Raw genomic sequence first — 54,673 nt, 5'->3', positions numbered from 1 at the left:
CCCCGAAGCCGTCGGAGATCGCGGGCAGCAGCGCCTGGGTGGAGTAGAGGAGGGCGAAGGTCGCCAGTCCGGCGGCGAAGAGCGCGAAGCTCATCCGGCGGTAGCCGGGGCGGCCGGGGGAGAGTGCCTGCGGTTCCGGGAACGACACGGTGGAGGCACCCACGGTGGTGGGTGCCCCGGTATGAGCGGGAGACATACCCAAACCGTAGGTCCGTGTTTTTGATGCGTCCAATGCACAGAATCGCGATAATCGATCCACTCATGCATCAGTAGAGCTCAGGGCGGCGCACGTCGATGAACCGTTACGAAGAAGACATGGCCGTGACACGTCTGCTGGCCCCGCGCCTGGTGTACTTCGCCGCCGTCGCCCGGCACGAGCACGTCACCCGCGCCGCGCACGAGCTGGGCGTCCCGCAGTCGACGCTGTCGCGGGCCATGGTCCGCCTCGAACAGGACCTGGGCGTCACGCTGTTCGCCCGCAAGGGCCGCACGGTCGCCCTCACGACGGCGGGCCGCACCTTCCTGGCCTCCGCCGAACAGGCCCTGGACGGGATCGCCCGCGCCGCCGAATCCGTCCAGCTGGACGCCGATCCGGCCTTCGGCAAGGTGGCGTTCGGCTTCCTGCACACCCTCGGCTCCGAGACCGTCCCCGGCTTGATCCGCGCCTTCCGGGCGGACCATCCGCGAGTGCGGTTCTCCCTGGTCCAGAACTACGGCGAAGCCATGCTGGAGAAGCTCCGCGCCGGCGAACTCGACCTCTGCCTCACCTCGCCCCTCCCCGACGCCCCCGACCTCGTCGCCCGCCGCCTCGACGAGCAGCGGCTGCGCCTGGTCGTCCCCGACGACCACCGCCTCGCCGGCCGCAAGCGCATCCGCCTCGCCGAGGCCGCGGAGGAAACCTTCGTCACCCTGGAGGCCGGCTACGGCCTGCGCCGCATCACCGACGACCTGTGCGCGGAAGCGGGCTTCACCCCGCGGGTGGCCTTCGAGGGCGAGGAGGCCGAAACCCTGCGCGGCCTGGTCGCCGCCGGCCTCGGCGTGGCCCTCCTGCCTCCCCCCGCCGTGGCCCGCCCCGGCGTGGTCGAGCTGACGGTCACCGCCCCGCGCGCCGTCCGCGAGATCGGCCTCGCCTGGCTCGACGGCCACCCCGACACCCCGCCGGTGGCGGAGTTCAAACGCTTCCTGCTCTCCCGCCGGGGCCGCCTGATCCCCGAACTGGAACCGCCGGCCTGACGACTGCGCCCCTCGCCTTCTTGCGTCGGGGCGGCCCGGCTTCCGTATCCGTACCGGAGCCGCCGGCCCGCACCTTCAGTCCCGCCGGCGTTCGGCGCGCGGGGTCCGGGGCGGCGCCCCGGGTCCGGACACAGCCGGCTCACACCCGCCCCGTGGCGCCGGGGCCAGCAAGTACCCCGCCTGAAAGCGGGACTTCGCCCCGACCGCCCGCATGATCTCCGCGATGTGCCGCTGACAGGTCCGCTCCGACATGCCCAGCCGGCGCGCGATCACCTTGTCCTCCAGCCCCTCCGACAGCAGCCGTACGATCGTCTGCCGCAGCTCGTCCGAGATGGACCGCGCCGCATCGGGGCCGACCGTCGTCGGGAAGGGCTCCGCCCCCGGCCACGACCGCTCGAAGGCCGACGTCATGAAGTGCACGACGCTCGGCTCCCGCACCACCAGCGCCGCCCCGCTGCGGTCCGGCACCGCCATCAGCCCCGTGTGCTCGTCGAAGATCAGCATCCGCATCAGGCCGTCGCCCAGCGTCCGTACCTGCGCGCCCAGCGCCGTCACCCGCTCGACGTACGCCGCCGTGGGCCGTGAATACCGCGCCGTGTGCTGGTAGATCGTCCGCATCCGTACCCCGCGCGTCAGCAGCGACTCGTCCCGTCCGATCGACTCCTCCAGCGTCTCCAGCGGCCGGCCCCCGCCCGGCTGCGAGGTCAGCAGTTCCCGCTCGCACGCCGCGACCAGCTCCGCGATCAGCCCCCGTACCGCGCCGAGGTCGGTGATCAGCTCCAGACGACCCGACCTGCTCAGGTCCCGGTGCGCGGTCCCGGCCTCGTACGCCGGCACCAGCGCCTCCAGCCGCCCCCGCAGCCGGTCCATCTCGTCGTGGGTCTCCCGGACGAGGAGCGCCAGGGGGGCCAGCGCCCGCGCCGCCGCAGCCCGGGGCGCGACGGCGCTCCACCGGTCCGGTCCGGCGCCCGGGGCCCGCTGGAGCAGGTGTGCGGCGGCCAGCTCGGTGATCGCGGCGGCCGCGCACCCGCCCAGCTCCTCGGTGGCCTCCGCCGTGTCAAAGGCGTGCCGCTCGACGGCGTACGCGTACAGGTGCCGGGCTGCCGGGCTCAGTTCCCCGACGGATCCGGCCGCCCCGGTCGCCCCGGTTGCTCCGGCGGCCCCGCTCTGCTCGGCTGGCATATGCCCATTCGTCCCTGCCTGCTCGGGTTTGTAAACCCCTCGTGTTCCCGCAAGGCGGCAAGACGACGCCTGTTCGGCCGCATCCGGCACATGCCGAAGCGGCACAGTGGTGTCACGGCGTGACGGGGGAAGCGCGGGGTGCGGCAGCGTGCGGCCGGGTGGGGACGGGGGCCCGGGCCGTCGTCCCGCCGAGCCCGTGGTCCGCCGGAGCGGCGGCCGCCCGCCGTGCGGGAGCGCGCACCTGGTGGTCGCGCCGGATCCATCGGTGCCATCCGACCGTGAGGGGGCGGAGCGGCGGGTACGAGGGGACCGGCGCGGCCACCGACGCCCCCGTCAGCCGGACGGGGGCTTCGCGTAGTCCGCGAAGCCGGTCCAGTCCAGCGTCACGCAGGGCTCGTCGCCCAGGACCCACGCGTTGTGCCCGGGAGGCACCCGCATGTAGTCGCCGGCGCCGAATTCGGCGCTCTCCCCGTCGTCCATGACGACCTTGATGCGCCCGCTCACCACGTATCCGGTGTGGTCGGCCCGGCAGCTGTCCGTACCGGCCAGCGGCTTGACGTGCTCCGACCACTTCCAGCCGGGCTCGAAGGTGGAACGCCCCACCCCCGTGTCACCGGTCGCCAGCAGGTCCAGCCTGCCCTTCCCGTCGGCGAACGGCCGAGTCTCATCGGCCTCGTCGAAACTCCTGGACACCAGTCCGGCCATGATCCATCGCCTCCGGATTGAAGCCCCCGCGTACGAGTACTCGTATTCACACTACGCGTCGGGGCCGTGACTCACCTCCGAAGGGACTCTCCGAAGCCCGAGGCCAGGGGCATCCGCAGACCCAGCGGCGGTGGGGCGGCCAGGGCGTCCGTCACCGGCCGCGAGTACTGCCCCGAGAACACCGCGCCCAGGACGAAGTCGACCGCCAGCGCCACCACTTCCGCCTGGTGCTCGCGCAGCCCGTGGCCGTCCGAGTGCACCTCGAAGCGGCAGGTCGAACGATTCGCCTTCTTCGCCCGCGCCGCCAGCCGGAAGGAGGACTCCGGGTCGCTGCGCGCGTCATTGGTGCCGTGCACGATCAACACCTGTCGCCCCGACAGCTGTTTCACCGGTTCAGGTGGGTCCGCGGCGGTCGCTTCCCCTAAGCAGGGGGCCATCGCCACAACCGAGTTGACGGCGCTGTGCCCCGCGGCCCGCAGTGCCGCCAGGCCCCCCGCGCCGTAACCGGCCAGGCACACCGGCACGTCTCCGTACCGCCGTACCGCCTCGTCCGCCGCCCACGCCGCCTGTTCCTCGCGGGAGGACCCGCCGCCGTGGACCACGGTGTGCGCGACCAGCCCCTCCGTCCCGCCCGCCCGGGCCAGCGCCCGCGCGAGCGGACGCAGCGGACCGGGGGAGAATCTGGACGCCCCGGGAAGCAGGAGCACCACCCCGTTGACCGGGCTTTCCGTCGAACCCGAGCCGTTCGCGCCGGCCGCCCGCCCCAGACGGGCCCCGCGCGCCGGCGACGCATGCTGTGCCATGGCGGAACAGTCTCAGACCTTCAGGTGTACGCCATCCGTCCGCGCGGTCTCTGTTACATATCGACGCTCGCCGTCGACACCCCGCTCTACGCGCGTAGGAGTTAGAGTGCGCAGATGACGAGCGAGACCCCCAACCTGCCGACCCCGGATCAGATCCGCCGCTCCCCGAAGGTGCTCCTGCACGATCACCTCGACGGTGGACTGCGCCCCGGGACCATCATCGAGCTGGCCCGCGAGGCCGGCTACGAGAGCCTCCCCGAGACCGACGCCGACAAGCTCGGCATCTGGTTCCGCGAAGCCGCCGACTCCGGCTCCCTCCCGCGCTACCTGGAGACCTTCGCGCACACCTGCGCGGTCATGCAGACGAAGGCGGCCCTCTTCCGAGTCGCCGCCGAGTGCGCCGAGGACCTGGCCGAGGACGGCGTCGTGTACGCCGAGATCCGGTACGCCCCCGAGCAGCACCTGGAAGCCGGCCTGACCCTCGAAGAGGTCGTCGAGGCCGTGAACGACGGCTTCCGCGAGGGCGAGCGCCGTGCGAAGGCCAACGGCCACCGCATCCGCGTCGGCGCCCTGCTGACCGCGATGCGTCACGCCGCCCGTGCGCTGGAGATCGCGGAGCTGGCCAACCGCTACCGTGACAACGGCGTGGTCGGCTTCGACATCGCCGGTGCCGAGGCCGGGTTCCCCCCCACCCGCCACCTCGACGCCTTCGAGTACCTCAAGCGCGAGAACAACCACTTCACCATCCACGCGGGCGAGGCCTTCGGCCTGCCGTCGATCTGGCAGGCCCTGCAGTGGTGCGGCGCCGACCGTCTCGGCCACGGCGTGAAGATCATCGACGACATCGAGGTCGCCGAGGACGGCTCGGTGAAGCTGGGCCGCCTGGCCTCGTACGTCCGGGACAAGCGCATCCCCCTGGAGATGTGCCCGACGTCGAACCTGCAGACGGCCGCGGCCGCCTCGTATGCCGAGCACCCGATCGGTCTGCTGCGCAAGCTGCACTTCAGGCTCACGGTCAACACCGACAACCGCCTGATGAGCGGCACCAGCATGAGCCGCGAGTTCGAGCACCTGGTGGACACCTTCGGCTACTCGCTCGACGACATGCAGTGGTTCACCGTCAATGCGATGAAGTCCGCGTTCATTCCTTTCGATGAACGACTGGCCATGATCAATGAGGTGATCAAGCCGGGTTATGCGGAGCTGAAGTCCGAGTGGCTTTTCCAGCAGACCGCTTCCACCAGCGGTTCCGTCTCGCTGTAGGCCATGGCGTGACGTACTGAAAGCGCCCGGGAGAGGCAATTCCCGGGCGCTTTCTCGTATTAAATGATGTTTGCGGCCGGGGGTTTGACGTGACTAGTTTGCGGAGCCGCTCAATTCCCCGTCGCAAGGACATGTTTTCATGAAGCAGTCAGCTGCCAAGACCCTCGGTGTCGCCGCTCTCGGTGCCGCCTTCGCCGCCGTCGCCGCCGGTACCGCCTCTGCTGCCGTTCCGGCCGTCGGCCTCTCCGACGCGCTGGGTTCCGCCACCGGCCTGCTCCAGGGTGCCACCAGCCAGCAGCAGGTCGGCGCCGCGCAGGAGTCGAGCGACCCGGCCGCCGCCCTCGGTCCCGTGACCGGCCTGCTCGGCGGTCTGCCGACCAGCGGGCTCGGCGTCGGCGGCTGATCCGCACGGTCCGTACGCGTGCACACGTGGCGCACGCCCATTCGAGCGGGTGGGCGCCACGTCGTGCCGTGTGCCACGATCACCACCAACTGCCCGCCGACGCTTTGGGTATGAGGTTTTCGGTCATGCGCATGAAGGCACGAGCGACGATGGTCGCGCTGGTCCCCGCCCTGCTGCTCGCCGCCGTGGGGTGCAGCAGCACGGACGCCCCCGCGTCGGGCAAGGCCCCGGATCCCAAGGGCTCCGCGGGCAGCGCCTCTGCCGCGCCCGGCGCCCCGGAGGCGTCCGCCGGATCGACGGGATCCGCGTCGGTGCCGAAGACCGGTGGCAGCAGGCTGGAGCGGTCCGCGCTGGCCCAGGGCGACCTGCCCGGCTACCAGGTCTCCGCCCAGGGCAAGAACCCGGGCGCCCCGGACGGCCAGCCGCAGGCCGACAAGAAGGCCTGCCAGCCGCTGGCCGACATCATGGGCGACAAGCCGGACCCGGCCGCCCGCGAGACCGTCAACCGCGGCATCGGCTCCCAGAAGCAGGTCGGTCTCGCCGTCTCCGCCTCCGTCAGCTCCTACACCGAGAGCGACGCCAAGGCGCTGATCGCCCGGCTCAAGGCCGCCGTCTCCGCCTGTGGCACGGGCTTCTCCGCCACGGTGGAGAAGCAGACGGGCAGCTACCGCGACGTGCGCGCCGCCGCATACCGCACGGCCGGCGACGAGAGCGTCAGCTGGACCACGACCGCGGCCGCCCAGGGCGTCTCCGCACAGGTCCACCTGGTCGTCGTACGCGAGGGCGACACCGTCGTGCGGCTGATGGCACTCAATGTGGCGGCGGCCCAGCAAAAGGCCCAGGTGCCGCAGGAAGTGACCGACAAGCAGCTCGAAAAGGTCCGGAAGGCCGGCTGACCGGGCGGGTCCCGGCCTAACGCCCCGGCTGACCGGGCGGCCCCGGCCGAACGGCCCCGCGGTCGGCGGCTACCAGGCGGCGGAGGCGGACTTCTCGTTCGGCAGCAGCAGCCACAGCGCGATGTAGATCAGGAACTGCGGGCCGGGCAGCAGGCACGAGACGACGAAGATGGTGCGCATCGTGTTCGCGGACATTCCGAAACGCCGTGCCAGTCCGGCGCAGACTCCGCCGATCCAACGGCCGTCACGGGGGCGGACCAAGGCGCTCATGAGGTTTCTCCTTCGTCGGGATCGCTTTCCTGCGATGTCTCAATACTCCCGCTGGACCGCCGACAGAACGTCGGTCCAGGGGCCGAGCCCGACCCTGGAAATCTTCGGGGTGTCCCCCTGATAAACGGCGTGTGAGCGGCGCAGCCGGGCCCGCAGTGCCGGTACGACGGCCGCGTGCGCGAGCAGGACGCCGACGGTGTTGAGCAGCACCGAGTCCACGTCGACCACCTGACCCGGGACGGCGGTCTGAAGCATCTCGATGCTCACGGAGACCAGCGCGCCCGCGGCGGCGGTCCGGGCCAGGGAGGACCACGCGGACAGCGTCGACAGCGAGAGCCGCCCGCTGATCATCGGCAGCAGCACCCCGAGCGGGGCCAGCAGCGCCAGCCCCTCCCCGAGCCGCCGGGCGGCCCCCAGCGGGCCGTAGGCGAGGTCCGTCCTGATCCCCTCCAGCGGGGCCAGATTGGCGGCCGCGGCCCAGGGAACGTCGAGCGGCCTGAGGGTCAGCCAGCCGACGACCACGAGATGGGCGACGAGCAGGACCCCGGCGAGGACTCGGATACGGAGATGGATCGCGGTGGCGGTGGCGGCGCTGTCGCCGGCCTCATGACGCTGCACACCTGCGAGGACGCCTCACCCGGTAGCCACGGTTCCGCCCGTTCGGGGGGTGTGGCGGGGAGCACGTGGTCGCCGTTCTGCAGATCCGGCCGGTCAGCCGGTGGCGAGAAGGACGATCAGGAGCAGCGCGCCGGCCACGGCGGGGGCGATGATCTCGTAGGACCAGTGCACGCGCACGCCGCCCTGGGCGCCGGCCCGCTCGGCGCCGCGCTCGGCCAGCCGCTGCAGCTCGTCCACGATCCGGTCGGCACTCGCACGCGTCGGCTCGGCCGGGGTGCGGGCCGCAGCAGGGGCGCTCTGCTCGCGGCGGTCGAGCCGGTGCTGGCTGAGGTGGCGCAGCTGTTGGCGGTTCGCCTTCTTCCGCTCCCGCAGTGAGACGGGCACGGACCAGAGCTGGTACTTCGAGCCCTCGGCCAGCACCTCGGCCGAGTAGCCCGCGCGGACGGCGTCCACGGCCGCCCAGGGCAGCTCGATGATCCGGAAGGGGTTCCGTACGCGCATCCGGTCGTCGTTGGCGAAGACGGCCGGGCGGATCGTGAACGCCACGATCAGCGGTACGGCGCACAGTGCCACCGCGAAGGCGATCCACGGGGTGTTCCCCGAGCCCCGGAGCAGGGCGTCGCCGCAGAGCCACGCGGTCAGCGCGAGCAGCAGGACCCCCGAGACGACGCCCATGGAGGAGCGGTAGACGCGGTCGTCGTAGACCGGCTCATCGGTCGGCTGCTGCTGGCTGCTCATGGGGTCGATTCTGCCCCACGCCGTCTCAGCCCACGAGATCGGCGTACAAGATGATGTTGTCGGGCCGGTGGCCGTCCGTGATCTCGCCGCCGCAGGTGATGACGCGCAGCTCCGGACGCTCGGTGTCCCCGTAGACCTTGGCGGTCGGGAAGTCCTTCTTGTCCACCTGCTCCAGCTCGCGGACGCGGAAGACGGCGGTGGTGCCGTCAGCCCGGGAGACCGTGATCTCCTCGCCCGTGCGCACGCGCGACACGTCCTTGAGCACGGCCGGGCCGCGGGCGGTGTCGAAGTGGCCGATCAGCACGGCGGGACCGGTCTCGCCGGGCGTCACGCCCTTGGTGTACCAGCCGATCTTGTCCCCGTCGGCCACGGACGGCACCTCCACCGTGCCGTCGGCGGCCAGCCCGAGCTTCAGCACCGGCGAGGCGTCCACCCCGGCCGCGGGGATCCGTATGCGTACGGGCGCGGAGGCGGGCAGCGGGGCGGTGCTCGCGGCCGGCGCGGCGGGCGGCGGCGCCGTCGTGGAGGTGACGGAGGGCGGGGCGCCGGACGGAGCGGTGGCGGGGGCGGGGACCGTGGCGCCGGTGCCGCAACCGGTCAGGGCGGCGGCGAGCAGGACGGCTGCGAGCAGGGGGCGGGCGCGAAGGGTCATGGAGTGCTCCGGAGACGGCATGCGGCGGGCCGCCGGCGAGGCGGCCCGCCGGGGGAGGGCGGGAGTACCGGAGCCGTCAGCCCTGCGAGGCGCGGCGGCGGCGCAGGTGCACGCTGGCGCCCAGGGCCCCGAAGGCGGCGACCAGGGCGGCGCCGGCGGTCAGGGTGGCGGTGTTGTCGGCGTCCGCGGGGGTCTCGACCGGGAGCTCGGCACCCGCTGCCACCGGGCCCTTGGGGACCACAGTCGTCTGTCCGGCGGTCTGCGGCTTCACCGGGGCGGGGGCCGTGGGCTTCACGGGCGGCTCGGCGTCGGTGAACTCGTAGCTCGGCTTGCACCCCTGGGGGAACGCGGGGAAGGGGGCCCGGCCGGTCCCGCTGTTGCCGCCCTGGGTCTTCCACTCGAGGACGGGCGTGGCGCCGGCGGGGTTCACGATCCGGGCCGTGATGCCCTCCGAGCCGGGCAGCGCGGGGTGGGTGCGGTCCAGGGTGGTCCAGCCGCGATCGTCGCCGGAGCGGAAGAGGACCGCCTTCGGGCCGTTCTCGGTGACGTACAGCTCGGCCCGCACGCCCGCGCCCATGGGCTGCCCCTTCGGCCCCACCCTGCAGTCCGTGCTCGCCTGGCCCGCGGGCAGGGGGTAGGACTTGGTGCTGCCGTTCTTGGCGGTGACGACGAGGACGGGGTGGGCGGTCGCGGCCTTGGTGAGCTCGAGCGACAGGCCGTTGGCCGTGTCGTGGGGCAGGGTCCGGTCCAGCTTCGTCACGACCCGGACCATGTAGGTGTCGCCCGGCTTCCAGTGGGGGCCGACCACGCGGATCCAGGCCTCCGGGCCCTCGACCTTGTTGCGCAGCACCGCGACCAGACCCTCGCCGATGTAGACGGGCTCGCCTTCGTAGCGGTCGTTCTCCGAGGCCGCGACGGCGTGCGGCGCGGCGGTGGCCGGGGCGGCGAACGCGGAGCCGGCGGCCGGTATGAGCATCGCGCCGGCGAGGGCGGCGGTGACGATCGAGGTACGGAGGGCGAGGGCGGTACGCATAACGACTCCTGGGGCGTGGTCGGTGAGAAGGCGGAGGAGAGTCGCATGCCGCGTTGAGTCTGGTCGGTCTCTTTCGGCCGGTTCAGGTGTGGCGGGCTGCTGAGTTCAAAACTACGGATCTTGTGGTGTCGGACGATCCGCCTCCTGTCATGGCCGTGTAACGGGCGAACGCGTGTCGGAATGGAGGTGACGATTCCCTTGCGGATACGCCGGAAACGGACGAGGCGAGGGCGGCGACCGTGATCGCCTGGCGTACCAGCCCATCGTGTGCCCGTCGGCGACGGAGGGCACCTCGACGGTGCCGTCGGCGGGGGCCCTTCGTGGGTCCGGCACCGGGCACGAGTGTCCCGAAGAGCCACCGCCGCCCGCGGGCGGCGGTGTGGGCCGCGGGGTGCTGCGGCAACGGGACCGGCGGACCACCGCGAAGGTGGCCCGCCGGAGGGAGGGACGGGAAGGCGAGGGGGTCAGCGCTGGGCGCCACCGCGGCGGCGCAGGACCAGCAGAGCCGTTCCGACGGTGCCGAGGATCGCGATGAGACCGGCGCCGGCCAGGGCGGACGTGGAGTCGTCGCCGTCCTCGGCGAGCTCGGCGCCCGCCGCGACTCCCCCCTTGGGGACGACGGTGGTCTGGCCGGCCGTCTGCGTCTTCACGGAGCTGCCGGTGGCGGCGGGGGTGGTTGCGGTGGGGCTGGTGGCGGTGGCGGTGGGCTCGGCGGACGGCGTTGCCGTCGGCTCCGGCAGGGGGGCCTCGTCCGTGAAGGGGAAGGTGAAGGTGCATCCCCGGGGGAGCTCCGGGAAGAGCGCGGTCTCGAAGGGGGCGGGCCGGCCGGGGGTCGCGTACTCGAACGACGGGTCGGCCGAGTTCGGATTCAGGATGCGGGCGACGGTCAGATCGCCCTTCGCCAGCGCGGGGCCGGTACGGGTCAGCTTCTTGTAGGGGTGGTGGGTGACCCCGTCCACCAGCTGCACCTGCGGCCCGTCGGGCGTCGTCGTCACGTCGGCGACCAGCGTCCCGTCCAGGCCGAGCCGCTTCGTCACGGAGACGCACTTCGCGCCGTGGACGCGGCCCGCCTCGGACAGCGGCATGGGGAAGGACCTGGTGACGTCTGCCTTCGTGACCGTGAGGACGGGGGCGGCGGTGTCGACCTCGGTGATCTCGACGTCCAGACCGTTCACGGTGTCGGTGATGTTCATGCGGTCCAGCACGGTCAGGACGCGGAACATGTAGTTCTCGCCCGGCTTCCAGTCCGGTCCGACGGCGCGGATCCAGGCCTCCGGGCCCTCCGCCTCGTGGCGCAGCACCGCGACCAGGCCCTCACCGATGTGGACCGGGGTGCCGGCGAAGCGGTCGGGGCCGTTCTGCGAGGTGACCGTCGCAGCCTGCGGGACGGTGGTCGTGGCGGCGTACGCGGCCCCCGCGGCGGGGGAGAGGAGCGCACCGGCGAGGACGGCGGTGGCGAGGGTGGCACGGAGGGCGGTACGCATAACGACTCCTGGAAGCAAGGTCTCGAAAGGTGGAGGAGAGCCGCATGCCGCGTTTTTCTCTGTCGGGTTTTCGTCCGGGTGAGGTTGTGGCGGGCTGCTGAGAAGAAATCTATTGATCTTGTGCGGGTGGATGATCCGGCTCCTGTCATGGCCGGGTAACAGTGGGCGGAGGTGTCGATTCCGCAGCGAATCGGAGTGAATCGGGGGGAGGGGGTGACAGGTCGCTACGCGCGTAGATATGCTCATCTGGTGACCATGCCCACCACCCTCACCGCATTCGCTGACGTGACGACGTCCGACAGTGCGCTGCGCCGCTTCCTGCACGGGCTGCCCGGCGTCGACGCAGTCGGACTGGAGGCCCGCGCGGCCTCCCTCGGCACCCGTTCGATCAAGACGACGGCCAAGGCGTACGCCATCGACCTGGCCATCTCGATGATCGACCTGACGACGCTGGAAGGCGCGGACACCCCGGGCAAGGTCCGGGCGCTCTCCGCCAAGGCCGTCCATCCCGATCCGACCGACCGTACGACGCCCACGACCGCCGCGGTCTGCGTCTACCCCGACATGGTGGCCACCGCCCAGGCCGCGCTGAACGGCGCCGACGTCAAGGTCGCCTCCGTCGCCACCGCCTTCCCGGCCGGCCGCGCCGCCCTGCCGGTCAAGCTCGCGGACACCCGTGACGCCGTCGCCGCCGGCGCCGACGAGATCGACATGGTCATCGACCGTGGCGCCTTCCTCGCCGGCCGCTACCTGGAGACGTACGAGCTGATCAGGGCCATCAAGGAGGCCTGCGTGCGTCCCGACGGCACCGCGGCCCGCCTCAAGGTCATCTTTGAGACCGGCGAGCTGTCGACCTACGACAACATCCGCCGCGCCTCCTGGATCGGCATGCTCGCGGGCGCCGACTTCATCAAGACGTCGACCGGCAAGGTGGGCGTCAACGCCACCCCCGCGAACACGCTGCTCATGCTCGAAGCCGTACGCGACTTCCGCGCGCAGACTGGAATCCAGATCGGCGTGAAGCCGGCCGGCGGCATCCGTACCACCAAGGACGCGATCAAGTTCCTGGTCCTGGTCAACGAGACCGTGGGCGAGGACTGGCTGAGCAACCACTGGTTCCGCTTCGGCGCCTCCAGCCTCCTCAACGACCTGTTGATGCAGCGCCAGAAGCTGAGCACCGGCCGTTACTCCGGTCCCGACTACGTGACGGTGGACTGATCACCATGGCATCTGTATTCGAGTACGCACCGGCTCCCGAGTCTCGCTCGGTCGTCGACATCGCCCCCTCCTACGGGCTCTTCATCGACGGCGAGTTCACCGACGCCGCCGACGGCAAGGTCTTCAAGACCGTCTCGCCGAGCAGCGAAGAGGTCCTGGCCGAGATCGCCCAGGCGGGCGTCGCCGACGTCGACCGCGCCGTGAAGGCCGCCCGCAGGGCCTTCGCGTCCTGGTCCGCGCTGCCCGGCTCCGAGCGCGCCAAGTACCTCTTCCGCATCGCCCGGATCATCCAGGAGCGCAGCCGCGAGCTCGCCGTCCTGGAGACCCTCGACAACGGCAAGCCGATCAAGGAGACCCGCGACGCGGACCTCCCGCTGGTCGCCGCCCACTTCTTCTACTACGCGGGCTGGGCCGACAAGCTCGACCACGCGGGCTACGGCGCGAACCCGCGCCCGCTCGGCGTGGCCGGCCAGGTCATCCCGTGGAACTTCCCGCTCCTGATGCTGGCGTGGAAGATCGCCCCGGCGCTCGCCACCGGCAACACGGTCGTCCTGAAGCCCGCCGAGACCACGCCCCTCTCCGCGCTCTTCTTCGCCGACATCTGCCGCCAGGCCGGCCTGCCCAAGGGCGTCGTCAACATCCTCACCGGATACGGCGACGCGGGCGCGGCCCTCGTCGAGCACCCGGACGTCGACAAGGTCGCCTTCACCGGCTCGACCGCGGTGGGCAAGAAGATCGCCCGCCACGTCGCTGGCACCCACAAGAAGGTCACCCTGGAGCTGGGCGGCAAGGGCGCCAACATCGTCTTCGACGACGCCCCGATCGACCAGGCCGTCGAAGGCATCGTCAACGGCATCTTCTTCAACCAGGGCCAGGTCTGCTGCGCGGGCTCGCGTCTCCTGGTCCAGGAGTCGATCCACGACGAGCTGCTGGACAGCCTCAAGCGCCGCCTGTCGACCCTCCGCCTCGGCGACCCGCTCGACAAGAACACCGACATCGGTGCGATCAACTCCGCCGAGCAGCTCGCCCGGATCACCGCGCTCGCGGAGACCGGCGAGGCCGAGGGCGCCGAGCGCTGGTCCCCGGCGTGCGAGCTGCCGTCCGCCGGCTACTGGTTCGCCCCGACGCTCTTCACCAACGTCACCCAGGCGCACACCGTCGCCCGCGACGAGATCTTCGGCCCGGTGCTGTCCGTGCTGACCTTCCGCACGCCCGACGAGGCCGTCGCCAAGGCCAACAACAGCCAGTACGGCCTGTCCGCCGGCATCTGGACGGAGAAGGGCAGCCGCATCCTCGCGGTCGCGAACAAGCTCCGCGCGGGTGTCGTCTGGGCCAACACGTTCAACAAGTTCGACCCGACCTCGCCCTTCGGCGGTTACAAGGAGTCGGGCTTCGGCCGCGAGGGCGGCCGCCACGGCCTGGAGGGCTACCTCGATGTCTGAGCGCAGTGTCGAAAAGGGCGGCTCCGCCGCAGGGCGTCTGAACGTCTTCAAGACCTACAAGCTGTACGTCGGGGGCAAGTTCCCCCGCTCCGAGAGCGGCCGGGTGTACGAGGTGAGCGACTCCAAGGGCACGTGGCTGGCCAACGCCCCCCTGTCCTCCCGCAAGGACGCGCGGGACGCGGTCGTCGCCGCACGCAAGGCCTTCGGCGGCTGGTCGGACGCCACCGCGTACAACCGCGGCCAGATCCTCTACCGCATCGCCGAGATGCTGGAGGGCCGCCGGGAGCAGTTCGTCCGCGAGGTCGGCGAGGCCGAAGGCCTGTCCAAGTCGAAGGCCGGCGCCGTCGTGGACGCGGCCGTCGACCGCTGGGTCTGGTACGCGGGCTGGACCGACAAGATCGGCCAGATCGTGGGCGGGGCCAACCCGGTCGCGGGCCCGTTCTTCAACCTCTCCACCCCCGAGCCGACCGGCGTGGTCACCGTCGTGGCCCCCCAGGACTCGTCCTTCCTGGGCCTGGTCTCGGTGATCGCCCCGGTCATCGCGACGGGCAACACCGTCGTCGTGATCGCCTCGGAGAAGTCCCCGCTCCCCGCTCTCTCCCTGGGCGAGGTGCTGGCCACCTCCGACCTGCCCGGCGGTGTGGTCAACATCCTGTCCGGCAAGGCCGACGAGATGGGCCCGCACCTGGCGGCCCACCAGGACGTCAACGCGATCGACCTGGCCGGAGCCGGTGCGGCGCTGGCCAAGGAGCTGGAGATCGCGGCGGCGGACAACCTCAAGCGCGTCCTGCGTCCACAGCCTGTGGACGACTGGAGCGCCGACCCGGGCACGTCGCGCATGACGGCGTTCCTGGAGACCAAGACGGTCTGGCACCCCACGGGGTCGCTGGGCTCGGGCGGCTCGTCCTACTAGGACCGGCCCCCTGCGAGACCGGCCCCGGCAGCGTCCCCCGCGCTGCCGGGGCCTTTTCGCGCCTACTGCCGGGGGAGGACCGGGCCGAGCAACGAGGAGGCGGCCGCGGTGGGCAGCTCGCCGACCGAGGGCCCCTGGGTCAGGATGCCGGTGACCATGCCGGTGCCGACGGACGGGAAGTCCGCGACCTTCGTGGCGACGCCGTTGTCCAACGGGTCCACGCCGGTGTGGGCGAGGGGGTTCACCTTGAGGTTCGCGATCGGGTCGGTGACCCCGGACAGCGCCGCCGGGACATCGAGCTCGCTCGCCTGGGCGCCTCCCGCGGACAACGCCAGCGCGGCGCCTGCCATCGAGAGGGTGAGGCCCGCGGTGCGGAGCCGGGTCGGTGCGGAAGGGGCTGCGTGACGTGCCATGGGGATCCCGCCTGTGGTCGTAGTCGCGTGCGCACGCAGCGTAGTTGAGGTGTGTTCCTGGACACCAACCGGTCACCGGGAGGATCCCCTACCCGGGGGAATGGTTCAGACTGGTGTCCCGTGAGCTCTTCCTCCCCTTCGCCGACCCGTGTCGTCCTGCTGACCGGTCCGTCAGGCTCCGGAAAATCCTCGCTGGCCGCCCGCTCAGGGCTGCCGGTGCTGCGCCTCGACGACTTCTACAAGGAGGGCGAGGACCCCACCCTCCCGCTGGTCGACGGCAGCTCCGACATCGACTGGGACTCCCCGCTGTCCTGGGACGCCGACACGGCGGTCGCCGCGATCGCGGAACTGTGCGCGTCGGGGCGGACGCAGGTGCCGGTCTACGACCTCGCCACCTCCTCGCGGACCGGGACCGAGGACCTGGACATCACCCGCTCGCCGCGGTCCCCGCTGTTCATCGCGGAGGGGATTTTCGCCGCCGACATAGCGGCGCGCTGCCAGGAGCTCGGATTGCTGGCCGACGCCATCTGCCTGCGGGGCCGGCCCTCGACGACGTTCCGGAGGCGGCTGGTGCGGGACCTGCGGGAGGGCCGCAAGTCCGTCCTCTTCCTGTTGCGCAGGGGCCTTCGCCTGATGCGGGCCGAGCGCGGCATCGTGGCCCGGCACACCGCGCTCGGCGCGCACGCCTGCGGCCGTGACGAGGCACTCGGCCGGCTCGCCGCCGCCGCAGCCGGCCGCCACCGCGCCGCGGCCCCGGCGTAACGACCCTGTGGGGTCGCCGCCCCGGACCCGCGCCTCACGCGCCGGCGGGGTCCGAGTCCCTGCAGAACCTCGTGAACCGCCGAACCCGCGGACGCGAAAAGGCGGGATCAGGCGGACCCCCGGCCGCTTGATCCCGCCTTCTCCCCCCGCGCCCCCCGCGCCCCCCGTCCCACCCCCGTAGGACGGGCCCCCCGGCCCGATGGTCTGTGTGCGCCGCCGTCAGGCGACGAGCTCCTCGAAGGACTCCGCCTCGTCGCGGCCGAAGCTCAGCGCCTCGTCCTCCCGCAGGCGTCGCAGGGAGCGCCAGATGCTGGACTTCACCGTGCCGACGCTGATCCCGAGGATCTCCGCGATCTCCGGGTCCGTGCGGCCCTCGTAGTAACGAAGCACCAGCATCGTGCGCTGCGGCTCCGGGATCCGGGTCAGTGCCTGCCACAGCACCGCGCGCAGCTCCGTACCGCGCATCGCGTCCGTGTCGGAGGCCGTCTCCGGCAGCTCCTCCGTCGGGTACTCGTTCAGCTTCCGCCGACGCCACGCGCTGATGTGCAGGTTGGTCATGGTGCGCCGCAGGTAGCCGCCGACGGCCGCCTTGTCGCTGATCCGGTCCCAGGCGCGGTACGTGGAGAACAGCGCGCTCTGCAGCAGGTCCTCGGCCTCGTAGCGGTCGCCGGTGAGGTGGAAGGCCGTCGCGTACAGCGCGGCCCGCCGCTCCTGGACGTACGCCGTGAACTCCGCCTCGGACGTGGAGGACGGGCTCTGCTGGGCGGGAACCGCCTGGTACTGGTTTGCGTCAATGGCTACGACGTGGGCCGGCCGGGGACGGGCGACCGCCACCGTACGGACACCCGCCCGGCGGTTCACATCGTGCAGCCGCGTGACAACCGCGCTGGTGGTGGTGCTGTGCAGCGTGTTCATCTCGCGCCCCCCGTCGTGGAGTGTGTCTGCTTCGGTCCGTTGTCCGTTGTGCGTTGACAGAAGACTGCCCGGCCCACTTAACCGAGGTGTCCGTCGACTGTCACAGCCCTGTCACAGCGGCCTCCGGCAGGACGCCGGCGCAGGACCCGCAGGATCGTGTCCTCCCGACGGTCGAACTCCCGTCGGCCGATGGGACAGAATGAGCCCGTGCCTTTCCTGTTGCTGATCGAGGACGACGACGCCATCCGCACGGCCCTCGAACTCTCCCTGTCTCGCCAGGGCCACCGTGTGGCCACTGCGGCGACGGGCGAGGACGGCCTCAAACTGCTGCGCGAGCAGCGGCCGGATCTGATCGTGCTGGACGTCATGCTGCCCGGGATCGACGGTTTCGAGGTGTGCCGGAGGATCCGCCGCACCGACCAACTGCCGATCATCCTGCTCACCGCGCGCAGCGATGACATCGATGTAGTGGTCGGCCTGGAGTCCGGGGCCGACGACTACGTGGTCAAGCCCGTCCAGGGCCGTGTCCTCGACGCCCGCATCCGTGCCGTACTGCGCCGCGGCGAGCGCGAGTCGAGCGATTCGGCGAGCTTCGGCTCCCTCGTCATCGACCGCGCCGCCATGACGGTGACGAAGAACGGCGAGGACCTCCAGCTCACCCCGACCGAGCTGCGGCTGCTGCTCGAACTGAGCCGCCGGCCCGGGCAGGCGCTGTCGCGCCAGCAGCTGCTGCGCCTGGTCTGGGAGCACGACTACCTCGGCGACTCGCGGCTCGTCGACGCCTGCGTACAGCGGCTGCGCGCCAAGGTCGAGGACGTGCCGTCCTCGCCCACCCTGATCCGTACCGTCCGAGGCGTCGGCTACCGCCTGGACTCCCCGCAGTGATCCGGGCGTTGCTCGCGGGCCGGCGCTGGACCAGCCTGCGGCTGCGGCTCCTCATGGTCTTCGCCCTGGTCGCGCTGACGGCCGCCGTCTCCGCGTCCGGGATCGCCTACTGGCTCAACCGGGAGGCGGTGCTCACCCGGACCCAGGACGCCGCCCTCGGCGACTTCCGGCAGGAGATGCAGGACCGGGCCGCCGCTCTGCCCGCCGAGCCGACGGCGGAGGAGCTGCAGCGCACCGCCGAGCTGATGGCGGGCAGCAGCCCGGGGTACAGCGTGCTGCTGGTGCAGGCGGGCAAGGACGACCGCCAGATCTTCGGCGCGGCGGGGCCCGACTCCTTCGGACTGGCCGATGTACCGCAGTCCCTGCGGCAGGCGGTGAACGACCGTCAGAAGACGACCGCGGCGAACGACGCCGAGTACCACATGTACTGGCAGCGGACGAAGCCGCGCGGCAATCCGTACCTGGTCGGCGGGACGCGGATCGTGGGCGGCGGGCTGACCGGATACATGTACAAGTCGCTCGCGCAGGAACGGGACGACCTGAACGCGCTCGCCTGGTCGCTGACGATCGCGACCGGCCTCGCGCTGCTCGGCTCCGCGCTGCTGGCGCAGGCCGCCGCCCGTACCGTGCTCAAGCCAGTGCAGCGGCTGGGGGACGCGGCGCGGCGGCTCGGCGAAGGCGAGCTGGACCACCGGCTGGAGGTGTCGGGCACGGACGAACTCGCCGACCTGTCGCATACCTTCAACAAGACGGCCGAGGCACTGGAGAAGAAGGTCGCCGACATGAGCGCGCGCGAGGAGTCGAGCCGACGCTTCGTCGCGGACATGTCGCATGAACTGCGCACGCCGCTGACGGCGTTGACGGCGGTGGCCGAGGTGCTGGAGGAAGAGGTCGACGACCTCGATCCGATGATCGCACCGGCGGTGGCGCTGGTCGTCAGCGAGACACGGCGGCTCAACGACCTGGTGGAGAACCTGATGGAGGTCACCCGCTTCGACGCGGGAACGGCCCGGCTGGTGCTGGACGACGTGAACGTCGCCGACCAGGTCACGGCCTGCATCGACGCGCGGGCCTGGCTCGACGCCGTCGACCTCGACGCCGAGCGCGACATCGTGGCGCGGCTCGACCCGCGTCGCCTCGACGTCATCCTCGCCAATCTGATCGGCAACGCGCTCAAGCACGGCGGCTCGCCGGTGCGGGTGTCGGTGACGGTGGAGGGGGAGTGGCTGGTGATCGCGGTGCAGGACAACGGGCCGGGCATCCCCGAGGAGGTACTGCCGCACGTCTTCGACCGCTTCTACAAGGCGAGCGCGTCGCGGCCGAAGTCGGACGGGAGCGGTCTGGGCCTGTCGATCGCCGTCGAGAACGCGCACATCCACGGGGGCGACATCACCGCCGCCAACGGGCCGGGCGGCGGGGCGCTGTTCACGCTGCGGCTGCCGGTGGACGTGGGGAAGGTGATCGCAGGTGAGGTGGATGCGTAGGGCTCTGCCGGTGGTGCCGGCCGCGCTGGTCCCGATCGTCGCGATCACCCTGCTCGCCACCTCGGGCTGCGGGATCAGGGCGACGACCGTGCCGGTGGACGTGGGCCCGGCGCCGTCGCGGGTGTCGTGCGACACCCCGGAGAAGCCGAGCGAGCAGAACGGCGTGCAGGGCTTCCGGGCCACGCTGGAACTGGTCTGCGGATCGGAGCTGGTGGGCGTGGAGCGAGTGGTTCCGGTGCCCGAGAAGAAGCTGGTACGGGACCCCGTGGCCCTGGTCGCGCAGGCGCTGCTGGAGGCGCTGGAGCGGACGCCGACCACGGAGGAACGCGACGCCGGATTCACCACCGGGGTGCCGGCCGGGCTGACGGCGGGCGCGCCGCGACCCGGCGACCCGGCGGGCACGGTGCGGCTCAGCCGCAAGCCGGAGGACCTGCCGCCGGTGGCGCTGTCGCAGATCGTGTGCACGCTGGCCGGCAGCGAGGCGGTGTCGGCGGGGCCGGGGCCGGTGGTCCTGGGCGGGCCGGACGAGGATCCGCCGCGCGCGTGGGAGTGCACGGACGTGGTCCGCTCGCGGCCGGAGTCGGTGCCGACGCTGGGCGAGATCGTCCGCCCGACCGCTTCTTGACGCGCCGCTCGCACGGCTCGGCGCCGGGGCGCCTCCCCGGCTTCGCGCCGCTGCGCCGGCCTCCGACCGGCGGGCCGTAGCGCTGCGCGAGGGCTGCCCCGCTGCTTCGGCGCCGCCCCCGACCCTGCGCCTCGAACGCCGGCGGGGCGGGAAGAGCCTTCGAGGCGGGGGTCCGGGCAGGGCCCGGGGAAGCGGTGAAAGGGCGGGGTCGGGGCGGCCCGGCACGGATCCGCGTCGGCGACGGATACGGCGACGGCCCCCCGAGCGGGCTCAGGGGGCCGACGGACGGAATCCGGCGCAGCGGCCCGACGCCGGGGGAGGCCCCGGGGCCGAGCCCTGCGAGGGGCGCGTCGAAGATCAGATGCCGGCAGCCGCCGCGAGGTCCTTCTTGATCGCGTCCAGGACCTCCTGGCCGCGTGCGCGGGCCGGGGCGAGGTCGGAGGCCTCGCGGACCGGGACCACCACCTCCAGGTAGCACTTCAGCTTCGGCTCCGTGCCCGACGGGCGGACGATCACCCGGGCCTTGTAGTCGCCGTCCAGGAGGTAGCGCAGGCCGTCCGTCGGCGGCAGCGCGGCCGAGCCGACCGCGAGGTCCTCCGCCGAGACGACCCGCAGACCCGCCAGCGACACCGGCGGCTCCGCACGCAGAGCCGCCATCGCCGAGGCGATCACCGACAGGTCGGAGACGCGGACCGACAGCTGGTCCGTGGCGTGCAGGCCGTGGGCCATCGCCAGGTCGTCCAGCAGGTCGGTCAGGGTGCGGCCCTGCTCCTTGAGCACCGAGGCCAGCTCCGCCACCAGCAGGGCGGCGGTGACGCCGTCCTTGTCGCGGACGCCCTCGGGGTCCACGCAGTAGCCGAGCGCCTCCTCGTAGCCGTAGCGAAGGCCCTCGACACGGGCGATCCACTTGAAGCCGGTGAGGGTCTCCTCGTAGCCGACGCCCGCCGCCTCCGCGATCCGGCCCAGGAGGCTGGAGGAGACGATGGACTCGGCGAAGACGCCCTGCGCGCCCTTGTGCACCAGGTGCTCCGCGAGCAGCGCGCCGACCTCGTCACCGCGCAGCATCCGCCAGCCGGAGGGGGCCGCATCGTCCGGTACGGCCACCGCGCAGCGGTCGGCGTCCGGGTCGTTCGCGATCACGATGTCCGGGTCGACCTCGGCCGCCTTCACGAAGGCCAGGTCCATCGCGCCCGGCTCCTCCGGGTTGGGGAAGGCGACCGTCGGGAAGGCGGGGTCCGGCTCGGCCTGTTCGGCGACCAGGACCGGGGCCGGGAAGCCGGCCCGGGCGAAGGCCGCCATGACGACGTCCTTCCCGACGCCGTGCATGGCCGTGTAGACGGTCTGCACGCCCCGGGGGGAGCCGGGGGTCAGGACGGCGTCCGTACGGGCCAGGTAGGCCTCCAGGACCTCGTCGCCGAGGTCCTCCCAGCCGGAGTCGGGACGCGGGACCGAGGCGAGCGTGTCGATGCGGGCGATCTCCGCCGCGATCTCCCCGTCGACCGGGGAGACGATCTGGGAGCCGTCGCCGAGGTAGACCTTGTAGCCGTTGTCCCGGGGCGGGTTGTGGCTCGCGGTCACCTCGACGCCGGCGACGGCGCCCAGGTGCCTTATGGCGTAGGCGAGGACGGGCGTCGGCAGGGGGCGGGGCAGGACGGCCGCACGCAGCCCGGCGCCGGTCATGACGGCCGCGGTGTCGTGGGCGAAGTCCGCCGACTTGTAGCGGGCGTCGTAGCCGACGACGACCAGGCCGCCGGCGTGGCCCTGGGCCTTCAGGTAGGCCGCGAGGCCCGCCGCGGCCCGGATGACCACGCTGCGGTTCATCCGCATCGGGCCCGCGCCGATCTCACCGCGCAGTCCCGCGGTGCCGAACTGGAGGGTGCCGGCGAAACGGTCCGCGAGTTCCGCGGTGTCGCCCGCCTCGATCAGCGCGGCGAGTTCGGCCGCCGTCTCCGGGTCGGGGTCCTCCGCCAGCCAGGCCTGGGCCCGGGTGATCAGGTCGTCCTGTTCCTGCACTACTTCCGCCTTACCTCTCGTACGTCGATCAGATGCGGGCGAGGACCTGCGTCAGCAGAGTGCCCATGCGGGCGGCCGAGTCGCGGCCGGCCTGGAGGACCTCTTCGTGGTTCAGCGGCTCGCCGGACAGGCCCGCCGCCAGGTTGGTGACCAGGGAGATCCCGAGCACGTCGGCGCCGGCCTCGCGGGCCGCGATGGCCTCCAGCACCGTGGACATGCCGACCAGGTCGGCGCCCATGACGCGGATCATGTTGATCTCGGCCGGAGTCTCGTAGTGCGGGCCGGGGAACTGGACGTAGACGCCCTCTTCCAGGCTCGGGTCGATCTCCTTGCACATCGCGCGCAGCTTCGGCGAGTACAGGTTCGTCAGGTCCACGAAGTTCGCGCCGACGATCGGCGAGGTGGCCGTCAGGTTGAGGTGGTCGCTGATCAGCACGGGCTGGCCGGGCTTCATGCCCTCGCGCAGGCCGCCGCAGCCGTTGGTGAGGACGACGGTCTTGCAGCCGGCGGCGACGGCGGTGCGCACGCCGTGGGCGACGGCGGCGACGCCGCGGCCCTCGTAGTAGTGGGTCCGTCCGAGGAAGAGCAGCGCACGCTTCTCGCCGATCTTGTACGAGCGGATCTTGCCGCCGTGGCCCTCGACTGCGGGCGGCGGGAAGCCGGGCAGCTCGGTGACGGGGAACTCGAACTCGGGGGCGCCGAGCGCCTCCGCGGCGGGGGCCCAGCCGGAGCCCATGACGAGCGCGACATCGTGGGATTCGACGCCGGTCAGCTCGCGCAGGCGGGCGGCTGCGGCGTCGGCGTCGGCGAAGGGGTCGGTAACAGATGCGTTCACGCGGACGAGCGTAACCTCTTCCGGCCTACGCGCGTAGATGGCACAGCTCACGGTGTTCGGATCGTTGCCTTGTCGTTTCCGACCAAATGTCCACGGCCGTGCGGGGACGGGCCTGAGGGGCGGGTGGGGCGCCGCCGCGCCAGGGTCCGGACCCCGGCCCGATCTCCCCCGGCCACCGCCGGGAGGTGAACCCGGCGGGGCCCGCCGCGGCTCAACAGGGGCGCTTGCGGAGTTCCATCACGTAGTCGTGCGGGGCGCCCGCCGATTCGGCGGCGTCGGCGAGCTCGCCCAGGTAGCGGGCCGAGGGCAGGCCGCCCTCGTAGCCGTTCAGGACGTAGCACCAGGCGGCCTCTTCGCCGTCCAGCGTGTGCACCCGGATCCTCATGCGGCGGTAGATGTCGAGACCGACACCCTCCCAGCGGTCCATCGAGTCCTCGTCCAGCGGCGCGATGTCGTACAGGGCGACGAAGACCTGGTGGCGCGGCGCTTCGACGATGGTGGCGAGGGCGCCCTCCCAGCCCATCTGCTCGCCGCCGAAGGTCAGCCGCCAGTCGTTGATCCAGCCCGTTCCGCGCAGCGGCGAATGGGGAGCGCGGCGCGTCATCAGCCGCGGGTCGAGGTTGCCGGCGTACGCGGCGTAGAGCGACATGAGGTCGAGGGTACGGGAGGGGTGGCCGTGGCCGCGTGCCCGGATGGCGGGACCGGGCGCGAAGCACCGTGGAGCGTGCGGGACAATGGGGCACGGAATGCATCCCCCGGGGAGACCCCCCGGAACACCGGCCGGGGCGGCAGCCGGCCGGGAAGACGTGAGGCGGACTTTTCGTGACCCGGATCGTGATCATCGGCGGCGGACCCGGCGGGTATGAGGCAGCGCTGGTAGGGGCCCAGCTCGGTGCGGAGGTGACCGTCGTGGACTGCGACGGCCTGGGCGGGGCCTCGGTCCTGACCGACTGCGTGCCGTCCAAGACCCTGATCGCGACCGCAGAGGTGATGACGACCTTCGACTCCTCGTACGAGGAGCTCGGCATCGTCGTCGCGGACGACACCCCGCACATCGAGCAGGCCGCGCGCGTCGTCGGCGTGGACCTCGGCAAGGTGAACCGGCGAGTCAAGCGCCTCGCACTCGCCCAGTCGCATGACATCACCGCCTCCGTGACCCGGGCCGGAGCCCGCGTGGTGCGCGGCCGGGGCAAGCTCGGCGGGCCGCAGGGCATCGACGGCACCCGGGACGTCATCGTCACCGCCGCCGACGGATCCGAGACGATCCTGACGGCGGACGCCGTGCTGATCGCCACCGGCGGCACCCCGCGCGAGATCCCGGACGCGATGCCCGACGGCGAGCGGATCCTGAACTGGACCCAGGTCTACGATCTCGACGAGCTCCCGGAGGAGCTGATCGTGGTCGGCTCCGGTGTGACCGGCGCCGAGTTCGCGGGTGCGTACCAGGCCCTCGGCTCCCGGGTGACCCTCGTGTCCTCCCGCGACCGCGTGCTGCCGGGCGAGGACCCCGACGCGGCCGCCGTCCTGGAGGACGTCTTCCGGCGCCGCGGCATGAACGTCGTCGGCCGCTCGCGCGCGGAGTCCGCCAAGCGGGTGGGCGACCGGGTCGAGGTCACCCTCTCCGACGGGCGCGTCCTGACCGGTACGCACTGCCTGATGGCGGTCGGCGCGATCCCGAACACCCGGAACATGAACCTGGAGGAGTCCGGGGTCCGGCTCAAGGACTCCGGGCACATCTGGACCGACAAGGTGTCGAGGACCTCGGCCCCCGGCGTGTACGCGGCCGGTGACGTCACGGGCGTCTTCGCGCTCGCGTCGGTCGCGGCGATGCAGGGACGCATCGCGATGTACCACTTCCTCGGCGACGCGGTGGCGCCGCTGAACCTGAAGACGGTGTCCTCGAACGTCTTCACCGACCCCGAGATCGCCACCGTCGGCTACACCCAGGCGGACGTGGACGCCGGCAAGATCGACGCCCGCGTGGTGAAGCTCCCGCTGCTGCGCAACCCGCGCGCCAAGATGCAGGGCATCCGGGACGGCTTCGTGAAGATGTTCTGCCGTCCGGGCACCGGCATCGTCGTCGGCGGCGTGGTCGTCTCCCCGCGCGCGAGCGAGCTGATCCACCCGATCTCGATCGCCGTCGACAACAACCTGACGGTCGAGCAGATCGCAAACGCGTTCACCGTGTACCCCTCCCTGTCGGGTTCGATCGCCGAGGTGGCACGCCAGCTGCACACGCGGAAGACCGGCGAGGAGGGCTGACTTCCGCTAACCGCCGCACGCCGTAAGGGGTTTGGGGCGGGGCGCGGTTGCGTGGCGAGACGTTCACCCACGTCTCGACCGGCGTATACCACTAGTCGCCCCGCCGTATGGACAACTTCGGAATTCCGGCGCAAAGAGCTGAAAGCAGACGGTCGTTGGGGTTACTGTCAGTTTCGTGTTCGCTGCAGAACGTCGCCAATTGATCCTCGAAATGGTGCGGGCCAACGGAGCGGTATCGCTCCGGGAGCTCGCCCGCGTCGTCCAGACCTCCGAAGTGACCGTACGGCGGGACGTGCGGGCACTGGAGGCAGAAGGACTCCTCGACCGCCGACACGGCGGTGCGGTCTTGCCGGGCGGTTTCACGCGGGAGTCCGGCTTTCCGCAAAAGTCCCATCTCGCGACGGCGGAGAAGACCGCCATTGCCGATGTCGCGGCCGGCCTCGTGGAAGAGGGCGAGGCCGTCGTCGTCGGCGCGGGCACGACGACCCAGGAGCTGGCCCGCCGGCTCGCCCGCGTGCCCGGACTGACCGTCGTCACCAACTCGCTGCTCGTCGCCCAGGCACTGGCCCATGCGAACCGGGTGGAAGTGGTGATGACCGGCGGCACGCTGCGCGGGTCCAACTACGCCCTCGTGGGAAGCGGAGCCGAACAGTCCCTCCAGGGGCTGCGGGTGTCCCGGGCTTTCCTGTCGGGCAGCGGTCTGACCGCCGAGCGCGGGCTGTCCACGTCCAACATGCTCTCCGCGAGCGTGGACCGGGCGCTGGTGCAGGCGGCGGCGGAGGTGGTGGTGCTGGCCGACCACACGAAGCTCGGCACCGACACCATGTTCCAGACCGTGCCGACCGACGTGATGACGCGACTGGTGACGGACGAGCCGCCGCCGCACGACGACCGGGCGGGCACGGAGCTGCAGGCGCTGGCGGACCAGGGCGTGCAGATCACCGTGGCCGGCGGTCCGGTGGCCTCCGGCGGGGACGGCATGGCGGGGCGGCGGCCGCGCCGCGAATCGCCGTTGCCGGTGCAGAGGCGGGGTGGGCCGACCGCCCAGTTGCGCAGTGCGCCCGGCGGGATGCTGGAGCAGCAGGCGGAGCGGGCACGGGTCGCGGACATGCGGCGCCGCTGATCCCTGCGGGCGGCTGCCTAAGGCGCCGCCCCCGGACTCCCGCGCCTCGAAGGCCGGCGGGGCCGCGATCGGTCCCCTCGGACGCCGGCCGGGCTGGATGGTGCGGCCCAGTGCCGGACGGTGCGGCCGGCCCGCTGGAACGGCGAAGGCCCCGCCCGGTTCGTGAACCGGGCGGGGCCTGTGCGTGTCCGAGGACGTCAGTCCTTGATCTCGCAGATGGTGGCGCCCGAGGTGACCGAGGCGCCGACTTCGGCGGTGAGGCCGACGACGGTGCCGGAGCGGTGCGCGTTGAGCGGCTGCTCCATCTTCATGGCCTCCAGGACCACGACGAGTTCGCCCTCGGTGACCTGCTGGCCCTCCTCGACCGCGACCTTGACGATCGTGCCCTGCATCGGTGAGGTGAGGGTGTCGCCGGAGGCGGCCGGGCCGGACTTCTTGGCCGCGCGGCGCTTCGGCTTGGCGCCGCCCGCGGCGGCCGTGCGGGCCAGGGTCATGCCCAGGGACGACGGCAGGGAGACCTCGAGGCGCTTGCCACCGACCTCGACGACGACCGTCTCGCGGCCCGGCTCGTCCTCGGTGTCGTCGGCGGCGGGAGCCGCGAAGGCCGGGATCTCGTTGACGAACTCGGTCTCGATCCAGCGGGTGTGGACCGTGAACGGGGTGCCGTCGGTGGGGGCGAACGCCGGGTCGGCGACGACCGCACGGTGGAACGGGATGGCCGTGGCCATGCCCTCGACCTCGAACTCGGCGAGCGCGCGGGCGGCCCGCTGCAGGGCCTGCTCGCGGGTGGCGCCGGTGACGATCAGCTTGGCGAGCAGGGAGTCCCAGGCCGGGCCGATGACCGAGCCGGACTCGACGCCCGCGTCCAGGCGGACGCCCGGGCCGGTCGGCGCGGCGAACTTGGTGACGGTGCCGGGCGCGGGCAGGAAACCGCGGCCCGGGTCCTCGCCGTTGATGCGGAACTCGATCGAGTGACCGCGCAGGACCGGGTCGCCGTAGCCGAGCTCCTCGCCGTCGGCGATGCGGAACATCTCGCGGACCAGGTCGATGCCGGCGACCTCTTCGGTGACCGGGTGCTCGACCTGGAGGCGGGTGTTGACCTCGAGGAAGGAGATGAGGCCGTCGGCGGCGACCAGGAACTCGACGGTACCGGCGCCGACGTAGCCGGCTTCCTTCAGGATGGCCTTGGAGGCGGCGTACAGCTCCGCGTTCTGCGCCTCGCTCAGGAACGGCGCGGGGGCCTCCTCCACGAGCTTCTGGTGGCGGCGCTGGAGCGAGCAGTCACGGGTCGACACCACGACGACGTTGCCGTGGGAGTCGGCCAGGCACTGGGTCTCGACGTGGCGGGGCTTGTCGAGGTAGCGCTCGACGAAGCACTCGCCGCGGCCGAAGGCGGCGACGGCCTCGCGGACGGCGGAGTCGTAGAGCTCCGGAACCTCTTCGAGGGTGCGGGCGACCTTCAGGCCGCGGCCGCCACCGCCGAAGGCGGCCTTGATCGCGATCGGCAGGCCGTGCTCCTTGGCGAAGGCGACGACCTCGTCGGCCCCGGAGACCGGGTCCGGCGTACCGGCGACCAGCGGGGCGCCGGCGCGCTGGGCGATGTGGCGGGCGGCCACCTTGTCGCCGAGGTCGCGGATGGCCTGCGGCGGCGGACCGATCCAGGTCAGGCCGGCGTCGATCACGGCCTGGGCGAATTCGGCGTTCTCGGAGAGGAAGCCGTATCCGGGATGGATGGCGTCCGCACCGGAGTCGGCTGCAGCCTGGAGGACCTTGGAGATGTCCAGGTAGCTGGCGGCCGGGGTGTCACCGCCCAACGCGAAAGCTTCGTCTGCCGCGCGGACGTGCAGAGCGTCCCGGTCCGGATCGGCGTAGACGGCTACGCTCGCGATCCCGGCGTCCCGGCAGGCCCGAGCAACGCGGACAGCGATTTCGCCACGGTTGGCGATGAGCACCTTGCGCACGATGGCTCCCTCCTTGAAACAAGCTGAGTTTAGGGACAGCCCACACGGCCTTTCGACCCTTCCCCAGTGGTGACCTTGCCCACACAGAGTGTGATGCGAGGCCCGCTCTACCGGAGAACCCTTGTGGCGCCCCAGGTCAGGGGGATCCCCGACTGCACAGTAACCCCGTCATGTATCCAAGGTCTCTGTCCCCCCGGTTAGCGGCCCCGGGTGATTCTTTGTCGAGTCCCTACGAACGGCCCACATTTTCTTTGCTGGGGTGAGAGGAGTTGTCCCCTTGTTTACTGATTGGTAGCACCGATGTTCCGCGGGGCGAACCGGAACAACACCGTACCCACAGCGATGTAGCTCACCATGGCCCGCGGGGGGCGGCAGCGCGCCGGGCGTGTCGTGGCGGACGGCCCGCCGAACCCGGGTGGGCGGATGTCTTGCCCGCCGCCCTACCCGTTAGTAGCCTCCAGGCGTCGAACAGGCTTGTGACGCGTGGGGGGTGGGGACGTCGTGCTGCGAAGACTCGTGGCCGGACTGGCCGCGATCGTACTTGTCGTGGAAGCGGCCGTACTCGTGCTCGTCCACATCGTGCTGGGCAGGACCACGGCGAACCAGTCGATGTCCATCGCGGGCAGCGATCCGGATGTCATGTCCAAGGCGACTTATGTCATGGGGGCGGGCATGGGCGCCTTCCTCGTGCTCTGCGCCGTGCTCGCCGCCGCCGCCGCGCTCCGCGATCGGCCCCCGGGCCGCTTCGCCCGCATCGTGTTCGTCTCCGCCGCCGTCACCCACGGAGTGCTCGGCATCCTCGCCGTCGTCCTGGTCGGCTGGGCCGCCTTCGCGGTGACGACGCTGATCCTGTGCCTCCTCGTCCTGACCCTGACGCTCTACGCCGCCCAGGGTGACGGCGGGAGCGACGGGGGCGGGGACGGGGGCGGGGACGCGCCACCGCCTCCGCCGATGGGATCGCTCACGCCCACAGGTCCGTGATGGACACGTCCAGTTCGCCCAGCAGGGAGCGCAGCAGCGGCAGGGACAGCCCGATCACGTTGCCGTGATCCCCGTCGATTCCGTCGATGAACGGCGCCGACAGCCCGTCCAGGGTGAACGCCCCCGCCACGTGCAGCGGCTCGCCGCTCGCCACGTACGCCGCGACCTCCGCGTCCGTCGGCTCGCCGAAACGGACCGTCGTGGACGCCGTGGCCGACACCTGGCGGCCGTCCGCCGTGTCGATCACGCAGTGCCCGGTGCGCAGCACGCCGACCCGCCCGCGCATCGCCTTCCAGCGCGCGGTGGCCTCCTCGGCGTCCGCGGGCTTGCCCAGCGCCTCGCCGTCCAGCTCCAGCACCGAGTCGCAGCCGATCACCAGGGCGCCCGCGGCCTCGTCCAGGCCCGCCACGACGGCCGCCTTCGCCTCGGCCAGCGCCAGGGCCAGGGCGCCGGGGTCGTCGTGGTTCAGGGTGTCCTCGTCGAAACCGCTGACGATCACGTGCGGAGCGAGCCCCGCCTGCCGCAGCAGGTTCAGCCGGGCGGGGGAGGCGGAGGCGAGGACGAGCTTGCGCGCGTTCGAGGGCCGGGGCGTGGCAGTCATGGGGGCCATCGTAGGGGCGCCGCGGACCCCCTTGGGCCCCCAGGTCGAGTCGTCGAAGTCCCTCCCGGTCGGTGGGGCTCGGCACGCACGCTCGCCGACTCTGACGACGCTACCTAGAAGTGGCCCACCCCCAGGACGTACACCACCACCAGCATGGCGAGGCCGAGCACCACGGTCAGCCGCCGGATCATCGCCTGCGCGTCGCGCATGTCCTTGGGCGGCTCGTTCTTCGGGTCGGACCAGAGCATGCTCCGATCCTGACCCCGGGAACGGGTGGGGCGCCTGAGTACGGGTACTCAGGCGCCACCGTCCGTTCCCGTCATCTTTCGCCCTGGCCCACGGCTCGGCGCCGGAGGCCGCTTAACCCGGCCAGTACGTACGGCCCCACGCCCGCGGACCCGGCTGCGGCAGCCGCCGCCGTGCCACCCGGGCCGGCGTCGACCACTCGTCCGCGACCGGCGGGGCGCCCGACGGTGCCGAGGCCAGCACCGCCGCGCGCGCTTGGACCACCGCCAGTGCGGCGGCCAGCTCCTCCGGGGTCGGGTTGCCCTTGACGACCTTGATCACCACAGAGACCTCCTGGAGGGGCTAGAGGGGGATGTTGCCGTGCTTCTTCGGCGGCAGGGACTCCCGCTTGGTGCGCAGCTGCCGCAGTCCCTTCACCACGTGCGCCCGGGTCTCGGACGGCATGGTCACCGCGTCGATGTAACCGCGCTCGGCGGCCGTGTACGGGTTCAGCAGCGCGTCCTCGTACTCGGTGATGAGCCGGGCCCGGGTCTCCTCCACATTCTCCGCCTCGGCGATGGTGCGCCGGTGCAGGATGTTCACCGCGCCCTGCGCGCCCATGACGGCGATCTGCGCGGTCGGCCAGGCCAGGTTCAGGTCCGCACCGAGGTGCTTGGACCCCATGACGTCGTACGCGCCGCCGAACGCCTTGCGGGTGATGACGGTGATCAGGGGAACGGTGGCCTCGGCGTACGCGTAGATCAGCTTCGCGCCGCGCCGGATGATTCCGTTGTACTCCTGGTCCGTGCCCGGCAGGAAGCCCGGAACGTCGACGAAGGTCAGCACCGGGATGTTGAAGGCGTCGCAGGTCCGCACGAACCGCGCCGCCTTCTCGGAGGCGTCGATGTCCAGACAGCCGGCGAACTGCATCGGCTGGTTGGCGACGATGCCCACCGGGTGGCCCTCGACCCGGCCGAAACCGGTCAGGATGTTCGGTGCGAAGAGCGCCTGCGTCTCCAGGAACTCCGCGTCGTCCAGCACGTGCTCGATCACGGTGTGCATGTCGTACGGCTGGTTGGCGCTGTCCGGGATCAGCACGTCGAGCTCGCGGTCGGCGTCGGAGACCTCGGTGTCCGCCTCCTCCGGGAAGGCCGGCGGCTCGGAGAGGTTGTTCGACGGCAGGTACGCGAGGAGCGACTTCACGTACTCGATGGCGTCCTTCTCGTCGCCCGCCATGTGGTGCGCGACGCCGGACGTGCTGTTGTGCGTGCGCGCCCCGCCCAGCTCCTCGAAGCCGACGTCCTCGCCGGTGACCGTCTTGATGACGTCCGGGCCGGTGATGAACATGTGCGAGGTCTGGTCGACCATGACCGTGAAGTCGGTGATGGCCGGGGAGTACACGGCGCCGCCCGCGCAGGGCCCGACGATCAGGCTGATCTGCGGGATCACGCCCGAGGCGTGGACGTTGCGGCGGAAGATCTCGCCGTACATGCCCAGCGCGCTGACGCCCTCCTGGATGCGGGCGCCACCGGAGTCGTTGATGCCGACGAGCGGACAGCCGGTCTTCAGCGCGAAGTCCATGACCTTCATGATCTTCTGACCGTAGGTCTCGCCGAGGGCCCCGCCGAAGACGGTGAAGTCCTGCGAGAACACGGCGACGGGACGGCCGTCCACCGTGCCGTAGCCGGTGACGACGCCGTCGCCGTAGGGACGGGTCTTCTCCAGCCCGAAGCTGGTGGAGCGGTGGCGGGCGAACTCGTCCAGCTCGACGAAGGAACCCTCGTCCAGCAGCAGGGCTACCCGCTCACGCGCCGTCAGCTTGCCCTTGGCGTGCTGCTTCTCCACGGCACGCGCGGACCCGGCGTGGGTGGCCTCGTCGATGCGGCGCTGCAGATCCGCGATCTTGCCCGCGGTGGTGTGCATGTCGATCGGCTCTGACGGATGTGACATCGGGGTCGCGGCTCCCTGCGTGGTGTCAACTGCCTGGTCAATTGATTGACTACTGCTGGCTACTGGTGCGTAGCGTATCGGTGGGCATGGCGCTCGGCAGTGCGGCGTTTGACACACCTAACCTGGCTTGCATGACGCCATCAGATGCCTCAGCAGGTGCCTCCGCCGGTCGCTGGTCCAGCCTGGACCGTCCGCCCCTCAACGCCGCCGCGCTCCAGCGGGCCCTCGTCACCGGCGACGGGCTGTGGAGCTCCCTGGAGGTGGTCGCCTCCACCGGGTCCACCAACACCGACCTCGCCGCCCGGGCGCCGCAGCTGCCCGAGGGGGCCGTGCTCGTCGCCGAGGAGCAGCGCGCGGGACGCGGCCGGCTCGACCGGAGCTGGGTCGCGCCGGCCCGGTCCGGGCTGTTCTTCTCCGTCCTGCTCAAGCCGGGCGACGCGGTGCCGCAGGAGCGGTGGGGGTGGCTGACCCTGCTGGCCGGGGTGGCCACCGCGACCGGGCTGTCCCGGGCGGCGGGCGTGGACGCCGCCCTCAAATGGCCCAACGACCTGCTGGTCAGTGTGGACGGGGAGGAGCGCAAGACCGGCGGCATCCTCGCCGAGCGGGTGGAGGACGGCGTGGTCATCGGGATCGGGCTCAACGTCAGCCTGACCGAGGACGAGCTGCCGGTGCCGACCGCGGGATCGCTGGCGCTGGCCAAGGCCTCCGTGACCGACCGTGAGCCGCTGCTGAAGGCCGTACTGCGCTCCCTGGAGGAGTGGTACGGGAACTGGCGCGCGTCGGGCGGCGACCCTGCGGCCAGCGGCCTCCAGGAGACGTACGCGGCGGGCTGCGCCACCCTCGGCCGGCACGTCCGCGCGGAGCTCCCGGGCGGGCGCACCCTCACCGGAACGGCCGAAGCGGTCGACTCCGATGGGCGCCTGGTCATCCGTACGGCCGAGGGACAGCACGAGGCCGTGGGCGCAGGGGACGTGGTCCACCTGCGTTCCGTGCACTGACGCGGCGCGGGCGCCGCGTGCGGCGCCCGCTGTCGCGGGTGCGACCGGGACCCCGCTCCCCGCCCGAGGGAGGGGCGGGAAGGCGGGGAGGGGGAGTGAGCTACGGCACACCTGCCGTATGGTTTAGGCGATCCCGGTGCTCATGGTGATCAACCGGTTCGGCAGGGCAGTGCGCACGGAATGGACAGGAGGCGGCCCTTGACCGTCGACGACCCTACGTCCGGCGCGTCCGCCGGCGCCGGGGGCTCCGCGTCCGGCCCGGTCACCCCGATCGGCCGCGACCAGCACACCCCGCACCACGAGGTCGATCACACGGCCCAGCCCACGGCGGATCCGCTCGCCATCCGGCTCGAGCAGCTGATCCTCGGTGCCGAGCGCCGCTACACCCCGTTCCAGGCCGCCCGTAGCGCCGGCGTGTCCATGGAGCTGGCCTCCCGCTTCTGGCGGGCCATGGGCTTCGCCGACATCGGGCAGGCCAAGGCGCTGACCGAGGCTGACGTGCTGGCCCTGCGCCGGCTCGCCGGTCTGGTGGAGGCCGGGCTGCTGTCCGAGCCGATGGCGGTGCAGGTGGCGCGGTCCACCGGCCAGACCACGGCCCGGCTGGCCGAGTGGCAGATCGACTCCTTCCTGGAAGGGCTGACGGAGCCGCCGGAGCCGGGGATGACCCGTACGGAGGTCACGTACCCCCTGGTGGAGCTGCTGCTGCCCGAGCTGGAGGAGTTCCTCGTCTACGTGTGGCGACGCCAGCTGGCGGCCGCCACCGGGCGCGTGGTGCAGGTGGCGGACGACGACGAGATGGTCGACCGGCGCCTCGCGGTGGGCTTCGCCGACCTGGTGGGCTTCACCCGCCTCACGCGGCGGCTGGAGGAGGAGGAGCTCGGCGAGCTGGTCGAGTCCTTCGAGACGACCGCGGCGGACCTGGTGGCCGCGCACGGCGGCCGGCTGATCAAGACGCTCGGTGACGAGGTGCTGTACTGCGCCGACGACGCGGGCACGGCCGCGGAGATCGCCCTGCGGCTCATCGAGACGATGGAGCTCGACCCGCAGATGCCCGAGCTGCGGGTCGGCATCGCCTTCGGCACCGTGACGACCCGGATGGGCGACGTCTTCGGGACCACGGTGAACCTGGCGAGCCGGCTGACGTCCATAGCGCCGAAGGACGCGGTGCTGGTGGACGGCGCGATGGCCGAGGAGCTGGCCCGGACCGGGGCCGCGCCGGTGTCGGAGAAGGAGGCGGAGGCCGAGCCCGACGACCGCGCGGCGTACCGCTTCGCCCTGCAGCCGATGTGGCAGCGGCCGGTGCGCGGGCTGGGTGTCGTGGAGCCCTGGTCGCTGACCCGCCGAAAGCCCAGGAACCCGGCCTGACCCGCCCGGGGACCTGGCCTGACGCGCCCGGGAAGCCGGCCTGATCCGCCTGGCAAGCCGGCCCGATCGGCGTCGCCGCCGGAAACCACCCCCGGGAACCCCGCCCGTCACGCCCCGGGTCCGTCGCCTACGGGCCCAGGGCACAACCGCGCCCCGCGGCCTTGACCCGATGGCCTCCCGGCGCACTAGAGTGCGGTGATAACGGTCGTTAACCGGGAGGGTCGAAGGCATGTCTGAGCAGCGCTTCGGAGAGTTCGTCGCGGTACGTCGGGAAGGCGACGGGCACGTCGCGGAACTGGTGATGGACCGCCCCAAGGCGATGAACGCGGTGTCGACGGAGATGGCCCGGTCCCTCGGCGCGGCGTGCGCGGCGCTCGCGGCGGACCCTTCGGTGCGGGTGGTCGTGCTCTCCTCCACGGCGGAGCGCGCCTTCTGCGTCGGGGCGGACCTCAAGGAGCGCAACTCCCTGTCGGACGCCGAGCTGGTACGGCAGCGGCCGACCACCCGGGGGGCCTACGGCGGAGTGATGGAGCTGCCGATGCCGACGGTCGCGGCCGTACACGGCTTCGCGCTGGGCGGCGGCTTCGAGCTGGCCCTGGCCTGCGATGTGATCGTCGCCGACGACACCGCCGTGGTCGGCCTGCCCGAGGTGTCGGTGGGCGTGATCCCGGGCGGCGGGGGTACGCAGCTGCTGCCGCGCCGGGTGGGTGCGGCGCGGGCGGCCGAGCTGATCTTCACGGCGCGCCGGGTGGAGGCGGCCGAGGCGCTGTCCCTGGGTCTGGTCGACTCGGTGGTCGTGGCCGGTCAGGCCAGGGCCGAGGCGCTGGCCCTGGCGTCGCGGATGGCGGCGAACTCCCCGGTGGGTCTGCGGGCGGCCAAGCGGGCGCTGCGGCTGGGGCACGGGATGGACCTGTCGGCCGGTCTGGAGATCGAGGACGCGGCCTGGCGGACGGTGGCCTTCTCGGGCGACCGGGCGGAGGGCGTGGCCGCGTTCAACGAGAAGCGCACGCCGAACTGGCCGGGCGAGTAGGACGTCCCGCTCCGGCTCGGCTCCGGCTCCCACGGGGCGGCCGGTCACCATTGGCGATCTTGCCGGTACTGAAAGTCGCGCCAATTATCTCTAAATCGGACAAAAGTCCCTAACCTGGGGTGATGGGAGTTGACGGGCGGCTGCGAGCCGTGGTGGGCCTCGCGCAGGCGATGGCCGCGGCGTGCGTGCCGCGGGACAGTGTGCGGGCGGCCGCGCGGGGTGCCCGCCTGGCGCTGGACGGATCGTTCGCCGCCATTTCCGCCTGGGAGCGGGAGCGCGGGCGCCTGCGGGTGCTCGTGAACGAGGGCGAGCGGCGGGCCGGGGAGGAGGAGTTCCCCGAGGACGAGTCCTATCCCGTGCACGACTTCCCCGAGATCACCGAGTTCCTGCACGAGCGGTGGGTGGGCGGCGGCGGCCCGCACGCGTGGGTCGAGAGCGCCGTCGGCGACCGGCCGGGCCGGCGCGGGGCGGCCCTGCGCCGACGCGGTCGCGGGACCTGCGTGGTCGCACCGATCGTGCTCAGCGGGCGGGCCTGGGGCGAGCTGTACGTCGCCCGCGACGAGGGGCTGCCCGATTTCGACGAGGACGACGCCGAGTTCGCCACCGTGCTCGGCGCCGTGGTCGCGGCCGGCCTCGCGCAGAACGAGCGCCTGGAGGAGGCCCGGCGGCTCGCCTTCACCGACCCGCTGACCGGGCTGGCGAACCGGCGGGCGGTCGACATGCGGCTCGACGAGGCCCTGGAGGAGCACCGGCGGACCGGGGTGGTGGTCAGCCTCGTCGTCTGCGACCTGAACGGGCTGAAGAAGGTCAACGACACCCTCGGTCACGCCATGGGCGACCGGCTGCTGGAGCGCTTCGGGTCGGTCCTGAGCCTGTGCGGGGCCATGCTGCCCGGCGCCCTCGTGGCGCGCCTCGGCGGTGACGAGTTCTGCCTGGTGGGGGTCGGGTCGACGGCGGACGAGGTGGTACGGGTCAGCGAGGAGGTGTGCGCCCGGGCCGCCGGGCTGGAGCTGGGTGAGGGCGTGGCCTGCGGGGTGGCCTCCACGGGGGACCCGATCGGGCCGGTGAAGTCCTCCCGGCGGCTGTTCCGGCTGGCGGACGCCGCCCAGTACAAGGCCAAGGCCGCGCGCTCGCCCGAGCCGGTGGTGGCGGGGCGGGACACCGCGGTGGTCCGGCTCGCGGACGCCGCCGCGCAGGAGGCTCCGGGGGAGCGGCGCCGCTTCCGGGGGCGCCGGTGACCGTTGGCGCGCCGGCCTGGAGCGTAAGGGGTACACCTGCGGCGCGATCGTGACAGCGCCAGCTAGTGACAGGTAGCGATTCAATCCGTAGGGTGCTGAATATGGATATGCACACTGTCGTGGTGGGGACGTCCGGGACCACTGCCGAGGACGTCATCGCCGTTGCCCGCGGCAACGCACGGGTCGAGCTGTCCGGCGAGGCGCTCGACGCCCTGGCCCGCGCCCGCGAGATCGTGGACGCCCTCGCCGCCAAGCCCGAGCCCGTCTACGGGGTGTCCACCGGGTTCGGCGCCCTCGCCTCCCGGCACATCAGTCCCGAGCTGCGCGCCCAGCTCCAGCGCAACATCGTCCGCTCGCACGCCGCCGGCATGGGCCCGCGCGTCGAGCGGGAGGTGGTCCGCGCGCTGATGTTCCTCCGGCTCAAGACCGTCGCCTCCGGGCACACCGGCGTACGGCCCTCCGTCGCCCAGACCATGGCCGACGTGCTGAACGCCGGGATCACCCCCGTCGTCCACGAGTACGGCTCCCTCGGCTGCTCCGGCGACCTCGCCCCGCTCTCCCACTGCGCGCTCGCGCTCATGGGCGAGGGTGACGCAGAGGGTCCCGACGGAACCGTCCGCCCCGCCGGAGAGCTGCTCGCCGAGGCCGGGATCACCCCCGTCGAGCTCCGCGAGAAGGAGGGCCTCGCCCTCCTCAACGGCACCGACGGCATGCTCGGCATGCTGGTCATGGCCCTCGCCGACCTCGGGAAGCTCTACACCTCGGCCGACATCACCGCCGCCCTCACCCTGGAGGCGCTGCTCGGCACCGAGAAGGTCCTCCAGCCCGAGCTGCACGCCATCCGCCCGCACCCCGGCCAGGGCGCCTCCGCCGCCAACATGGCCGCCGTGCTGAACGGCTCCGGGCTGACCGGGCACTTCCAGGAGGAGTCCGCCCCGCGCGTCCAGGACGCCTACTCCGTGCGCTGCGCCCCGCAGGTCGCCGGCGCCGGCCGCGACACGATGGCGCACGCCGCCCTGGTGGCCTCGCGGGAGCTGGCCGCCGCCGTCGACAACCCGGTGGTGCTGCCCGACGGGCGCGTGGAGTCCAACGGCAACTTCCACGGGGCCCCGGTCGCCTATGTGCTGGACTTCCTCGCCATCGCGGCCGCCGACCTCGGCTCCATCGCCGAACGGCGCACCGACCGGCTGCTCGACAAGAACCGCTCGCACGGCCTGCCGCCGTTCCTCGCGGACGACGCCGGCGTCGACTCGGGCCTGATGATCGCCCAGTACACGCAGGCCGCCCTGGTCAGCGAGATGAAGCGGCTCGCGGTGCCGGCCTCGGCCGACTCGATCCCCTCCTCCGCCATGCAGGAGGACCACGTCTCGATGGGCTGGTCGGCCGCGCGCAAGCTGCGTACCGCCGTCGACAACCTGACGCGGATCATCGCCATCGAGCTGTACGCGGCCACCCGCGCGATCGAGCTGCGCCACGGGCTCACCCCCGCCCCGGCCAGCCGGGCTGCGATCGCGGCGGCCCGTGCGGCGGGTGTGCAGGGTCCCGGGCCGGATCGTTTCCTCGCCCCCGACCTGGCCGCCGCCGACGCGTTCATTCGTACGGGTGGCCTGGTCGCCGCGGTGGAGCCGGTGACGGGCCCGCTCGCCTGACGGCGGGCACGGTGTACGCGAAGGGCCGCCCGGGATCGGATCCCGGGCGGCCCTTCGCCGCGTGCGGAGGCTCCCGCCGGGCGCTTGCAGGCAGCGCCAGGGGGCTGGGGCGCTTACAGGGAGTGTGAGCGGCGGACGGAGAAGACCACGAAGCCTGCCCCGAGGCCGAGGCACAGCGTGCCGCCCAGCAGATAGGGCGTGGTGTCGACGGAGCCGGTGTCGGCGAGTGCGAGGGTCTGCGCCCGCGCGGCCGGTGTGCCGGCCGTCCCCGGGCCGCCGGTGCCGTCGGTGGCAGGGCCCGCGGGGTTCGCGCCCGTGGGCGCACCGGAACGACTCTCCTCGGCCCCTGGTGAGGTGGCGCCCGCCGAGGGCACGAACCACAGGGCGGCGAGCAGGGTGGTCGCTCCGAGAGCGGTGAGCAGCGGTCGGCGTGCGGACACGGTGCGATCCCCCTTGTGGCAGCAGCGAATTGGCCGTGTGCGGTGATGCTACGGAAAGGGGCGGGTCGTGGGAAAGTCAGGGCTTCCGCGGGCTTACTCTCCGTCGTATGAACCCTTCTGAGACATCACGATACGTACGGCTTCGAGTGGATTTGGTCCTGGAGGTGCCGGACGTCCAGGCACTCACAGGAGCCGCGCTCGACCACATCAAGGCCGACGAGTTCATGCCGGACGAGGAGCGCGGCCACGCCGAGTCCGCCGTCCGGGAGGACGAGTCGGAGGCCCTCGCCTACCTGGTCGACCCCACCGACCTGGTCGCCGAGATCCCGGGCGTGGAGCTCGCACAGGCCTCCTGGAGCAGCGAACCCGTCGAATACGACCCCGAGTCGATGGAGTGGGACCTCGACGAGGAAGATGGGGACTTCGACGAAGAACCCGACAACGCCTGACCGTGTGGTTGCCCACATCCGAACGGAATGTGGAACCGGCCGGCGCCGTTAACGCGTTGTCAGGACGAGGCAGGGGGCTGCGTCCCCCTGCCCGGCCAACCCCGGGACGGCAGCCCCGGGCTTCCGGCAACGATGGAGTGGCGTGTGAGGACGGACAGCAAGCGGCGGAGAAGGTCCCTGGTGGCCATATCCGCCGTGCTCGGCGGTGTACTGATGCTCTCGGCGTGCAGCGACGGGGACGACGCGAAGCCGAAGGGCAACGGCGAGGCCAGCAAGTCCCAGGCGGAGGTCGACGCGGCGGCGGCCAAGGACACCTCGAAGGCGAAGATAACCATCACGCCGAAGGACGGCGCCACGAACGTCGGCCTCAACGACGCGGCGAACGTCGCCGTCAGTGACGGCACGCTCACCCAGGTCGAGCTGAAGACCAGCGAGGGCACGGCCGTGGCCGGCAAGATCGCCGCCGACGGCAAGAGCTGGAAGCCCGACGCCGCGCTGAAGCGCTCCACGAAGTACGCCCTGGCGGCGACGGCCAAGGACGCGGACGGCCGCGAGGCGCACGAGAACGCCTCCTTCACCACCGTCTCCCCCGAGAACAGCTTCGTGGCCTCCTTCGTCCCGGAGGAGGGTCAGACGGTCGGCGTGGGCATGCCGGTCTCGATCACCTTCAACAAGCCGATCAAGGACAAGAAGGCCGTCCAGGCGGGGATCTCGGTCTCCTCCAGCAGCGGCCAGGAGGTCGTCGGCCACTGGTTCAGCGCCCAGCGCCTCGACTTCCGCCCGGAGCAGTACTGGCAGGCGAACTCCACCGTCACGCTGAAGCTGGCGCTGGAGGGTGTCCAGGGCGCTCCCGGCGTCCAGGGCGTCCAGAGCAAGACCGTCACCTTCAAGATCGGCCGCAGCCAGGTCTCCACGGTCGACGTGAAGACGAAGAAGATGACGGTCACCCGTGACGGCGCGGTCCTCAAGACCATCCCGATCTCGGCGGGCGCCCCGGAGAACCCGACGTACAACGGTCAGATGGTGATCTCCGAGAAGTTCAAGGAGACCCGGATGGACGGCGCCACCGTCGGCTTCAAGAACGAAGAGGGCAAGGGCGAGTACGACATCAAGGACGTGCCGCACGCCATGCGGCTGTCCACCTCCGGCACCTTCATCCACGGCAACTACTGGGGATCGGACTCGGTCTTCGGCAGCGTGAACACCAGCCACGGCTGTGTCGGTCTGAACGACGCCAAGGGTGCGAACGACCCGAACCAGCCCGGCGCGTGGTTCTTCGACAACTCGCTCATCGGCGACGTGGTCACCGTGGTCAACTCCCCGGACAAGACCATCAAGCCCGACAACGGCCTCAACGGCTGGAACATGAGCTGGGCGGAGTGGAAGGCCGGCACGGCCTGACACCGCGGGTGAACGGACGGCCCGTGTGAATCAAGGGCGGCGGACGGCGGGGAGCCACTACGGGCTCCCCGCCGTCCGTGTTCCGGCACCTGTCCGGCGGGGCCGCCAGAGGTGGCCGAAAAGCGCTGAGCGGTGCGTCCGGGGCCCGTCTAGGGTCGTGGACATGATGATCCACTCCCTCGATGTGCCCCCCTCCGACACCGAGGTGGACGCCTGGCTGGCGGTCCTGACGGCCGCAGGCGCCGCCGACCTGCCGCAGCTGCCCGCACCGTCCCGCACGGAGGTCGCCGGACGGCTGTGCGTCACGCCGGCACGCGGCCGGCCCCTGCTCTGGGCGGCGCAGGAGGGTGCGGGCGTGGCGGGCCTGCTCCTGTTCACGGAGGAGGGCAACACGCACACCGCGTTCCTGGACGTCCTGGCCGTACGTCCCGAGGCGCGGCGGCGGGGCGTGGGCACCGCCCTGTGGGAGCGGGTCCGCGAGGAACTGCTCGCACAGGACCGGACCTCGGTCGCGACGATGGTGGACCTCGGCGGCCCCGGGCAGGCCTTCGCGGAGTCGCTCGGCTTCGAGAACGTCCTGCCGATGGCCTGGTACGCACAGGAACTCTCCGCCGACGGGACCGGGCAGGCCGCTCCGGCCACACCCGGCTACGAACTCCTCACCTGGCACGGCCTGGTCCCCGACGCCTGGGCGCCGGCCGCCGCCGCGGCCCACGGGGCCATGGAGGACGCGCCGACCGGCGACATGGACGAGCGGATCCAGACCTGGACGGCCGAGCGGCTGCACACCCTCCAGCAGCTGGTCCTCGACCGGGGTGGCGAGATGATCACCGTCGCGGCCGTGACCCCGGAGGGCGAGGTCGCCGCGTACACGGAGATCGTCCTGCCGGATCCGGCGGGCACCGGCGCCCTCCAGTACGACACCGTGGTCGTCCCCGCCCACCGCGGCAACGGCCTCGGCCGGGCCGTCAAGCAGCACATGGCGGCGGAGGCCGTCGCACGCCACCCGCGGCTGCGCCGCATCACCACCACCGTGGCCGACGAGAACACCCCCATGCGGGCGGTGAACGCGTCCCTCGGCTACCGGCGGGAGCGCGACACGGCCATCTTCCAGCTCAAGCTGTAGCCGGGCCCGGGCCCGGGCCCGGCACCGGCCCCGGGACGCCGGCCGCCGCCGGGCGCGCGGGTGGTCGCTCCGGCGCGGGCGCAAGCGTCTGCACGGCCGGCGGCACGGCCGTCCGGGCGTCCCAGGAGGCCAGCAGGCGCAACGCGTCCGCCGAAGCGGAGCCCGGCGCCGCGTGGAAGGTGACCAGGGACTGCGCCGGGTCGTCCGGCAGCGTCAGCGTCTCGAAGGACAGGTGCATCTCCCCCACGAGCGGATGCCGCAGGTACTTCACCCCGTGCGTCTTGTCCGCGACCGTGTGCGCCGCCCACAGCCGCCGGAACTCCTCGTTCTTCACCGACAGCTCCCCGACCAGCGCCGACAGCTGCTCGTCGTCCGGGTGCTGACCCGCGTACACCCGCAGGTTGCTGACCACCTCGCACGCCCGGCACTCCCACTCCCCGTACAGCTCCGCCGTCGCCGGGTCCAGGAACACCAGCCGCACCAGGTTCCGTTCCGCGGGCGGCAGCGCCCCGAAGTCCCCGAAGAGCGCGGCCGCCAGCCGGTTCCAGCCGATGACGTCCTGCCGGTGCCCCACGAGGTAGGCCGGTACGCCGTCCATCGCGTCCATCAGCGTCCGCAGCTCCGGCCGCACCTGCTGCGGGCGCCGGCTCTGGCGGCGCCTGCGCGCCTTCGGCCGGGCCAGGTCCTCCAGGTGTGCCCGCTCGGTGCCGTCCAGCCGCAGGGCCCGCGCGATGGCGTCCAGCACCTCCGCCGACACGTTGTGCCCGCCGTTCTGCTCCAGACGCGTGTAGTAGGCGACCGACACCCCCGCCAGCTGCGCCAGTTCCTCGCGGCGCAGCCCGGGTACGCGCCGGCGGCGCCCGTAGTCCCGCAGGCCCACGTCCTCGGGGCGCAGCCGCGCGCGGCGGGAGCGGAGGAACTCGCCCAGGCAGGCTCGCTGATCAAGCTGGTCCATCCCGCCAGTATCGCCGGGCGGCGCGCCGCGGTGCGGGCGTGAGCCTGACCCCGTCAGGGGTAGGTTCGCCGGTCGTAGGCAGAACAGGGGGATGGGTGGAAGCCGGCCGGCCCGGCAAGGTGGGATCCACCGCAGACGTCCCGCTCGAGGAGCACCCCATGTCCGTCACGCAGGCCACGCAGGCCACGCAGGCCGCCCAGCAGGGCCACCCGGCTCCCCGGGCCGAGCACCAGGGCAGCCGGGCCACCCGGGTCGCCGCCTACGCCGCCCCCGCACCCCACGCCCCGCTGGCGCGCACCACCGTCCCGCGCCGTGCCGTCGGCGAGCACGACGTCCTCATCGAGATCAAGTACGCCGGCATCTGCCACTCCGACATCCACCAGGTCCGCGACGGCTGGGGCGAGGGCATCTACCCCATGGTCCCCGGCCACGAGATCGCCGGTGTCGTCCTCGAGGCCGGCGCGGGCGTCACCAGGTTCGCCGCCGGGGACCGGGTCGGCGTGGGCTGCTTCGTCGACTCCTGCCGGGAGTGCGCGTACTGCCTGCGCGGCCAGGAGCAGTACTGCACCCAGGGCATGACCGGCACCTACAACGCCCTCGACAGGAACGGCGAGCCCACGTACGGCGGGTACTCCACCCACATCGTCGTCGACGAGAACTACACCGTCCGCATCCCCGACGGCCTGGCCCTGGACGCCGCCGCCCCGCTGCTCTGCGCGGGCATCACCCTCTACTCCCCGCTCAAGCACTGGGGAGCCGGCCCCGGCACGAAGGTCGCGGTCGTCGGCCTCGGCGGCCTCGGCCACATCGGCGTGAAGATCGCGGTGGCTCTGGGAGCGGAGGTCACCGTCCTCTCCCAGACCCTCCGCAAGCGGGCGGACGGCCTGAAGCTCGGCGCCTCGCACTACCACGCGACGAGCGACACGGCCACGTTCGAGGAGCTGGCCGGCCGCTTCGACCTGATCCTGTCCACCGTCTCCGCCCCGCTCGGCCTCGACGCGTACCTGGCCCTGCTGAAGGTCGACGGCGCGCTGGTGAACGTCGGCGCCCCGGAGGAACCGGTCGCCCTCAACCTCTTCTCCGTCATCAACGGCCGCAGGACCCTCGCCGGGTCGATGATCGGCGGCATCGCCGAGACCCAGGAGATGCTGGACTTCTGCGCCGAGCACGGCCTGACCTCGGAGATCGAACTGATCAGTGCCGACCAGATCAACGAGGCGTACGAACGGGTACTGGCGAGCGACGTCCGCTACCGCTTCGTCATCGACGCGTCGACGATCTGACCGGGCGCCCGGCCGCAGCGCGGCGCCGGCCGGCGGACCGCGCAACGTGTACCTGGTCCGGGTCGTCCTCCCAGTGCCGGTCAGAGCCAGAGCCGGGACAGGCGGTCGGTCATTGCGCCGTGGCCACGCCGATCGGGCAGGAGACCCCCGTCCCGCCCGTGCCGCAGTAGCCGCCCGGGTTCTTGTCCAGGTACTGCTGGTGGTGGGCTTCCGCCGGCCAGAACGGGCGGTCCGTCGCCGGGAGGACGGCCGTGGTGATCCGGCCGTATCCCGAAGAGGTGAGGACCTGCTGGTAGGCCGTGCGGGAAGCCTCCGCCGTCGACTGCTGGGCGGGGGAGTGGGTGTAGAGCGCCGAGCGGTACTGGGTGCCGACGTCGTTGCCCTGGCGGAAGCCCTGGGTGGGGTCGTGGGACTCCCAGAACCGCTTGAGGAGCGCCGCGTACGAGACCTGGGAGGGGTCGAAGACCACGCGGACGACCTCGGTGTGGCCGGTCAGGCCCGAGCAGACCTCCTCGTAGGCCGGATTCTCGGTGAATCCGCCCTGGTAGCCGGCCAGCGTGGTCCACACGCCGGGGGACCGCCAGAACGTGCGCTCCGCGCCCCAGAAACATCCCAGCCCGAAGTCGGCCACTTCGAGGTGCGCGGGATACGGGCCGGACAACGGGGTGCCCAGCACCGTGTGGCGCTCGGGCACGGCGAAGAGCGGCTGCGCGCGGCCCGTCAGGGCCTCCTCGCGGGTGGGGAGCTCGGGCGTGCGACGGTACGAGAACATGCATTCCCTCCTTGTGGGAGGCACAACGGCGAGGGGCGAGCCGGGATTCCCCGGCCCGCCCCTTTCGCCGTACGTCTCAGAGGCCCGGCACGGCCACGCCCACCGCCCAGTCGCGGGCGTACAGGTACCGCCGCTTCGGCGATCCCGCGTAGGTCCACGGCAGGGCGCCGATGTACCCGTCGATGTGGCGGAACTGCTCGACCGCCTGCTCGTCGCGGTCCTGCCAGAACAGCAGGTAGGCCAGCATGTGCCGGATGCGCGCCGTCCCGGGGTGCTCGTCCCCGGCCGCCGCCAGGTCCAGCAGCGCCGCGTCCACCGCGGCGACGATCTCCGGCTCCTTGAAGTACGTCTCGGCCGCCAGGTCCTCCTCGTACGTCTCCTGCTCGAAGTACGCGATCAGCGGCAGCAGCGTCAGCAGGTCACCGGGCCTGCCGGCGGCCGCCGACTCCTGCGCGAACGCGAGCGCCAGCTCGTGCGAGCCGCGCCACTTCCGGCACCAGTACTGCAGGCCGGCGACGTGGGACCACAGCACCTTCGGGTCGCGCTTGACGACCTGGTCCCACAGCTCGCGGTACCGCTCGTGGGAGTAGCCGAGGCCCTGCCCGATGGGCTGTTCCACGATGTACGGGGTCGGGTCCGCGGGGTCGGCGAGACGCTGGGCCTCGTGCGCGATGCCCTGGGCCTTGACCAGCAGTTCGCGGAAGAGCCGGAACTGCTCCTGCGTGGTCCGGCTGCCCGACTGGCCCCCGCGTACGTTCCACGCCACCATGACCGCGGTGTCGGCGTCCACCAAAGCCGCCGTCGGGTCCGAGGGCCGCGCCGCCCGCCAGGCCAGCAGCCAGGCGTCGTCCTCGGCGGCCGCCAGGGCCAGCGGGCGGACCCGCTCCATGCGCTCGTGCCAGTCCTGCCCGGCCGCCGCGATGTAGGCGGCAGCGGCCTCCCAGTCGCCCGACCGGACGGCCTCCAGGACGACGGTCCGCTCCGGCGGCACCGGCGCGGGGTTCTCGGTGTCGAGGTCCTCCTCCGCCACGAAGCCCAGCGCGACGACCGCCGCCGCCTTCTCGGCCTCCTGCCCGGCCTCGACGGCTTCCGTACCGGCGTTGAGCGTCCCGATCTCCGCCTCCAGCCGCTTCGCCTTGCGGATGAAGTAGACGCCGCGCAGGAACTTGAAGGCGCCGAACAGCAGCACGGCTCCGAGGATGTAGAGGCCGATCACGGGGCAAGCACCAGCTTTCGCAGGGATTCGGTGTCGGGCAGGTCGGCGACCGCCGCGTCCAGGGCCAGGTCCAGCCGGTCCTCGAAGCCGTCCGCCGGGTAGCGCAGGGCGGCCGAGTCGGACCAGGACAGCTCCCAGCGGGCGGCGCCGCGCGCCGTCAGCTCGACGGTGACCAGCTGGTTCAGCGCCCGCCGGACGACCGGGCGGGCGAACTCGCGGGCCGCGCGGCCGGTGGCGGCCGCGGCCTGCTCGGACTTCGGGAAGCGCTCCGCGATGCGCCAGCGCACGGCCGGCTCGGCGTCGATCGCGTCGAGCAGGGCGGCGAGGCCGGGCCCGGCGCCCTCGGCGGCGAAGACCTCGCCGATCTCCTCCGCGCCCTGGCCGACGTACGCGGTCATCGACTCGTGGACGAGGTCCTCCCAGTCCACCCGCTTGAGGGCGAGGGCCTCCGGGGTGAGGACGACCTGCTCCAGTGCGGCGAGCGCCGCGTCCGCGTCGGCCAGCAGTTCCAGGGCCGGGCGGGCCGCCTGCCCGGCGCGGCCGTCGTCGGGCAGGGCCTCGATGCGCGCCACGCGCTCGGCGAGCGCGGGGTGGGAGTCGTACGGGGAGGTGGGCTCGGTCGAGAGGTTGCGGCGCAGGTCCTCCAGGTCGGCCGACCGGGCGTCCAGGAGCCGGCGCAGGCCGCCGAGGACCTCGCCGGGGCGGGGCAGAAGGCCGGCGTCGACGCCGAGGGTGGCGTACGAGCTCATGTAGAAGTCGTGCGCGGAGTCGAGGGCGTTCAGCTCGCGCAGTGCGGAGGCGGCGGAGTCGCGGCCTGCGACCCGGACCGAGGCGAGGTCGGCGGCGAGTTCCTGGCGGCGGGCGGCGGAGCGGGTCGCGCGCATGTAGAAGTTGCCGTAGGCCATGTAGATCTTGGCCATGGCGCGGTACATCGCGCCCTCGCCCGTGGTGTCGACGCCCTTGGCCTTCTTGCCCTTGGCGATCCGCTTCTCGTCCTTCTTCTCCTGCTTCGCGCGCTCCTTGGCGACCTTGCCGTCGGCGCGCTCGTGGAAGTACCCGATGGTGCGGATCAGTTGGGCGCGGCCCCGGGCGATCAGCGGCGTGAGGCGGGTGTCGAAGTTGGCGTAGTGGCCCATCTCGTGGGCGAGCACGGCGCGCAGCTGCATCTCGTCCAGGCCCGTCATCAGCGGCACACCGAGGTAGAGGCGACGGGTTCCGGGCCGCAGGCCCAGCAGCCGCGCGTCCTCGGCGACGGCCGCGTTCACCTCGTCGATCAGCACGATCTCGTCGGGGGCGCGGGTGCCGACCTGCTGCGCGATGTCGCGCACGGTCTCCCACAGCAGGGGCTCCTGCGCCTCGGTGACGGTGACGCCGGGCAGCGGCTCGCCCTTGGGCGTGCGCAGCATGAACAGTCCGCGCACGATCGGGACGGCGAGGACGACGGAGACGATGACGAGCTTGAAGACGATCGGACCGTGCAGCCAGGTCGCGAGCGCGTAGTCGGCGCCCGCGAGGGCGGCCAGCAGGATGACGCCGAGCAGGTAGAAGCCGGCGAGCAGGACGAGGGCGCGCAAGGCGCGCAGTGAAGCGCCCATATGGACAGATCCCCCCACGGGATGAAAGCGGTGCTGGAGTGCGTGGCGGGAATCGAAAGGCCGCCGCCTGCCGCATCATGCGGCCCGGCAGTCACTTACAGCAACTTTATTGGCCAGGGATTCTCCCTGGTCGCCGGGGACCCCGCCGGGCGGTCCCCCGGACGACTGCCGCGCGCCGACGGCGAAGCTCCGAGACGTCCCGGCAGGCCGTGCGAACCGCCCGCCACCCGCCGGCAGATCGCCGAGGGGACCGCCGTGCCCCGGGCCGGGTCGGCGTGGGGGACCGCGTGTGCCGGGCGGGTGCCGTGGGGGAGTGCCGTGTGGCGGGCTGGTCGCCGTGGGGGACCGCCGTGTGCCGGGCCCGTCGCCGTGGGGTGGGGACACTCCGGGGCGTCCCCGCAGGTCGAGCGAACCCACCGCCGGGCCACGGGCCGGTCCCGCTCAGGGTTCGCGAGCCGAGGAGACGTCCCGGAGGGGCACCACCCCACCCCGAAGCCCTGGCGGCCGCACCCCGACACCGCCCGCGCCGAGCCCAACCCGCCAACCCGGCCGGGCGGGCCACCGCCGACCCGCCAACCCGCCCGGAGGGCCACCGCCGCCCCCCCCCGGGCGCGCTACCACCGAGCCCAACCTGCAAACCCGCCCGGAGGGCCACCGCCAGGGGCTACCCGGGGAGCGTCGCCGGCGACCCGCCGTTCGCCTCGTACCCCGCCACCGCCAGCGCCCGGTACACCGCGTACTGCGCCGCCGGGTCCGCCGCGGCCGACCACGGCAGCGCGCCCACGTACCCGTCCACGTGCCGCACCTGCTCCATCGCCTCCGCCCAACGCTCCATGTTGACCAGGAACATCAGCAGCAGGTGCCGCACGTGTGCCAGCATCGGGTCGTCCTGCCGCGCCGTGTGCACCGCGTACAGCGCACCCTCCACCGCCCGCGTCACCGCCTGGCTCTGGAAGAAGCCGCTGCTCAGAATCACGTCCGGCAGGTTCTCGTACAGAGAGAACAGCGGCAGCGCCGCCAGCAGCGAGCCCTGCGGGGCACGCGCCGCGGCCGCGTGCGAGAAGGCGTCCGCCTTCTCCCGCGAGCCGTGCCACTTCGCGCACCAGTAGTGCAGCGCGGCCAGATGCGCGCCCATGTGCTCCGGAGCCCGGTCGATGACCTTCGCCCACAGCTCGTCGAACTCCGCCTCCGAGTACGCCAGACCCCGCGCGATCGCCAGCTCCGTGATGTACGGGACCGGGTCACCCGGTGACAGCAGCGCGGCCTTGCGGCACGCGTCCCGGGCCTCCTCCAGGATGATCCGGTGATCGGCGGACCCGACCCCGCCCGAGTGCCGCCACGCCTGCTGCACCAACAGCTCCGCGTGCACCTGCGCGCCGCCCGCGTCCTTCTCCGCCTCCAGCCGCCAGGCCTTCAGCCACTGCGCGCCCGCACCCGGCTGCGCGACGAGCTCCAGCGCCGCCGCCCCGCCGAAGGCCTGTACGCGCTGCCAGCGCCGCTCGCCCTCCCGCGGGGTCCCGGCGAGCAGCTGCGAGGCCGCCTGCCACTGGCCGGTGCGCTGCACGTTGTCGAGGGCGTCCATCAGGTCCTGGTCGGGCCCGGGGATGCGGATGTCGAGCTCCTCCTGCCGGTCGAATCCGTAGTTCGCCGGGTCGGCGGCGTCAGGGCTGCCCGGGGCGACCAGACGGACACCGCCGCGCCTGCGCCGGATGTACGGACCGACGATGAACACGATCATGAGCATCGCGAACACGAACCACAGAATCTCCATGCCTCCAGCGAACCAGACCGAGGGGCTGACAGGCCAATAGGGTGGCGGACCCGGTGCGGGCATAGCATCTGCCCATGAGCGACGACAGCCACGAGCACCAGAGCTTCGAGACCCGCGCGATCCACGCGGGCAATACCGCTGACCCGCTGACCGGCGCGGTCGTCCCCCCGATCTATCAGGTGTCCACCTACAAGCAGGACGGCGTCGGAGGCCTCCGCGGCGGTTACGAGTACAGCCGCAGCGCCAACCCGACCCGTACCGCGCTGGAGGAGAACCTCGCGGCGCTGGAGGGCGGCCGGCGCGGCCTCGCCTTCGCGTCCGGCCTCGCCGCCGAGGACTGCCTGCTGCGTACGCTGCTCTCCCCGGGCGACCACGTGGTCATCCCGAACGACGCGTACGGCGGCACCTTCCGCCTCTTCGCGAAGGTCGTCTCCCGCTGGGGTGTGGAGTGGTCGGTGGCCGACACCTCCGACGCGGATTCCGTACGCGCGGCCCTCACCCCGAAGACGAAGGTCATCTGGGTCGAGACCCCCTCCAACCCGCTGCTCGGCATCACCGACATCGCCGTCGTCGCCGACATCGCGCGGTCGGCCGGCGCCAAGCTGGTCGTGGACAACACCTTCGCGTCGCCGTACCTCCAGCAGCCCCTGGCGCTGGGCGCGGACGTGGTGGTGCACTCGCTGACCAAGTACATGGGCGGGCACTCCGACGTGGTCGGCGGGGCGCTCGTCACCGCGGACGCGGCGCTGGGCGAGGAGCTGGCCTACCACCAGAACGCGATGGGCGCGGTGGCCGGGCCGTTCGACTCGTGGGTCGTGCTGCGGGGCATCAAGACCCTGGCCGTGCGCATGGACCGGCACGCGGAGAACGCGGCCAGGATCGTCGAGGTGCTCAAGCGCCACCCGAAGGTCACCAAGGTCCTCTACCCGGGCCTGCCCGAGCACCCGGGACACGAGGTCGCCGCCAAGCAGATGCGCAACTTCGGTGGCATGGTCTCCTTCCAGGTCGCCGGCGGCGAGGAAGAGGCCGTCGCGGTCTGCGGCCGTACCCGGATCTTCACCCTGGCCGAGTCCCTCGGCGGCGTCGAGTCCCTCATCGAGCACCCGGGCCGCATGACGCACGCGTCGGTGGCCGGTTCGGCGCTGGAGGTTCCGGCGGACCTGATCCGCGTCTCGGTCGGCATCGAGAACGCCGACGACCTGATCGCGGACCTGACCCAGGCCCTGGGCTGACGCACCTCCGTCCGCACGGGCAGGGCCCGGCCTTCATGGCCCGAGGGCCCCGTCCGTGCGGCTACGCGCGCCCTCCAGGCCCGCCGGGCAAATCCAGCCCCTCCGGCGTTTGAGGAGCGGGTCCGCGCGGAGCCCGGTGCCCGGCGGAGCCGGGTTCCCTGGGGCGCCGCCCCAGACCCCGCGCAAACGCCGGCGAGGCTGCACAGGGGCCGAGGTGGTGGGGCTACCAGCCCTCCAGGGGTGGGGAGATGCCGCTCGGGGGTGTGGCCCACGGGCGGGTCAGGGAAGCCCAGACCGTGAAGGCGACCGCTGCGGCGAAGAGGACCGCCCAGCCGAACCTGCGGAGCGCCCGGCGGCGCCGCAGCAGCCGGTCCCCCCGCGCCGCCGCCCTCGCCGCGAGGCCGGCCGGCACCACCGGGTACGGACCCTCCAGCAGTCGCCTCACCTGGGATTCCTTGCGGTCCGGGATCCCGCTCACGCCGCCTCCTGGGATCTCAGCACGGCCACGGCCCGGTTGCACAGCACCCGCACCCGCTCGACCGGCAGCCCCAGCTGCGCCGCCGTGACCTCCTCGGCGACCCCCTCGTAGAGCCGCAGGACGAGCACGAGCCGTTCCAGCGGGGTCAGCCGTCCCAGCAGGCCGGTGCTCCCCTGGTGGCGCCAGCCGGTACGGGCGAAGGCCGCGCACAGTTCCTGGCGGGTGAAGTCGTACGGATCGTCCCCGCGCAGGCGGCGCCAGTTCGCGTACGTACGGGCCAGCGCGCCCGCAAGAAGCCGGCGCGCCCCGTCCGGTTCGCCGGTCAGCAGTACCGCGACGCGCAGGAGCCGCCCCGCCGCACCCGCGACGAAGGCCTCGAACTCCGCGTAGGAGCCTGCCTGTTGATCAACCGCCCACATAGTCCACATAGTGCGGTCAGCGGGACCACCCAGGTCAAGAGGACGGACGGACTCCGCTCAGGACGCCGGACCGGCTTCGGCCACGGCGGCCATCAGCTCCGACAGCGACAGGTTGAAGCGCGTCAGCAGCACGGTGAAGGACTCGCGCTCGTCCTCGCTCCAGCCCTCCGTCACACGGGCCATCAGCTCGCGCCGCGAGGAGCGGACCTCCTCCAGCCGTGCGAGCCCCCGGGGGGACAGCGCGAGCACCACGGCCCGCCCGTCCTCCGGATGAGATGTCCGCTTGACCAGCCCGCTGTCGACCAGCGGCGCGACCTGCCGGGTCACCGTCGAGGAGTCGATCCCCATGCCTCCGGCGAGCGCCTTCACGCCCATCGGACCTTCCAGGTCGAGCCGGTTCAGCAGCAGGTAGGCGGCGCGGTCCATCGAGTTGCGGGCCTGGCCCACACCGCCCAGACGGGTCTGCTCCGCGCGGCGGGCGAAGACCGCCACCTGGTGCTGGAGCGCGTCGAGGAGACCGGCTCCGGCGGGCGCGTCGACCGCCGCGGGCAGATCGGAATTGGCCGGGATGGAAGGCATGGCCGTGGGCTCTCTTCGCGTGGGTCCGACAAGGATGGGGGACAGAGTACGCGGCCGTGCGGCGGCCCGTACGCCGCGTGCGAGAACTGATGCGGCCCGCCCGCACCGCCGTCCTGCGGGCGTCCCGGATGGCGGGATTTCACCCCTCCCGCCGCTCCGGCCCCGGCCGCTCCGAGGCTGCGAGACTGGCGGCATGAACTACCGCGTGCCGCAGCCCGTTCCGCAGGTCATCCTCGACGACATCCGGGGAGCTCAGAAGATGCTGTCCGGCGTCTCCCGGGTCACCGCGATGGAGGGCAGCCGGCACCTCTCCGCACTCACCGGCTCACCGGTCCACCTCAAGTGCGAGAACCTCCAGCGCACCGGCTCCTTCAAGCTGCGCGGCGCCTACGTGCGCATCGCGGGCCTGCGCCCCGAGCAGCGGGCCGCCGGTGTCGTGGCCGCCAGCGCGGGCAACCACGCCCAGGGCGTGGCGCTGGCCTCCTCCCTCCTCGGGGTCCGCTCCACCGTGTTCATGCCGGTCGGGGCGCCGCTGCCGAAGGTGGCGGCGACCCGGGAGTACGGCGCCGAGGTGCGCATGCACGGCCATGTCGTGGACGAGACCCTCGCGGCCGCCGAGGACTACGCGGACCGCACCGGAGCGGTGTTCATCCATCCCTTCGACCACCGGGACATCATCGCCGGGCAGGGCACGGTGGGCCTGGAGATCCTGGAGCAGTGCCCCGAGGTGCGGACCATCCTGGTCGGGATCGGCGGCGGCGGGCTCGCGGCCGGAATCGCGGTCGCGGTCAAGGCGCTCCGGCCGGACGTGCGGGTCGTCGGCGTCCAGGCGGCGGGCGCGGCCGCGTACCCGCCCTCGCTCCTCGTCGGGCACCCCGTGTCGATCGACGACCCGGTCACGATGGCCGACGGAATCAAGGTCGGCCGCCCCGGCGACATCCCCTTCAAAATCATCGGCGAGCTCCTCGACGACGTGCGTACGGTCTCCGAGGACGCCCTCTCCAGCGCCCTGCTGCTGTGCCTGGAGCGGGCCAAGCTGGTGGTCGAGCCGGCCGGGTGCAGCACGGTCGCGGCCCTCCTCAGCGAACCCGAACGGTACGGCTCCGGCCCGGTGGTGGCCGTCCTGTCCGGGGGCAACGTCGATCCGCTGCTGCTCCAGCGCATCCTGCGCCACGGCATGGCGGCGGCGGGCCGCTACCTGTCGCTGCGGCTGCGCGTGGCCGATCGGCCGGGGGCCCTGGCCGGGCTCCTGGGCGTGTTGTCAGTGGTGGATGCGAACGTATTGGACGTGAGCCACGTCCGCACCGACCCGCGACTGGGGCTCACGGAGGTGGAGGTGGAGCTGCACCTGGAGACGAAGGGCCCGGAGCACTGCGCGGAGGTCGCGCGGTCGCTGCACGCCGCGGGATACAAGGTGATGAGCTGAACGCGTGTCCCCCGCACGGCCGAGCGAGACCCGACCGGCGCCCCTGGAATTCCCGTAGAAATGCCCTGAACGCCCTTGATTCTGCTGAACCCATTCACACTGGGAGAATCCATATGCCAGGCGCTATCCACGCCGAAGGTCTGGTCAAGACCTTCGGCGATGTACGGGCTCTGGACGGCGTGGACCTCGATGTCCCCGAAGGCACCGTCCTGGGTCTGCTCGGCCCGAACGGTGCGGGCAAGACCACGACCGTACGCGTCCTGACCACCCTCCTCCGCCCCGACAGCGGCAAGGCCGTCGTCGCCGGCATCGACGTACTCAAGCACCCCAACGAGGTCCGGCGCGCCATAGGCCTGTCCGGCCAGTTCGCCGCCGTCGACGAATACCTGACCGGCCGCGAGAACCTCCAGATGGTCGGCCGGCTCTACCAGATGAAGGCCAAGGCCGCCAAAGCCCGGGCCGCCGAACTCCTCGACCGCTTCAACCTCTCCGACGCCGCCGACCGCACCGCCAAGACCTACTCGGGCGGCATGCGCAGGCGTCTCGACCTCGCGGCCGCCCTCGTCGTCAGCCCGCCCGTGATGTTCATGGACGAGCCGACCACCGGACTCGACCCCCGCAACCGCCAGCAGCTGTGGGGGATCATCCGGGAACTGGTCGCCGGCGGCACCACCCTGCTGCTCACCACCCAGTACCTGGAGGAGGCCGACCACCTCGCCCACGACATCTGCGTGGTCGACCACGGCAAGGTCATCGCCCGCGGCACCTCCGACCAGCTCAAGGCCCGCACCGGCGGCGAACGCGTGGAGGTCGTCGTCCACGAACGGGACCACATCGCCACCGCACGGGAGGTGCTGGCCGGCTTCGGCAAGGGCGAGACCACCGTCGAGGAACACACCCGCAAGCTGACCGTTCCCGTGTCGGGCGGCGCCAAGCTGCTCGCCGAGGTCATCCGCGAACTGGACGGCCGGGGCATCGAGATCGACGACATAGGCCTGCGCCGCCCCACCCTCGACGACGTGTTCATCTCCCTGACCGGACACGCCGCCGAACGGGCGGCGGACGAGCACGTCGACGGCGCGGCCGTACCCGAGGCCAAGGGCCGCAGGGCGGCCCGGAAGGAGACGGCGAAGTGACCCTCACCTCCCCGACCCCGGGCGCCTCCCCGACGCCGCAACCCGCGGCACCCCGCCCCGGCGGCGGTGTCGTCCAGAGCGTCAACGACTCCCTGGTGATCGCCAAGCGGAACCTCATCCGGATGTCCCGGATCCCGAATCTTGTTCGCAGAGTTGGATTTCGTTTCAGCTGCGTAAGCCCAGGTCAAAGCCCACGAGGACAGCCCCCGCCGAGTGCGGGGGCTTCT

55 protein-coding genes (1 of these 55 cut by a window edge) are annotated in these 54,673 nt (G+C 72.3%); 26 read left to right on the top strand and 29 right to left on the bottom strand.

Annotated features, from left to right (window positions below):
- Positions 1-196, bottom strand: partial view of an MFS transporter gene (locus tag ACWGIF_RS01965; protein WP_453489555.1) — the start only. The gene continues 1,088 nt to the left of window position 1, outside the view; the window shows 196 of its 1,284 coding nt (coding positions 1-196); its start codon is at positions 194-196; its stop codon lies beyond the left edge, outside the window.
- Positions 197-294: 98 nt separating this feature from the next.
- On the opposite strand from ACWGIF_RS01965, the gene ACWGIF_RS01960 reads away from it, so the two are divergent.
- Positions 295-1,233 (top strand): LysR family transcriptional regulator, encoded by a 939-nt coding sequence (locus ACWGIF_RS01960; protein ID WP_453489552.1) that lies wholly within the window; start codon positions 295-297, stop codon positions 1,231-1,233.
- 75 nt (positions 1,234-1,308) lie between these two features.
- On the opposite strand, the gene ACWGIF_RS01955 is transcribed toward ACWGIF_RS01960, so the two are convergent.
- The 3 genes from ACWGIF_RS01955 to ACWGIF_RS01945 all read right to left on the bottom strand — a co-directional run bounded on the left by ACWGIF_RS01955 (position 1,309) and on the right by ACWGIF_RS01945 (position 3,923).
- Positions 1,309-2,415, bottom strand: a complete 1,107-nt coding sequence (locus ACWGIF_RS01955) for a LuxR C-terminal-related transcriptional regulator (protein WP_453489549.1) — start codon at positions 2,413-2,415, stop codon at positions 1,309-1,311.
- 333 nt (positions 2,416-2,748) lie between these two features.
- Complete coding sequence (locus ACWGIF_RS01950) at positions 2,749-3,120, bottom strand: cupin domain-containing protein (protein ID WP_453489546.1); 372 nt, start codon at positions 3,118-3,120, stop codon at positions 2,749-2,751.
- A gap of 71 nt (positions 3,121-3,191) precedes the next feature.
- On the bottom strand, positions 3,192-3,923 hold the full coding sequence (locus ACWGIF_RS01945; protein ID WP_453489544.1) for an alpha/beta hydrolase: 732 nt from the start codon (positions 3,921-3,923) through the stop codon (positions 3,192-3,194).
- A 114-nt stretch (positions 3,924-4,037) separates the two neighbouring features.
- Between ACWGIF_RS01945 and ACWGIF_RS01940 the strand changes: the two genes are divergently transcribed.
- From ACWGIF_RS01940 to ACWGIF_RS01930, 3 genes are all read left to right on the top strand, one after another.
- Positions 4,038-5,186 carry an adenosine deaminase gene (locus ACWGIF_RS01940; RefSeq protein ID WP_453489541.1) on the top strand — a complete coding sequence of 383 codons (1,149 nt, stop codon included), beginning with the start codon at positions 4,038-4,040 and terminating at the stop codon, positions 5,184-5,186.
- 139 nt (positions 5,187-5,325) lie between these two features.
- Positions 5,326-5,589: a hypothetical protein gene (locus ACWGIF_RS01935; RefSeq protein WP_453489538.1), complete on the top strand. Its 264-nt coding sequence runs from the start codon at positions 5,326-5,328 to the stop codon at positions 5,587-5,589.
- A gap of 125 nt (positions 5,590-5,714) precedes the next feature.
- Positions 5,715-6,485 carry a hypothetical protein gene (locus ACWGIF_RS01930; RefSeq protein ID WP_453489535.1) on the top strand — a complete coding sequence of 257 codons (771 nt, stop codon included), beginning with the start codon at positions 5,715-5,717 and terminating at the stop codon, positions 6,483-6,485.
- Between the two features lie 69 nt (positions 6,486-6,554).
- Here the strand turns inward: ACWGIF_RS01930 and ACWGIF_RS01925 are convergent, their stop codons facing one another.
- The 6 genes from ACWGIF_RS01925 to ACWGIF_RS01900 form a co-directional block, all read right to left on the bottom strand.
- Positions 6,555-6,755 carry a PspC domain-containing protein gene (locus ACWGIF_RS01925; RefSeq protein WP_453489532.1) on the bottom strand — a complete coding sequence of 67 codons (201 nt, stop codon included), beginning with the start codon at positions 6,753-6,755 and terminating at the stop codon, positions 6,555-6,557.
- A gap of 39 nt (positions 6,756-6,794) precedes the next feature.
- On the bottom strand, positions 6,795-7,373 hold the full coding sequence (locus ACWGIF_RS01920; protein WP_453489529.1) for a VanZ family protein: 579 nt from the start codon (positions 7,371-7,373) through the stop codon (positions 6,795-6,797).
- A 93-nt stretch (positions 7,374-7,466) separates the two neighbouring features.
- Positions 7,467-8,111, bottom strand: coding sequence for a PH domain-containing protein (locus tag ACWGIF_RS01915; RefSeq protein WP_453489526.1), 645 nt, complete (start codon positions 8,109-8,111; stop codon positions 7,467-7,469).
- Positions 8,112-8,136: 25 nt separating this feature from the next.
- Positions 8,137-8,763: a class F sortase gene (locus ACWGIF_RS01910; RefSeq protein WP_453489523.1), complete on the bottom strand. Its 627-nt coding sequence runs from the start codon at positions 8,761-8,763 to the stop codon at positions 8,137-8,139.
- Positions 8,764-8,839: 76 nt separating this feature from the next.
- On the bottom strand, positions 8,840-9,796 hold the full coding sequence (locus ACWGIF_RS01905; protein ID WP_453489520.1) for a hypothetical protein: 957 nt from the start codon (positions 9,794-9,796) through the stop codon (positions 8,840-8,842).
- Positions 9,797-10,260: 464 nt separating this feature from the next.
- Complete coding sequence (locus tag ACWGIF_RS01900) at positions 10,261-11,280, bottom strand: hypothetical protein (RefSeq protein WP_453489518.1); 1,020 nt, start codon at positions 11,278-11,280, stop codon at positions 10,261-10,263.
- A 255-nt stretch (positions 11,281-11,535) separates the two neighbouring features.
- On the opposite strand from ACWGIF_RS01900, the gene deoC reads away from it, so the two are divergent.
- From deoC to ACWGIF_RS01885, 3 genes are read left to right on the top strand one after another with little or no spacing between them, the layout of a single operon-like run.
- The gene (gene deoC / locus ACWGIF_RS01895; RefSeq protein ID WP_453489701.1) at positions 11,536-12,498 is read left to right on the top strand and encodes a deoxyribose-phosphate aldolase; all 963 of its coding nucleotides are present in this window, start codon (positions 11,536-11,538) and stop codon (positions 12,496-12,498) included.
- Between the two features lie 5 nt (positions 12,499-12,503).
- On the top strand, positions 12,504-13,940 hold the full coding sequence (locus ACWGIF_RS01890; RefSeq protein WP_453489515.1) for an aldehyde dehydrogenase family protein: 1,437 nt from the start codon (positions 12,504-12,506) through the stop codon (positions 13,938-13,940).
- Positions 13,933-14,853, top strand: coding sequence for an aldehyde dehydrogenase family protein (locus ACWGIF_RS01885; RefSeq protein ID WP_453489512.1), 921 nt, complete (start codon positions 13,933-13,935; stop codon positions 14,851-14,853). The genes ACWGIF_RS01890 and ACWGIF_RS01885 overlap by 8 nt, the downstream gene beginning before the upstream one ends.
- A 62-nt stretch (positions 14,854-14,915) precedes the next feature.
- On the opposite strand, the gene ACWGIF_RS01880 is transcribed toward ACWGIF_RS01885, so the two are convergent.
- Positions 14,916-15,266, bottom strand: coding sequence for a hypothetical protein (locus ACWGIF_RS01880; RefSeq protein ID WP_453489510.1), 351 nt, complete (start codon positions 15,264-15,266; stop codon positions 14,916-14,918).
- 51 nt (positions 15,267-15,317) lie between these two features.
- Here ACWGIF_RS01880 and ACWGIF_RS01875 point away from each other — a divergent pair, with 51 nt between their 5' ends.
- A complete protein-coding gene (locus ACWGIF_RS01875; protein WP_453489507.1) occupies positions 15,318-16,028 on the top strand; it encodes a uridine kinase family protein in 711 nt (236 codons plus the stop codon).
- A 219-nt stretch (positions 16,029-16,247) separates the two neighbouring features.
- On the opposite strand, the gene ACWGIF_RS01870 is transcribed toward ACWGIF_RS01875, so the two are convergent.
- Positions 16,248-16,943, bottom strand: coding sequence for a SigE family RNA polymerase sigma factor (locus ACWGIF_RS01870; RefSeq protein WP_398564879.1), 696 nt, complete (start codon positions 16,941-16,943; stop codon positions 16,248-16,250).
- 207 nt (positions 16,944-17,150) lie between these two features.
- Here ACWGIF_RS01870 and afsQ1 point away from each other — a divergent pair, with 207 nt between their 5' ends.
- Genes afsQ1 through ACWGIF_RS01855 form a run of 3 tightly spaced genes read left to right on the top strand, consistent with a single transcriptional unit; the run spans position 17,151 to position 19,937 of the window.
- Positions 17,151-17,828 carry a two-component system response regulator AfsQ1 gene (gene afsQ1 / locus ACWGIF_RS01865; protein ID WP_063754818.1) on the top strand — a complete coding sequence of 226 codons (678 nt, stop codon included), beginning with the start codon at positions 17,151-17,153 and terminating at the stop codon, positions 17,826-17,828.
- A 53-nt stretch (positions 17,829-17,881) separates the two neighbouring features.
- Positions 17,882-19,312, top strand: a complete 1,431-nt coding sequence (locus ACWGIF_RS01860; protein WP_453489698.1) for an ATP-binding protein — start codon at positions 17,882-17,884, stop codon at positions 19,310-19,312.
- Positions 19,305-19,937, top strand: coding sequence for a hypothetical protein (locus ACWGIF_RS01855; protein ID WP_453489503.1), 633 nt, complete (start codon positions 19,305-19,307; stop codon positions 19,935-19,937). The genes ACWGIF_RS01860 and ACWGIF_RS01855 overlap by 8 nt, the downstream gene beginning before the upstream one ends.
- 357 nt (positions 19,938-20,294) lie before the next feature.
- On the opposite strand, the gene ACWGIF_RS01850 is transcribed toward ACWGIF_RS01855, so the two are convergent.
- From ACWGIF_RS01850 to ACWGIF_RS01840, 3 genes are all read right to left on the bottom strand, one after another.
- On the bottom strand, positions 20,295-21,950 hold the full coding sequence (locus ACWGIF_RS01850; RefSeq protein ID WP_453489501.1) for a phospho-sugar mutase: 1,656 nt from the start codon (positions 21,948-21,950) through the stop codon (positions 20,295-20,297).
- A 28-nt stretch (positions 21,951-21,978) separates the two neighbouring features.
- Positions 21,979-22,785 (bottom strand): purine-nucleoside phosphorylase, encoded by an 807-nt coding sequence (locus ACWGIF_RS01845; RefSeq protein ID WP_453489498.1) that lies wholly within the window; start codon positions 22,783-22,785, stop codon positions 21,979-21,981.
- 211 nt (positions 22,786-22,996) lie between these two features.
- Positions 22,997-23,434: a gamma-glutamylcyclotransferase gene (locus tag ACWGIF_RS01840; protein WP_030290800.1), complete on the bottom strand. Its 438-nt coding sequence runs from the start codon at positions 23,432-23,434 to the stop codon at positions 22,997-22,999.
- Positions 23,435-23,607: 173 nt separating this feature from the next.
- Here ACWGIF_RS01840 and ACWGIF_RS01835 point away from each other — a divergent pair, with 173 nt between their 5' ends.
- Positions 23,608-25,047 (top strand): NAD(P)H-quinone dehydrogenase, encoded by a 1,440-nt coding sequence (locus ACWGIF_RS01835; protein ID WP_453489495.1) that lies wholly within the window; start codon positions 23,608-23,610, stop codon positions 25,045-25,047.
- Between the two features lie 175 nt (positions 25,048-25,222).
- Positions 25,223-26,170 carry a DeoR/GlpR family DNA-binding transcription regulator gene (locus ACWGIF_RS01830; protein ID WP_453489492.1) on the top strand — a complete coding sequence of 316 codons (948 nt, stop codon included), beginning with the start codon at positions 25,223-25,225 and terminating at the stop codon, positions 26,168-26,170.
- Between the two features lie 197 nt (positions 26,171-26,367).
- Here the strand turns inward: ACWGIF_RS01830 and ACWGIF_RS01825 are convergent, their stop codons facing one another.
- On the bottom strand, positions 26,368-28,131 hold the full coding sequence (locus tag ACWGIF_RS01825) for an acetyl/propionyl/methylcrotonyl-CoA carboxylase subunit alpha (RefSeq protein WP_453489489.1): 1,764 nt from the start codon (positions 28,129-28,131) through the stop codon (positions 26,368-26,370).
- Between the two features lie 501 nt (positions 28,132-28,632).
- Here ACWGIF_RS01825 and ACWGIF_RS01820 point away from each other — a divergent pair.
- Positions 28,633-29,112 (top strand): hypothetical protein, encoded by a 480-nt coding sequence (locus ACWGIF_RS01820; RefSeq protein WP_453489486.1) that lies wholly within the window; start codon positions 28,633-28,635, stop codon positions 29,110-29,112.
- Here ACWGIF_RS01820 and ACWGIF_RS01815 read toward each other — a convergent pair.
- The 4 genes from ACWGIF_RS01815 to ACWGIF_RS01800 form a co-directional block, all read right to left on the bottom strand.
- Positions 29,093-29,722: a nucleoside triphosphate pyrophosphatase gene (locus ACWGIF_RS01815; protein WP_453489483.1), complete on the bottom strand. Its 630-nt coding sequence runs from the start codon at positions 29,720-29,722 to the stop codon at positions 29,093-29,095. The genes ACWGIF_RS01820 and ACWGIF_RS01815 overlap by 20 nt on opposite strands.
- A gap of 104 nt (positions 29,723-29,826) precedes the next feature.
- A complete protein-coding gene (mmpB, locus tag ACWGIF_RS01810; RefSeq protein WP_453489480.1) occupies positions 29,827-29,961 on the bottom strand; it encodes a morphogenic membrane protein MmpB in 135 nt (44 codons plus the stop codon).
- Between the two features lie 112 nt (positions 29,962-30,073).
- Complete coding sequence (locus ACWGIF_RS01805; RefSeq protein ID WP_319725115.1) at positions 30,074-30,283, bottom strand: acyl-CoA carboxylase epsilon subunit; 210 nt, start codon at positions 30,281-30,283, stop codon at positions 30,074-30,076.
- Positions 30,284-30,301: 18 nt separating this feature from the next.
- Positions 30,302-31,888 (bottom strand): acyl-CoA carboxylase subunit beta, encoded by a 1,587-nt coding sequence (locus ACWGIF_RS01800; protein ID WP_453489476.1) that lies wholly within the window; start codon positions 31,886-31,888, stop codon positions 30,302-30,304.
- A gap of 131 nt (positions 31,889-32,019) precedes the next feature.
- Here ACWGIF_RS01800 and ACWGIF_RS01795 point away from each other — a divergent pair, with 131 nt between their 5' ends.
- The 5 genes from ACWGIF_RS01795 to hutH all read left to right on the top strand — a co-directional run bounded on the left by ACWGIF_RS01795 (position 32,020) and on the right by hutH (position 38,168).
- Positions 32,020-32,886 carry a biotin--[acetyl-CoA-carboxylase] ligase gene (locus ACWGIF_RS01795; protein WP_453489473.1) on the top strand — a complete coding sequence of 289 codons (867 nt, stop codon included), beginning with the start codon at positions 32,020-32,022 and terminating at the stop codon, positions 32,884-32,886.
- A gap of 198 nt (positions 32,887-33,084) precedes the next feature.
- Positions 33,085-34,251, top strand: a complete 1,167-nt coding sequence (locus ACWGIF_RS01790) for an adenylate/guanylate cyclase domain-containing protein (RefSeq protein ID WP_453489470.1) — start codon at positions 33,085-33,087, stop codon at positions 34,249-34,251.
- A gap of 229 nt (positions 34,252-34,480) precedes the next feature.
- Positions 34,481-35,281: an enoyl-CoA hydratase/isomerase family protein gene (locus ACWGIF_RS01785; RefSeq protein WP_453489467.1), complete on the top strand. Its 801-nt coding sequence runs from the start codon at positions 34,481-34,483 to the stop codon at positions 35,279-35,281.
- A gap of 122 nt (positions 35,282-35,403) precedes the next feature.
- Entirely contained in the window at positions 35,404-36,519 is a 1,116-nt protein-coding gene (locus tag ACWGIF_RS01780; RefSeq protein WP_453489464.1) for a diguanylate cyclase domain-containing protein, read from the top strand.
- Positions 36,520-36,626: 107 nt separating this feature from the next.
- The gene (hutH, locus tag ACWGIF_RS01775) at positions 36,627-38,168 is read left to right on the top strand and encodes a histidine ammonia-lyase (RefSeq protein WP_453489695.1); all 1,542 of its coding nucleotides are present in this window, start codon (positions 36,627-36,629) and stop codon (positions 38,166-38,168) included.
- Positions 38,169-38,281: 113 nt separating this feature from the next.
- Here the strand turns inward: hutH and ACWGIF_RS01770 are convergent, their stop codons facing one another.
- A complete protein-coding gene (locus ACWGIF_RS01770) occupies positions 38,282-38,608 on the bottom strand; it encodes a hypothetical protein (protein WP_453489461.1) in 327 nt (108 codons plus the stop codon).
- Between the two features lie 107 nt (positions 38,609-38,715).
- Here ACWGIF_RS01770 and ACWGIF_RS01765 point away from each other — a divergent pair, with 107 nt between their 5' ends.
- From ACWGIF_RS01765 to ACWGIF_RS01755, 3 genes are all read left to right on the top strand, one after another.
- Entirely contained in the window at positions 38,716-39,057 is a 342-nt protein-coding gene (locus tag ACWGIF_RS01765) for a hypothetical protein (RefSeq protein WP_453489458.1), read from the top strand.
- A 132-nt stretch (positions 39,058-39,189) separates the two neighbouring features.
- Positions 39,190-40,458 (top strand): L,D-transpeptidase, encoded by a 1,269-nt coding sequence (locus tag ACWGIF_RS01760; RefSeq protein WP_453489455.1) that lies wholly within the window; start codon positions 39,190-39,192, stop codon positions 40,456-40,458.
- A 163-nt stretch (positions 40,459-40,621) separates the two neighbouring features.
- Positions 40,622-41,584: a GNAT family N-acetyltransferase gene (locus tag ACWGIF_RS01755; protein WP_453489452.1), complete on the top strand. Its 963-nt coding sequence runs from the start codon at positions 40,622-40,624 to the stop codon at positions 41,582-41,584.
- Here ACWGIF_RS01755 and ACWGIF_RS01750 read toward each other — a convergent pair.
- Entirely contained in the window at positions 41,574-42,539 is a 966-nt protein-coding gene (locus ACWGIF_RS01750; RefSeq protein WP_453489449.1) for a helix-turn-helix domain-containing protein, read from the bottom strand. The two genes, ACWGIF_RS01755 and ACWGIF_RS01750, sit on opposite strands and share 11 nt — an antisense overlap.
- A gap of 158 nt (positions 42,540-42,697) precedes the next feature.
- Here ACWGIF_RS01750 and ACWGIF_RS01745 point away from each other — a divergent pair, with 158 nt between their 5' ends.
- Positions 42,698-43,822, top strand: a complete 1,125-nt coding sequence (locus ACWGIF_RS01745; RefSeq protein WP_453489446.1) for an NAD(P)-dependent alcohol dehydrogenase — start codon at positions 42,698-42,700, stop codon at positions 43,820-43,822.
- Positions 43,823-43,931: 109 nt separating this feature from the next.
- Here the strand turns inward: ACWGIF_RS01745 and msrA are convergent, their stop codons facing one another.
- The 4 genes from msrA to ACWGIF_RS01725 all read right to left on the bottom strand — a co-directional run bounded on the left by msrA (position 43,932) and on the right by ACWGIF_RS01725 (position 49,176).
- A complete protein-coding gene (gene msrA / locus ACWGIF_RS01740) occupies positions 43,932-44,594 on the bottom strand; it encodes a peptide-methionine (S)-S-oxide reductase MsrA (protein ID WP_453489443.1) in 663 nt (220 codons plus the stop codon).
- 76 nt (positions 44,595-44,670) lie between these two features.
- The gene (locus ACWGIF_RS01735; protein WP_453489441.1) at positions 44,671-45,810 is read right to left on the bottom strand and encodes a hypothetical protein; all 1,140 of its coding nucleotides are present in this window, start codon (positions 45,808-45,810) and stop codon (positions 44,671-44,673) included.
- On the bottom strand, positions 45,807-47,405 hold the full coding sequence (locus ACWGIF_RS01730) for a M48 family metallopeptidase (protein ID WP_453489438.1): 1,599 nt from the start codon (positions 47,403-47,405) through the stop codon (positions 45,807-45,809). Before ACWGIF_RS01730 ends, ACWGIF_RS01735 begins: the two co-directional genes overlap by 4 nt.
- A 664-nt stretch (positions 47,406-48,069) precedes the next feature.
- Positions 48,070-49,176 (bottom strand): hypothetical protein, encoded by a 1,107-nt coding sequence (locus ACWGIF_RS01725; RefSeq protein WP_453489435.1) that lies wholly within the window; start codon positions 49,174-49,176, stop codon positions 48,070-48,072.
- 74 nt (positions 49,177-49,250) lie between these two features.
- Between ACWGIF_RS01725 and ACWGIF_RS01720 the strand changes: the two genes are divergently transcribed.
- Positions 49,251-50,408, top strand: a complete 1,158-nt coding sequence (locus ACWGIF_RS01720) for a cystathionine gamma-synthase (RefSeq protein WP_453489432.1) — start codon at positions 49,251-49,253, stop codon at positions 50,406-50,408.
- A gap of 223 nt (positions 50,409-50,631) precedes the next feature.
- Here ACWGIF_RS01720 and ACWGIF_RS01715 read toward each other — a convergent pair whose 3' ends face one another.
- Genes ACWGIF_RS01715 through ACWGIF_RS01705 form a run of 3 tightly spaced genes read right to left on the bottom strand, consistent with a single transcriptional unit; the run spans position 50,632 to position 51,884 of the window.
- Positions 50,632-50,886 carry a hypothetical protein gene (locus ACWGIF_RS01715; RefSeq protein ID WP_453489429.1) on the bottom strand — a complete coding sequence of 85 codons (255 nt, stop codon included), beginning with the start codon at positions 50,884-50,886 and terminating at the stop codon, positions 50,632-50,634.
- On the bottom strand, positions 50,883-51,305 hold the full coding sequence (locus ACWGIF_RS01710; protein ID WP_453489426.1) for a sigma factor-like helix-turn-helix DNA-binding protein: 423 nt from the start codon (positions 51,303-51,305) through the stop codon (positions 50,883-50,885). The genes ACWGIF_RS01715 and ACWGIF_RS01710 overlap by 4 nt, the downstream gene beginning before the upstream one ends.
- 57 nt (positions 51,306-51,362) lie before the next feature.
- The gene (locus tag ACWGIF_RS01705; RefSeq protein ID WP_453489423.1) at positions 51,363-51,884 is read right to left on the bottom strand and encodes a MarR family winged helix-turn-helix transcriptional regulator; all 522 of its coding nucleotides are present in this window, start codon (positions 51,882-51,884) and stop codon (positions 51,363-51,365) included.
- Positions 51,885-52,077: 193 nt separating this feature from the next.
- On the opposite strand from ACWGIF_RS01705, the gene ilvA reads away from it, so the two are divergent.
- Positions 52,078-53,310: a threonine ammonia-lyase gene (ilvA, locus tag ACWGIF_RS01700; RefSeq protein ID WP_453489420.1), complete on the top strand. Its 1,233-nt coding sequence runs from the start codon at positions 52,078-52,080 to the stop codon at positions 53,308-53,310.
- Positions 53,311-53,423: 113 nt separating this feature from the next.
- Entirely contained in the window at positions 53,424-54,446 is a 1,023-nt protein-coding gene (locus tag ACWGIF_RS01695; RefSeq protein ID WP_453489417.1) for an ATP-binding cassette domain-containing protein, read from the top strand.
- Positions 54,447-54,673: the final 227 nt, after the last annotated feature.

This window comes from Streptomyces sp. NPDC054849 (assembly GCF_053610945.1).
Note: the sequence above shows the minus strand (reverse complement) of the source record. Positions and strands in the feature narration are given on the sequence as shown.

What these genes read in the sequence shown, in the direction of transcription:
- ACWGIF_RS01880 (WP_453489510.1), bottom strand. Translation starts at nt 15,266, where the DNA reads ATGGCACGTCACGCAGCCCCTTCCGCACCGACCCGGCTCCGCACCGCG.
- ACWGIF_RS01785 (WP_453489467.1), top strand. Translation starts at nt 34,481, where the DNA reads ATGTCTGAGCAGCGCTTCGGAGAGTTCGTCGCGGTACGTCGGGAAGGC.
- ACWGIF_RS01925 (WP_453489532.1), bottom strand. Translation starts at nt 6,755, where the DNA reads ATGAGCGCCTTGGTCCGCCCCCGTGACGGCCGTTGGATCGGCGGAGTC.
- ACWGIF_RS01780 (WP_453489464.1), top strand. Translation starts at nt 35,404, where the DNA reads ATGGGAGTTGACGGGCGGCTGCGAGCCGTGGTGGGCCTCGCGCAGGCG.
- ACWGIF_RS01945 (WP_453489544.1), bottom strand. Translation starts at nt 3,923, where the DNA reads ATGGCACAGCATGCGTCGCCGGCGCGCGGGGCCCGTCTGGGGCGGGCG.
- ACWGIF_RS01960 (WP_453489552.1), top strand. Translation starts at nt 295, where the DNA reads ATGAACCGTTACGAAGAAGACATGGCCGTGACACGTCTGCTGGCCCCG.
- msrA (WP_453489443.1), bottom strand. Translation starts at nt 44,594, where the DNA reads ATGTTCTCGTACCGTCGCACGCCCGAGCTCCCCACCCGCGAGGAGGCC.
- mmpB (WP_453489480.1), bottom strand. Translation starts at nt 29,961, where the DNA reads ATGCTCTGGTCCGACCCGAAGAACGAGCCGCCCAAGGACATGCGCGAC.
- ACWGIF_RS01750 (WP_453489449.1), bottom strand. Translation starts at nt 42,539, where the DNA reads ATGGACCAGCTTGATCAGCGAGCCTGCCTGGGCGAGTTCCTCCGCTCC.
- ACWGIF_RS01745 (WP_453489446.1), top strand. Translation starts at nt 42,698, where the DNA reads ATGTCCGTCACGCAGGCCACGCAGGCCACGCAGGCCGCCCAGCAGGGC.
- ACWGIF_RS01815 (WP_453489483.1), bottom strand. Translation starts at nt 29,722, where the DNA reads ATGGCCCCCATGACTGCCACGCCCCGGCCCTCGAACGCGCGCAAGCTC.
- ACWGIF_RS01725 (WP_453489435.1), bottom strand. Translation starts at nt 49,176, where the DNA reads ATGGAGATTCTGTGGTTCGTGTTCGCGATGCTCATGATCGTGTTCATC.
- ACWGIF_RS01795 (WP_453489473.1), top strand. Translation starts at nt 32,020, where the DNA reads ATGACGCCATCAGATGCCTCAGCAGGTGCCTCCGCCGGTCGCTGGTCC.
- ACWGIF_RS01765 (WP_453489458.1), top strand. Translation starts at nt 38,716, where the DNA reads ATGAACCCTTCTGAGACATCACGATACGTACGGCTTCGAGTGGATTTG.
- ACWGIF_RS01915 (WP_453489526.1), bottom strand. Translation starts at nt 8,111, where the DNA reads ATGAGCAGCCAGCAGCAGCCGACCGATGAGCCGGTCTACGACGACCGC.
- ACWGIF_RS01910 (WP_453489523.1), bottom strand. Translation starts at nt 8,763, where the DNA reads ATGACCCTTCGCGCCCGCCCCCTGCTCGCAGCCGTCCTGCTCGCCGCC.
- ACWGIF_RS01760 (WP_453489455.1), top strand. Translation starts at nt 39,190, where the DNA reads ATGGAGTGGCGTGTGAGGACGGACAGCAAGCGGCGGAGAAGGTCCCTG.
- ACWGIF_RS01890 (WP_453489515.1), top strand. Translation starts at nt 12,504, where the DNA reads ATGGCATCTGTATTCGAGTACGCACCGGCTCCCGAGTCTCGCTCGGTC.
- ACWGIF_RS01900 (WP_453489518.1), bottom strand. Translation starts at nt 11,280, where the DNA reads ATGCGTACCGCCCTCCGTGCCACCCTCGCCACCGCCGTCCTCGCCGGT.
- ACWGIF_RS01730 (WP_453489438.1), bottom strand. Translation starts at nt 47,405, where the DNA reads ATGGGCGCTTCACTGCGCGCCTTGCGCGCCCTCGTCCTGCTCGCCGGC.
- ACWGIF_RS01935 (WP_453489538.1), top strand. Translation starts at nt 5,326, where the DNA reads ATGAAGCAGTCAGCTGCCAAGACCCTCGGTGTCGCCGCTCTCGGTGCC.
- ACWGIF_RS01720 (WP_453489432.1), top strand. Translation starts at nt 49,251, where the DNA reads ATGAGCGACGACAGCCACGAGCACCAGAGCTTCGAGACCCGCGCGATC.
- ACWGIF_RS01930 (WP_453489535.1), top strand. Translation starts at nt 5,715, where the DNA reads ATGCGCATGAAGGCACGAGCGACGATGGTCGCGCTGGTCCCCGCCCTG.
- ACWGIF_RS01705 (WP_453489423.1), bottom strand. Translation starts at nt 51,884, where the DNA reads ATGCCTTCCATCCCGGCCAATTCCGATCTGCCCGCGGCGGTCGACGCG.
- ACWGIF_RS01885 (WP_453489512.1), top strand. Translation starts at nt 13,933, where the DNA reads ATGTCTGAGCGCAGTGTCGAAAAGGGCGGCTCCGCCGCAGGGCGTCTG.
- ACWGIF_RS01955 (WP_453489549.1), bottom strand. Translation starts at nt 2,415, where the DNA reads ATGCCAGCCGAGCAGAGCGGGGCCGCCGGAGCAACCGGGGCGACCGGG.
- ACWGIF_RS01860 (WP_453489698.1), top strand. Translation starts at nt 17,882, where the DNA reads ATGGTCTTCGCCCTGGTCGCGCTGACGGCCGCCGTCTCCGCGTCCGGG.
- ACWGIF_RS01950 (WP_453489546.1), bottom strand. Translation starts at nt 3,120, where the DNA reads ATGGCCGGACTGGTGTCCAGGAGTTTCGACGAGGCCGATGAGACTCGG.
- ACWGIF_RS01710 (WP_453489426.1), bottom strand. Translation starts at nt 51,305, where the DNA reads ATGTGGGCGGTTGATCAACAGGCAGGCTCCTACGCGGAGTTCGAGGCC.
- ACWGIF_RS01800 (WP_453489476.1), bottom strand. Translation starts at nt 31,888, where the DNA reads ATGTCACATCCGTCAGAGCCGATCGACATGCACACCACCGCGGGCAAG.
- ACWGIF_RS01695 (WP_453489417.1), top strand. Translation starts at nt 53,424, where the DNA reads ATGCCAGGCGCTATCCACGCCGAAGGTCTGGTCAAGACCTTCGGCGAT.
- ACWGIF_RS01905 (WP_453489520.1), bottom strand. Translation starts at nt 9,796, where the DNA reads ATGCGTACCGCCCTCGCCCTCCGTACCTCGATCGTCACCGCCGCCCTC.
- ACWGIF_RS01840 (WP_030290800.1), bottom strand. Translation starts at nt 23,434, where the DNA reads ATGTCGCTCTACGCCGCGTACGCCGGCAACCTCGACCCGCGGCTGATG.
- ilvA (WP_453489420.1), top strand. Translation starts at nt 52,078, where the DNA reads ATGAACTACCGCGTGCCGCAGCCCGTTCCGCAGGTCATCCTCGACGAC.
- deoC (WP_453489701.1), top strand. Translation starts at nt 11,536, where the DNA reads ATGCCCACCACCCTCACCGCATTCGCTGACGTGACGACGTCCGACAGT.
- ACWGIF_RS01755 (WP_453489452.1), top strand. Translation starts at nt 40,622, where the DNA reads ATGATGATCCACTCCCTCGATGTGCCCCCCTCCGACACCGAGGTGGAC.
- ACWGIF_RS01870 (WP_398564879.1), bottom strand. Translation starts at nt 16,943, where the DNA reads ATGAACACGCTGCACAGCACCACCACCAGCGCGGTTGTCACGCGGCTG.
- ACWGIF_RS01855 (WP_453489503.1), top strand. Translation starts at nt 19,305, where the DNA reads ATGCGTAGGGCTCTGCCGGTGGTGCCGGCCGCGCTGGTCCCGATCGTC.
- hutH (WP_453489695.1), top strand. Translation starts at nt 36,627, where the DNA reads ATGCACACTGTCGTGGTGGGGACGTCCGGGACCACTGCCGAGGACGTC.
- ACWGIF_RS01940 (WP_453489541.1), top strand. Translation starts at nt 4,038, where the DNA reads ATGACGAGCGAGACCCCCAACCTGCCGACCCCGGATCAGATCCGCCGC.